Origin of the sequence: Streptomyces sp. TN58 (assembly GCF_001941845.1) — a bacterium.
Taxonomy (GTDB): domain Bacteria; phylum Actinomycetota; class Actinomycetes; order Streptomycetales; family Streptomycetaceae; genus Streptomyces.
Window position 1 is genome coordinate 2,383,793 of record NZ_CP018870.1, and the last position, 55,992, is coordinate 2,439,784.

The 55,992-nt window shown below is 71.7% G+C and carries 53 protein-coding genes and 1 pseudogene (2 of these 54 only partly in view); 22 read left to right on the top strand and 32 right to left on the bottom strand.

The window, feature by feature from the left end; genetic code table 11:
* Positions 1–39, bottom strand: partial view of a gamma-glutamylcyclotransferase family protein gene (locus tag BSL84_RS10900; RefSeq protein ID WP_078848759.1) — the 5' portion only. 444 nt of this gene lie to the left of the window's left edge; 39 of the gene's 483 nt are visible here — the first part of the coding sequence; the start codon lies at positions 37–39; its stop codon lies off the left edge, out of view.
* A gap of 350 nt (positions 40–389) precedes the next feature.
* Here BSL84_RS10900 and BSL84_RS10905 point away from each other — a divergent pair, with 350 nt between their 5' ends.
* Together BSL84_RS10905 and BSL84_RS10910 are read left to right on the top strand one after the other, a co-directional pair.
* Positions 390–941, top strand: coding sequence for a hypothetical protein (locus tag BSL84_RS10905; RefSeq protein WP_075970241.1), 552 nt, complete (start codon positions 390–392; stop codon positions 939–941).
* 129 nt (positions 942–1,070) lie between these two features.
* Positions 1,071–1,700 (top strand): class F sortase, encoded by a 630-nt coding sequence (locus tag BSL84_RS10910; RefSeq protein WP_030029743.1) that lies wholly within the window; start codon positions 1,071–1,073, stop codon positions 1,698–1,700.
* 17 nt (positions 1,701–1,717) lie between these two features.
* On the opposite strand, the gene BSL84_RS10915 is transcribed toward BSL84_RS10910, so the two are convergent.
* The 3 genes from BSL84_RS10915 to BSL84_RS10925 form a co-directional block, all read right to left on the bottom strand.
* Positions 1,718–2,494 (bottom strand): sulfite exporter TauE/SafE family protein, encoded by a 777-nt coding sequence (locus BSL84_RS10915; RefSeq protein WP_075970242.1) that lies wholly within the window; start codon positions 2,492–2,494, stop codon positions 1,718–1,720.
* Between the two features lie 37 nt (positions 2,495–2,531).
* Entirely contained in the window at positions 2,532–2,813 is a 282-nt protein-coding gene (locus tag BSL84_RS10920) for a hypothetical protein (RefSeq protein ID WP_075970243.1), read from the bottom strand.
* A 118-nt stretch (positions 2,814–2,931) separates the two neighbouring features.
* Positions 2,932–4,227, bottom strand: a complete 1,296-nt coding sequence (locus tag BSL84_RS10925) for a ferric reductase-like transmembrane domain-containing protein (RefSeq protein ID WP_075972048.1) — start codon at positions 4,225–4,227, stop codon at positions 2,932–2,934.
* Between the two features lie 157 nt (positions 4,228–4,384).
* Between BSL84_RS10925 and BSL84_RS10930 the strand changes: the two genes are divergently transcribed.
* From BSL84_RS10930 to nirD, 3 genes are read left to right on the top strand one after another with little or no spacing between them, the layout of a single operon-like run.
* Positions 4,385–5,668 (top strand): NAD(P)/FAD-dependent oxidoreductase, encoded by a 1,284-nt coding sequence (locus tag BSL84_RS10930; RefSeq protein ID WP_075970244.1) that lies wholly within the window; start codon positions 4,385–4,387, stop codon positions 5,666–5,668.
* Position 5,669: 1 nt separating this feature from the next.
* A complete protein-coding gene (gene nirB, locus BSL84_RS10935; RefSeq protein WP_075970245.1) occupies positions 5,670–8,195 on the top strand; it encodes a nitrite reductase large subunit NirB in 2,526 nt (841 codons plus the stop codon).
* Positions 8,192–8,524, top strand: a complete 333-nt coding sequence (gene nirD / locus BSL84_RS10940) for a nitrite reductase small subunit NirD (protein ID WP_030026854.1) — start codon at positions 8,192–8,194, stop codon at positions 8,522–8,524. The genes nirB and nirD overlap by 4 nt, the downstream gene beginning before the upstream one ends.
* A gap of 25 nt (positions 8,525–8,549) precedes the next feature.
* Here nirD and BSL84_RS10945 read toward each other — a convergent pair whose 3' ends face one another.
* Positions 8,550–8,963, bottom strand: a complete 414-nt coding sequence (locus BSL84_RS10945; RefSeq protein ID WP_030026853.1) for a VOC family protein — start codon at positions 8,961–8,963, stop codon at positions 8,550–8,552.
* Between the two features lie 637 nt (positions 8,964–9,600).
* Between BSL84_RS10945 and BSL84_RS10950 the strand changes: the two genes are divergently transcribed.
* Positions 9,601–10,761 (top strand): alkaline phosphatase PhoX, encoded by a 1,161-nt coding sequence (locus tag BSL84_RS10950; RefSeq protein WP_075970246.1) that lies wholly within the window; start codon positions 9,601–9,603, stop codon positions 10,759–10,761.
* 53 nt (positions 10,762–10,814) lie between these two features.
* Here BSL84_RS10950 and BSL84_RS10955 read toward each other — a convergent pair whose 3' ends face one another.
* From BSL84_RS10955 to dusB, 3 genes are all read right to left on the bottom strand, one after another.
* The gene (locus tag BSL84_RS10955) at positions 10,815–11,819 is read right to left on the bottom strand and encodes an ArsR/SmtB family transcription factor (RefSeq protein WP_075970247.1); all 1,005 of its coding nucleotides are present in this window, start codon (positions 11,817–11,819) and stop codon (positions 10,815–10,817) included.
* 385 nt (positions 11,820–12,204) lie between these two features.
* Complete coding sequence (ppdK, locus tag BSL84_RS10960; RefSeq protein WP_075970248.1) at positions 12,205–14,913, bottom strand: pyruvate, phosphate dikinase; 2,709 nt, start codon at positions 14,911–14,913, stop codon at positions 12,205–12,207.
* A gap of 364 nt (positions 14,914–15,277) precedes the next feature.
* On the bottom strand, positions 15,278–16,438 hold the full coding sequence (dusB, locus tag BSL84_RS10965) for a tRNA dihydrouridine synthase DusB (RefSeq protein WP_376503800.1): 1,161 nt from the start codon (positions 16,436–16,438) through the stop codon (positions 15,278–15,280).
* Positions 16,439–16,471: 33 nt separating this feature from the next.
* Here dusB and BSL84_RS10970 point away from each other — a divergent pair, with 33 nt between their 5' ends.
* The 5 genes and pseudogenes from BSL84_RS10970 to BSL84_RS36950 all read left to right on the top strand — a co-directional run bounded on the left by BSL84_RS10970 (position 16,472) and on the right by BSL84_RS36950 (position 20,295).
* Entirely contained in the window at positions 16,472–17,920 is a 1,449-nt protein-coding gene (locus BSL84_RS10970) for an MFS transporter (protein ID WP_075970249.1), read from the top strand.
* Between the two features lie 266 nt (positions 17,921–18,186).
* Positions 18,187–19,212: an aldo/keto reductase gene (locus tag BSL84_RS10975; protein WP_075972049.1), complete on the top strand. Its 1,026-nt coding sequence runs from the start codon at positions 18,187–18,189 to the stop codon at positions 19,210–19,212.
* Between the two features lie 20 nt (positions 19,213–19,232).
* The gene (locus BSL84_RS10980) at positions 19,233–19,826 is read left to right on the top strand and encodes a TetR family transcriptional regulator (RefSeq protein WP_030027807.1); all 594 of its coding nucleotides are present in this window, start codon (positions 19,233–19,235) and stop codon (positions 19,824–19,826) included.
* Between the two features lie 122 nt (positions 19,827–19,948).
* Positions 19,949–20,113 (top strand): annotated as a pseudogene (locus BSL84_RS37630) (hypothetical protein); the annotation flags it as partial.
* A 26-nt stretch (positions 20,114–20,139) separates the two neighbouring features.
* Positions 20,140–20,295 (top strand): hypothetical protein, encoded by a 156-nt coding sequence (locus tag BSL84_RS36950; RefSeq protein WP_234363444.1) that lies wholly within the window; start codon positions 20,140–20,142, stop codon positions 20,293–20,295.
* Positions 20,296–20,375: 80 nt separating this feature from the next.
* Here BSL84_RS36950 and BSL84_RS10990 read toward each other — a convergent pair whose 3' ends face one another.
* Positions 20,376–21,758 (bottom strand): glycine--tRNA ligase, encoded by a 1,383-nt coding sequence (locus BSL84_RS10990; protein WP_030027806.1) that lies wholly within the window; start codon positions 21,756–21,758, stop codon positions 20,376–20,378.
* Between the two features lie 155 nt (positions 21,759–21,913).
* On the opposite strand from BSL84_RS10990, the gene BSL84_RS10995 reads away from it, so the two are divergent.
* Genes BSL84_RS10995 through BSL84_RS11010 form a run of 4 tightly spaced genes read left to right on the top strand, consistent with a single transcriptional unit; the run spans position 21,914 to position 25,098 of the window.
* The gene (locus tag BSL84_RS10995) at positions 21,914–22,939 is read left to right on the top strand and encodes a metal ABC transporter substrate-binding protein (protein WP_075970251.1); all 1,026 of its coding nucleotides are present in this window, start codon (positions 21,914–21,916) and stop codon (positions 22,937–22,939) included.
* 26 nt (positions 22,940–22,965) lie between these two features.
* The gene (locus BSL84_RS11000) at positions 22,966–23,757 is read left to right on the top strand and encodes a metal ABC transporter ATP-binding protein (RefSeq protein WP_075970252.1); all 792 of its coding nucleotides are present in this window, start codon (positions 22,966–22,968) and stop codon (positions 23,755–23,757) included.
* Positions 23,757–24,620 (top strand): metal ABC transporter permease, encoded by an 864-nt coding sequence (locus tag BSL84_RS11005; RefSeq protein ID WP_075970253.1) that lies wholly within the window; start codon positions 23,757–23,759, stop codon positions 24,618–24,620. The genes BSL84_RS11000 and BSL84_RS11005 overlap by 1 nt, the downstream gene beginning before the upstream one ends.
* Before the next feature lie 52 nt (positions 24,621–24,672).
* The gene (locus BSL84_RS11010; RefSeq protein WP_075970254.1) at positions 24,673–25,098 is read left to right on the top strand and encodes a Fur family transcriptional regulator; all 426 of its coding nucleotides are present in this window, start codon (positions 24,673–24,675) and stop codon (positions 25,096–25,098) included.
* Positions 25,099–25,130: 32 nt separating this feature from the next.
* Here BSL84_RS11010 and BSL84_RS11015 read toward each other — a convergent pair whose 3' ends face one another.
* The 6 genes from BSL84_RS11015 to leuA form a co-directional block, all read right to left on the bottom strand.
* Positions 25,131–25,697, bottom strand: coding sequence for a YcxB family protein (locus BSL84_RS11015; protein ID WP_075970255.1), 567 nt, complete (start codon positions 25,695–25,697; stop codon positions 25,131–25,133).
* Between the two features lie 25 nt (positions 25,698–25,722).
* Positions 25,723–26,550 (bottom strand): isoprenyl transferase, encoded by an 828-nt coding sequence (locus tag BSL84_RS11020; protein ID WP_075970256.1) that lies wholly within the window; start codon positions 26,548–26,550, stop codon positions 25,723–25,725.
* Between the two features lie 11 nt (positions 26,551–26,561).
* Positions 26,562–27,308, bottom strand: a complete 747-nt coding sequence (gene recO, locus BSL84_RS11025; protein WP_030649778.1) for a DNA repair protein RecO — start codon at positions 27,306–27,308, stop codon at positions 26,562–26,564.
* Between the two features lie 94 nt (positions 27,309–27,402).
* Complete coding sequence (locus BSL84_RS11030) at positions 27,403–28,971, bottom strand: nucleobase:cation symporter-2 family protein (protein WP_045320757.1); 1,569 nt, start codon at positions 28,969–28,971, stop codon at positions 27,403–27,405.
* A gap of 538 nt (positions 28,972–29,509) precedes the next feature.
* Positions 29,510–30,205, bottom strand: coding sequence for a TerB family tellurite resistance protein (locus BSL84_RS11035; RefSeq protein ID WP_075970257.1), 696 nt, complete (start codon positions 30,203–30,205; stop codon positions 29,510–29,512).
* Positions 30,206–30,651: 446 nt separating this feature from the next.
* Positions 30,652–32,415 carry a 2-isopropylmalate synthase gene (gene leuA / locus BSL84_RS11040; RefSeq protein WP_030027864.1) on the bottom strand — a complete coding sequence of 588 codons (1,764 nt, stop codon included), beginning with the start codon at positions 32,413–32,415 and terminating at the stop codon, positions 30,652–30,654.
* A gap of 440 nt (positions 32,416–32,855) precedes the next feature.
* Between leuA and BSL84_RS11045 the strand changes: the two genes are divergently transcribed.
* From BSL84_RS11045 to BSL84_RS11060, 4 genes are all read left to right on the top strand, one after another.
* Complete coding sequence (locus BSL84_RS11045) at positions 32,856–33,929, top strand: M4 family metallopeptidase (RefSeq protein ID WP_030027863.1); 1,074 nt, start codon at positions 32,856–32,858, stop codon at positions 33,927–33,929.
* 9 nt (positions 33,930–33,938) lie between these two features.
* Positions 33,939–34,208 (top strand): protealysin inhibitor emfourin, encoded by a 270-nt coding sequence (locus BSL84_RS11050; protein WP_030027862.1) that lies wholly within the window; start codon positions 33,939–33,941, stop codon positions 34,206–34,208.
* A gap of 27 nt (positions 34,209–34,235) precedes the next feature.
* Positions 34,236–35,063, top strand: a complete 828-nt coding sequence (locus BSL84_RS11055) for a GNAT family N-acetyltransferase (RefSeq protein WP_075970258.1) — start codon at positions 34,236–34,238, stop codon at positions 35,061–35,063.
* A 135-nt stretch (positions 35,064–35,198) separates the two neighbouring features.
* Complete coding sequence (locus tag BSL84_RS11060; protein ID WP_075970259.1) at positions 35,199–35,912, top strand: class I SAM-dependent methyltransferase; 714 nt, start codon at positions 35,199–35,201, stop codon at positions 35,910–35,912.
* 18 nt (positions 35,913–35,930) lie between these two features.
* Here BSL84_RS11060 and era read toward each other — a convergent pair whose 3' ends face one another.
* The 13 genes from era to hrcA form a co-directional block, all read right to left on the bottom strand.
* Complete coding sequence (gene era, locus BSL84_RS11065) at positions 35,931–36,881, bottom strand: GTPase Era (protein WP_037878811.1); 951 nt, start codon at positions 36,879–36,881, stop codon at positions 35,931–35,933.
* Between the two features lie 325 nt (positions 36,882–37,206).
* On the bottom strand, positions 37,207–37,563 hold the full coding sequence (locus tag BSL84_RS11070; protein WP_030030677.1) for a cytidine deaminase: 357 nt from the start codon (positions 37,561–37,563) through the stop codon (positions 37,207–37,209).
* Between the two features lie 58 nt (positions 37,564–37,621).
* Entirely contained in the window at positions 37,622–37,975 is a 354-nt protein-coding gene (locus BSL84_RS11075; RefSeq protein WP_030030678.1) for an MmcQ/YjbR family DNA-binding protein, read from the bottom strand.
* Complete coding sequence (locus BSL84_RS11080) at positions 37,972–39,276, bottom strand: hemolysin family protein (protein WP_030030679.1); 1,305 nt, start codon at positions 39,274–39,276, stop codon at positions 37,972–37,974. The genes BSL84_RS11075 and BSL84_RS11080 overlap by 4 nt, the downstream gene beginning before the upstream one ends.
* Positions 39,273–39,770: an rRNA maturation RNase YbeY gene (gene ybeY, locus BSL84_RS11085; RefSeq protein ID WP_030030680.1), complete on the bottom strand. Its 498-nt coding sequence runs from the start codon at positions 39,768–39,770 to the stop codon at positions 39,273–39,275. The genes BSL84_RS11080 and ybeY overlap by 4 nt, the downstream gene beginning before the upstream one ends.
* A 13-nt stretch (positions 39,771–39,783) precedes the next feature.
* A complete protein-coding gene (locus tag BSL84_RS11090; RefSeq protein WP_030030681.1) occupies positions 39,784–40,821 on the bottom strand; it encodes a PhoH family protein in 1,038 nt (345 codons plus the stop codon).
* Between the two features lie 145 nt (positions 40,822–40,966).
* A complete protein-coding gene (locus tag BSL84_RS11095) occupies positions 40,967–42,061 on the bottom strand; it encodes a carbohydrate kinase family protein (protein WP_045320772.1) in 1,095 nt (364 codons plus the stop codon).
* A 173-nt stretch (positions 42,062–42,234) separates the two neighbouring features.
* Positions 42,235–43,140 (bottom strand): ribonuclease Z, encoded by a 906-nt coding sequence (locus tag BSL84_RS11100; RefSeq protein WP_030027776.1) that lies wholly within the window; start codon positions 43,138–43,140, stop codon positions 42,235–42,237.
* Positions 43,141–43,143: 3 nt separating this feature from the next.
* Positions 43,144–43,503, bottom strand: coding sequence for a histidine triad nucleotide-binding protein (locus BSL84_RS11105; RefSeq protein ID WP_030027777.1), 360 nt, complete (start codon positions 43,501–43,503; stop codon positions 43,144–43,146).
* Positions 43,504–43,624: 121 nt separating this feature from the next.
* On the bottom strand, positions 43,625–44,368 hold the full coding sequence (locus BSL84_RS11110; RefSeq protein WP_075970260.1) for a 16S rRNA (uracil(1498)-N(3))-methyltransferase: 744 nt from the start codon (positions 44,366–44,368) through the stop codon (positions 43,625–43,627).
* The gene (locus BSL84_RS11115; RefSeq protein WP_030027780.1) at positions 44,365–45,456 is read right to left on the bottom strand and encodes a nitronate monooxygenase; all 1,092 of its coding nucleotides are present in this window, start codon (positions 45,454–45,456) and stop codon (positions 44,365–44,367) included. Before BSL84_RS11115 ends, BSL84_RS11110 begins: the two co-directional genes overlap by 4 nt.
* A gap of 158 nt (positions 45,457–45,614) precedes the next feature.
* On the bottom strand, positions 45,615–46,754 hold the full coding sequence (dnaJ, locus tag BSL84_RS11120; protein ID WP_030027782.1) for a molecular chaperone DnaJ: 1,140 nt from the start codon (positions 46,752–46,754) through the stop codon (positions 45,615–45,617).
* A complete protein-coding gene (gene hrcA / locus BSL84_RS11125; RefSeq protein ID WP_030027783.1) occupies positions 46,755–47,771 on the bottom strand; it encodes a heat-inducible transcriptional repressor HrcA in 1,017 nt (338 codons plus the stop codon).
* Positions 47,772–47,931: 160 nt separating this feature from the next.
* Between hrcA and BSL84_RS11130 the strand changes: the two genes are divergently transcribed.
* On the top strand, positions 47,932–48,651 hold the full coding sequence (locus BSL84_RS11130) for an MBL fold metallo-hydrolase (protein ID WP_030027784.1): 720 nt from the start codon (positions 47,932–47,934) through the stop codon (positions 48,649–48,651).
* A gap of 34 nt (positions 48,652–48,685) precedes the next feature.
* Complete coding sequence (locus BSL84_RS11135) at positions 48,686–49,489, top strand: DUF3097 domain-containing protein (RefSeq protein ID WP_030027786.1); 804 nt, start codon at positions 48,686–48,688, stop codon at positions 49,487–49,489.
* Position 49,490: 1 nt separating this feature from the next.
* On the opposite strand, the gene BSL84_RS11140 is transcribed toward BSL84_RS11135, so the two are convergent.
* From BSL84_RS11140 to lepA, 4 genes are all read right to left on the bottom strand, one after another.
* A complete protein-coding gene (locus BSL84_RS11140) occupies positions 49,491–50,048 on the bottom strand; it encodes a Uma2 family endonuclease (protein WP_030027789.1) in 558 nt (185 codons plus the stop codon).
* 100 nt (positions 50,049–50,148) lie between these two features.
* Positions 50,149–51,381 (bottom strand): radical SAM family heme chaperone HemW, encoded by a 1,233-nt coding sequence (gene hemW / locus BSL84_RS11145; RefSeq protein ID WP_075970261.1) that lies wholly within the window; start codon positions 51,379–51,381, stop codon positions 50,149–50,151.
* Between the two features lie 128 nt (positions 51,382–51,509).
* Positions 51,510–53,402 (bottom strand): AMP-dependent synthetase/ligase, encoded by a 1,893-nt coding sequence (locus tag BSL84_RS11150; protein ID WP_045320775.1) that lies wholly within the window; start codon positions 53,400–53,402, stop codon positions 51,510–51,512.
* A gap of 235 nt (positions 53,403–53,637) precedes the next feature.
* Positions 53,638–55,503, bottom strand: coding sequence for a translation elongation factor 4 (gene lepA / locus BSL84_RS11155; protein ID WP_030030524.1), 1,866 nt, complete (start codon positions 55,501–55,503; stop codon positions 53,638–53,640).
* Positions 55,504–55,758: 255 nt separating this feature from the next.
* On the opposite strand from lepA, the gene rpsT reads away from it, so the two are divergent.
* Positions 55,759–55,992, top strand: the 5' portion of a protein-coding gene (gene rpsT / locus BSL84_RS11160; RefSeq protein WP_030030523.1) for a 30S ribosomal protein S20. Its footprint extends 27 nt past the window's final position; the window shows 234 of its 261 coding nt (coding positions 1–234); the start codon lies at positions 55,759–55,761; its stop codon lies beyond the right edge, outside the window.

The following is a 55,992-nucleotide window of genomic DNA, read 5'->3' on the forward strand; positions in this document are numbered from 1 at the left end:
GGCGATGGCCGTCTCCTGCGGCCGTCCGACCGGTGTCACGGAGCCCTCCCTCGGCTGTGGTGCGGTGCTTCGCGGCCGGGCCGCGATCCCGGCTCCACCGCGCCCCACCACCGTACCCACCGCCTTGCGCACCTCCGTACCCACCGCCGTACCCGCCGCCTGCGCGCACAGCCGTCACCCGAGCGCCCCGCGGGCGGGCCCAGGGCCGTCCGGGTCACTCGGTCACCCGGACGGCGCGGCCGGCGCGGATGACCCGGCACTTACTCTGACCTGCAAGAACACGGCATCCGGAGCGCCGCGGAGACGTAGCTGACGGATCATCAGCAGGCGGGCGGCGGGCGGGCCGGGTTTCCTCGGACACACGACCCCGTGTCTTCAGGGAGAGTCCCATGCGCCGACGTACCGCACACGTGCTGACCGCGACCGCGCTGACCGCCGTCGCGTTCGCCGGCCCGGTCGCCGGCGCGGTCGCGGCCGCGGAACTCGGCATGGTGGGCTTCGCACCCGGCGCTCCGGGGGACTTCGCCAAGCTGGAGGTCTGGCCGAAGTCCGCCGCGCCGGGCGCCACCGTCACCGTGAACACCACCGCGTGCGGCCCCGGCAGCCACGCCGACGGCGATGCCACCACCGTCGGCGGCGGCCGGTTCAAGCTGGTCCCGGGCACCCACAAGGAGGTCGTCGTGGGGCAGTTCCAGGTGGCCCGCGGCACCCGGCCCGGCACCTACGGCATCGGTGCGACCTGCGCGAACGGCAAGTTCGCCACAGGCGACCTGGTGGTCACCGAACGCGGCCCGCAGGGCCACGTCAACACCGGGGTGGGCGGTGGCACGACCACCACCACCGACCCCGCCAAGATCGCGGCGGGAGCGGCCGTCCTGGCCGCGACCGCCGTCGGCGGTACCTGGCTCCTGCGTCGCCGGGCGAGCGGCACGCGGAGCTGACGGACGCCCACCGCGGCTCCGGCCGCGGTCCGACCGGTACCGTCCCCCGTCGCCCGCCCCGCGAGGTCCCCCCGTTCGCGGGGCCGGGCGACGGCCAGTCACCCAGGACGAGAGGCGTAGGGGGTACGCATGGCCGGCGACTTCCGCCCGACCGCCCGCCACGGGGGCCTCGTCGCCCTCGCCGCCTGCATCGGCGTCTGGCTCGTGACCAGCGGTTCCCGTGAGCCGGTCGGGCCACCGCTGCCCTCCCCCGCCGAGGCCCTGACCGCCGCCGGCGCCGTCGGCCCCGGTATCGCCCCGCTCCCCGGTTCGCCGCCCGGCCGGATCAGGATCCCCTCCATCCGGGTGGACGCGCCGCTGGTCGGGCTCGGGCTGGACCGGGCCGGCCACCTCCAGGTGCCGCCTCCCGACCGGCGCGACCTGGCCGGCTGGTACCGGGAGGGCACCACCCCGGGCGCCACCGGTACGGCCGTGATCGCCGGGCACGTGGACGACGCGGCCGGGCCCGGGGTCTTCTACCACCTGGGCGCCCTGCGCCGCGGCGCCGCGATCGAGGTGCCGCGCGCGGACGGCCGTACGGCGGTGTTCACGGTCCACGCGGTCGAGGTCCACGACGCCAGGACCTTCCCCGACACCCGTGTGTACGGCCCCTCGTCGCGCGCCGAGCTGCGGGTGATCACCTGCGGCGGCGGGTTCTCACCGCGTACGGGCTACCGCGGCAACGTGGTCGTCTTCGCCCACCTCACCGGGACCTACTGAGCGGCGGCTACCGCCGGTCAGCCCCACTGCTCCAGGCCGAGCTTGAGCACCAGGGCGCCGACCACGGTCAGCAGCACGCCGCGGACGAAGCCGCTGCCCTTCTTGAGCGCCATCCGGGCGCCGATCATGCCGCCGGCCAGGTTGAACACCGCCATCAGCGCGGCCAGCTGCCACAGCACCATGCCCTGGTAGGCGAACATCGCGAGCGCCCCGGCGTTGGTGCAGCAGTTGACGATCTTTGCGGTGGCGGAGGCCGTCACGAGGTCGAGGTGGAGCAGGGCCGTGAGCGCCAGCACCAGGAAGGTGCCGGTGCCCGGCCCGATGAGGCCGTCGTAGAAGCCGATGCCGAGCCCGGCGAGACCGATGGCGAGCAGTACCCGGGAGCGGCTGACGGGCGAGGTGGAGGGCGCGGTGCCGAAGCCGGGCCGGAAGAGCACGAAACCGGCGACGATCACGAGCACCACCATGATCATCGGCCGGAGGGCGTCCTTGCTGATGCCGCCGGCGAGCGCGGCGCCGCCCATCGATCCGGCGAGCGCGGCCAGACCGATGCGGACGGCGAGCTTCACGTCCACGGGAGCCTTGCGGACGTAGGTCACCGCCGCGCCGGCCGTGCCGACGATGGCCACCGCCTTGTTGGTGCCGAGGACGGTGGCGGGATGCGCCTGGGGCAGGCCGAGCAGGAGCGCGGGCAGGAGCAGCAGGCCGCCGCCGCCCACCACCGCGTCGATCCAGCCCGCGGCCGCGGCGGCCACGCACAGCACGATGATCATGGTCGTTGATATGTCAGGCACGTACCGACCCTATGGAGCTGTTGGGTGCAGTGGCCATTCAATCCTCGGAAACTTGCGCAAAGGTTGAGCTTTGGCGGGCCGGGACCCGGTCCGGGGCCACCGGAGCGGCCGGGTCCACGATCACCGTGAGCGCGCTGGCGGCCAGCACACTGGCGGCCCCCAGCCCCGCCGTGAGCCGCCCCGCCGGGGGTACGCGGGCCAGTGCGGCCAGCGCGGTCCGCACCGGCGAGGGTCTGCGGGGCTTGCGGTGCCGGGCGGCGGGCCGCGCGGCACCGGCTCCGACCGGCACGGACAGGGCGACGTGCAGGGGGTGGCGCATGGTGCGGAAGCTCCTCGGGGGACGGGGGGGACGCTTGGGCGACGGAGGCGCGGGGGCGGGCGCGGGGCGCATGGCGCACGGCGCATGGCGAACGGAGAGCGGCCGGAGCCACGGCGGCTCAGAAGCTGAAGGCCTCCGCGTGGATCCGCCCGGCCGGCACCCCGGCCCGCAGCAGCGCGGCCCTCGCCGCGTCGGCCATCCCCGGCGGCCCGCACAGGTAGACGTCGTGCTCGGCCAGGTCGGGCACCAGCGCGGCCAGCGCCTGCGGAGCCAGCGGGTCGTAGGCGGCGCCCGAAGGCCCGAGGAGGTAGTGCAGCCCCGCCTGCCGCTCGGCGGCGATGGCCTCCAGCTCGGCGCGCAGCACCAGGTGCTCCTCGGCTCCGGCCCGGTAGAGCAGGGTGATGGCCCCGGGACCGCCGGGCAGCGTCTCGAACAGCGCCCGCATCGGGGTGATCCCGACCCCGCCGGCGATCAGCAGCACCTTGGGCCGGGTCCGCCGGGCCGCGGTCAGCGCACCGAACGGCCCGGTGGCGAGGACGCGCGTACCGGGGCGCAGCCGGCGGATGCGGCGGGAGTGCCCGCCGAGCCCCTTCACGGTGATCCGCAGCGTGTCCCCGCGGACCGGCGCGGACAGGGAGAACGGCAGGGCGGTCGGCCACAGCCCCCGTCGCAGGAACCGCCAGCGCAGGAACTGCCCCGGCTCGGCGCGCAGTTCCTCCAGGTGCTCGCCGCGGATGACCACGGAGACGACGCCGGGCCCCTCGAAGCGGACCTCGGCGACCCGCAGCGCGTGCCGCAGGGCCTGGCGTACGGGGACCACGGCGCGGTACCAGACCAGCAGCGCGGCGACCTCGGTGTGCGCGAGCGCCCAGAACCAGGCCGCGGCGGCGAGGTCGGGCCCGGCGAGCTGGTGGGCGAAGCCGAGGGCGGCCGCGAGGTATACGAGCAGGTGCACCCCGCGCCAGGTTTCGTACGACATCCGGCGGCGTACCGCCCGGGCGGAACTCACACCGACCGCCGCCAGGAGGGCGGTCCCGGCCGCGGCGGCGGCCAGGGCGGGGTAGCCGAGCAGCTCGCGGACGGCGCGCACCAGGTCTGCTCCCGTGTGCACGGCGTACCCCAGCAGGGCGAAGAGCCCGTGGCCGAAGCAGAGGAGCAGGACGTGGCGGCCGCCGAACGCGTGCCAGCGGGCGAGCCGGTCGGCGCCGACCCCGTGCTCGACGGCGGGCACCCGGGCCATCAGGAAGAGCAGCACCAGCACCCCGTACCCGGCGAGGAGACCGGTCAGGTGCGCGGCGGTGGCGAACAGCGCGTCGGGCCGCGCCGAGGGCCGGACCTGCACCGCCCAGAGCAGGAGAACCACCCCCGCCCCGCCCAGGATCCCGCCCCTGACCCGCACCGCCGCATCTCGCATGCGGATCACGCTAGAGGCCCCGGCAGCGGCCGCGATGATCCTTAAGGCGGCCTTGAGGAAGGCCTCACCGACCGTTAAACCGGTCGCTGAGGTCGGCGTTCCGTCCGGGTAACAGAGGCGATGCGGCGGGGAAACAGCGGCCGCGCACCCTCATGGCATGACCTCGGAAAAGCGTGTGGTGGTGATCGGCGGCGGCCTCGCGGGCCTGCGGCTCGCGAACCGGCTGGGCCCGGCCGCGGCGGTGACCGTCCTCGGCGAGGAGACCCACGTCCCGTACAACAGGGTCCTGCTCGCCGAGGTCCTGGCGGGCCGGTACGCGCCGGAGGTGACCGCCCTCCCGGCGCCGGGCCCGGTGCTGCGGCGCGGGGTCCGGGCGGTGCGCGTCGACCGCGCGGAGCAGGCCGTGCACTGCGACGACGGCACGGTGGCCCCGTACGACACGCTCGTACTGGCCACCGGGTCCAACGCGGTGCTGCCGCCGCTGCGCGGCCTGTTCGAGCCCGACGGGCGGGAACTCCCCGACGGGGTCCACGCGTTCCGCACCATGGACGACTGCATGGCCCTCTCTGCGGCCGTACGCCCCGGGGTGCGGGCGGTGGTGATCGGCGGAGGCCTGCTGGGCGTTTCGGCCGCCCGGGCGCTCGCCGCCCGCGGAGCGGTGGTGGTCCTGGCCCAGCAGGGCGAGCGCCTGATGGAGCGCCAGCTGGACGCGGACGCCTCCGCGCTGCTGGCCACGCACCTGAGCGAGCTCGGCGTGGAGATCCACACGGAATGCCGGGTCAGGGGCGTGACGACGACGGCTTCGGCCCCGCCGGCGGCCCCGGCCCGCAGGTCCGGGGGCGGCGCCCCCGGCAACGCCGCCGCACCCGGTCAACGGCGGGTCACCGGCGTCGAGCTCGCCGACGGCTACCGGCTGGAGGCCGACGTCGTCGTCCTCGCCTGCGGCGTACGCCCCCGCACGGGCCTGGCGCGGGCCGCCGGCCTGGAGATCCGCAAGGGCGTCCTCGTCGACGACGAGCTCCGCACCAGCGACCCCCGCATCCACGCCATCGGCGACTGCGCCGAGCACGCCGGCCAGGTCTACGGACTGGCCGGCGCCGCCCTGGAGCAGGCCGACGCCCTCGCCGCGGTCCTGACGGGCGGCTCCGCCCCCTACACCGGCACCCGCGCCCTCACCCGCCTCACCCTCGGCGGAGCCGGCGACGGCTCCCTCGACCTCGCCGCCTTCGGCGAGACCACCCCCCTCCCCGGCGACGACGTGGTGCGGCTCGCCGACGCCACCCGCCGGACCTACCGGAAGGTCGTCGTGCGCGGCGACCGCCTCGTCGGCGGCGTGCTGCTCGGCGAGCTCTCCACCGTGGGCGCCCTCGCCCGCACCTGGGAGGGCGGGGAAGCCCCGCACGACCTGTTCCACCTGCTCACCGACGACGGAGGCCACTGACATGACCGAGCCCTTGCCCACGATCGTGCTCATCGGGCACGGCATGGTCGGCCAGCGCTACCTCGAAGCGCTCGCCGAGCGCGGAGCCACCGCCACGCACCGGATCACCGTGCTCTGCGAAGAGCCCCGGCCCGCCTACGACCGCGTGCACCTGACCTCGTACTTCTCCGGCAGCACCCCCGAGGACCTGTCCATGACGCCCGCCGGGTTCATGGACGAGCACGGCATCGCCCTCCACCTCGACGACCCGGCCGAGCACATCGACCGGGCCGCCCGCACCGTCACCTCCCGCTCCGGGCAGGTCTTCCCGTACGACGTGCTGGTCCTGGCCACCGGCAGCTACCCCTTCGTGCCGCCCGTCCCCGGCAAGGACGCCGCCGGCTGCTTCGTCTACCGCACCATCGAGGACCTCCTCGCGATCGAGGAGTACGCGAAGGACAAGAGCGCGGGCGCGGTCGTCGGCGGCGGGCTCCTCGGCCTGGAGGCCGCAGGCGCGCTCCAGGGCCTCGGTCTCGCCACCCGTGTCGTCGAATTCGCCCCGCGCCTGATGCCCGTCCAGGTCGACGAGGGCGGCGGCGCGGCCCTGCTGCGCACCATCGAGTCCATGGGCCTCACCGTCCACACCGGTGTCGGCACCCAGGAGGTCGTGACCGGCGAGGACGGCCGCGTCAGCGGAATGCGGCTCTCCGACGGCTCCACCGTCGACACCGACCTGGTCGTCTTCTCCGCCGGCGTCCGCCCCCGCGACCAGCTGGCCCGCGACGCCGGCCTGGAGGTCGGCGAGCGCGGCGGCATCACGGTCGACGCCCGCTGCCGCACCTCCGACCCGCACGTCTACGCCATCGGCGAGTGCGCCCTGGCCGTCGACGGCCGCGTCTACGGCCTGGTCGCCCCCGGCTACGAGATGGCCGAGACGGCGGCCGACGACCTGCTGGGCCGCGAGAAGGAGTTCACCGGGGCCGACCTCTCCACCAAGCTGAAGCTCCTCGGCGTGGACGTGGCCTCCTTCGGCGACGCCCACGGCACCACCCCCGACAGCCTGGACGTCGTCTGGTCCGACTCCCGCTCCGGCGTCTACAAGAAGCTGGTGGTCTCCCCCGACGGAGTCCTCCTCGGCGGGGTCCTGGTCGGAGACGCCGACTCCTACGGCCTGCTGCGCCCGCTCACCGGCAGCGTCCCGCCCGTGGCGCCCGAGCAGCTGGTCCTGCCCGCGGGCGTCGGCGCGCCCGTCGCGCTCGGTCCGTCCGCACTCCCGGACGACGCGGTGATCTGCTCCTGCCACAACGTCACGAAGAAGGCCATCACGGCCTGCGCCACCCTCCCCGAGGTCAAGAAGTGCACCAAGGCGGGCACCGGCTGCGGCAGCTGCATCAAGGTGATCGGCCAGCTGCTCCCGGCCGCCGCCGACAAGGGGCTCTGCGGCTGCTTCCCGTACACCCGCGCCGAGCTCTACGAGATCGTCCGCACCCGCCGGCTGACCTCCTACGAGCAGATCCTCGACGGCCACGGCCGCCCCGAGGCCCGCGGCGGCGACGGCTGCGAGATCTGCAAGCCGGCCGTCGGCTCGATCATCGCCTCCCTCGCGGCGACGCTCGGCGCGAGCGGCTACGTACTGGACGGGGAGCAGGCCGCCCTCCAGGACACCAACGACCACTTCCTCGCGAACATGCAGCGCAACGGCTCCTACTCGGTCGTCCCGCGCATCCCCGGCGGTGAGATCACCCCCGACAAGCTGATCGTGATCGGCGAGGTGGCCCGCGACTTCGGGCTCTACACGAAGATCACCGGCGGTCAGCGGATCGACCTGTTCGGCGCCAGCGTGGACCAGCTCCCCCGGATCTGGGCGCGGCTCGTCGACGCCGGCTTCGAATCCGGGCACGCCTACGGCAAGGCGCTGCGGACGGTGAAGTCCTGCGTCGGGCAGACCTGGTGCCGCTACGGGGTACAGGACAGCGTGCGGATGGCCATCGACCTGGAGCTGCGCTACCGGGGTCTGCGCGCCCCGCACAAGCTGAAGTCCGCGGTGTCGGGATGCGCCCGCGAGTGCGCCGAGGCGCAGAGCAAGGACTTCGGGATCATCGCGACGGCGAGCGGCTGGAACCTCTACGTCGGCGGCAACGGCGGTGCCACGCCCCGCCACGCCGACCTGCTCGCCCAGGACCTGTCGGACGCCGAACTGGTCCGGCTGATCGACCGGTTCCTGATGTTCTACATCCGCACCGCGGACCGGCTGGAGCGGACCTCCACCTGGCTGGAGCGGCTGGAGGGTGGCCTGGAACACCTGCGGGACGTCATCGTGCACGACTCGCTGGGGCTGTGCGCGGAGCTGGAGTCGCTGATGGCCGACCACGTCGCCAACTACCGGGACGAGTGGGCCGAGACGCTCCAGGACCCGGAGCGGCTGCGCCGGTTCGTGTCGTTCGTGAACGCGCCGGGCGCCCCCGACCCGACGGTGAAGTTCGTCCCCGAGCGTGACCAGGTCAAGCCCGACCTGGCCGTCCTGACCATAGGAGGTGCCGTCCGATGACCGTGGAACTGCAAGTGGCGCAGGGCTGGCTGACGGTGTGCGAGCTGTCGGCGCTCATTCCCGGGCGCGGGGTCGCGGCGCTGCTGCCCGACGGGAGCCAGGCCGCGGTGTTCGTCGACCGCGCGGGGCGTGCGTACGCCATCGGCAACCAGGACCCCTTCACCGGGGCGCAGGTGCTCTCGCGCGGTCTGGTGGGCGCCACCGCGGGCCGCCCCTTCGTGGCCTCCCCGCTGCTCAAGCAGCGCTTCGACCTGGAGACGGGGCGCTGCCTGGACGACGAGGAGGTGGCGGTCCGCACCTACCCGGTGCGGACCGCCGCGACCTCCTGACCGGAGGGGGTGGTGGGCCCGGTGGTCAGTCCTGCTTCTGGACGACGGCCGGGTCCATCCACATGATCTCCCAGGTGTGGCCGTCGAGGTCGTCGAAGGCTCGGCCGTACATGACGCCGTGGTCCTGGGCCGGGCGGGGCTCGGTGGCGCCGGCCGTGAGGGCCCGGTCCACCAGCTCGTCGACGGCGGTGCGGCTCTCGGCGCTCAGGCACAGGAGCACCTCGGACGTCCTGGTGGCGTCCGCGATCTCCTTGTGGGTGAAGTCCTTGTAGCGGGCCTCGGTGAGGAGCATCGCGACGATGGTGTCGCTGATGACCATGGAGGCGCAGTTCTCGTCGGTGAACTGGGCGTTGAAGGAGTAGCCCAGCTTGCCCCAGAAGGCCTTGCTGGCGTCCAGGTCCTTGACGGGCAGGTTGACGAAGATCATGGTCGCGGACATCGAGGTCCCTCTCTCTGCTGCTCGGTCGGTGCTTTCGAGAGGTAGACCGCGGGGCCGCGGAAAACTCATCGCTGCTCGCGAAGTTTTCTGAGTTTTTCTTCCGGGCTGACGAAATCGCAGGTCAGACCGCCGAGCGCAGCTCCAGCGCCGCGAGCGGAAGAGGGCCCGCTCCCGGAAGCCGGTGATCCGGGGCAGGTGGACGTCCAGGTCCGTGCCCGCGATGCGGGTGAAGAACGGGCCGATCCGCGGGTCTGCGACCGTCTGCGGACACCTCCTTAAACCCCGGCGGCCGAGACAGGCCGGAACTGGTCGGTGTGATCCGCCGGGCTCACCGCGGCGCCGGCGCCGGCTTCCGGGAGTCTTCGCGGACGCGGCGCTGTGCGAACGCCGTCGGCCGTGCGCAGACCCGGCCCACGGGAATCCGGCCGCGGCGACACGGCGGAGGCCGGGAAGTCCCTCGGGAAAGAGGGCCTGGGCGTCCCCCGTCCCGGAAATCCCCGCCGAAGGATTGAACGCCGACCGGTCGCTCGGGCGTAATGAGGATTTGGCGCCACGTCAACTGGCGTCTCCTAGGTTCCTCGACGCGTGCGACCCCGCGTCCGACCGGCCGCGGGGCCTTCCTCCCACAGGAGTGACCGTGGAACGTCGTACCTTCCTGCGCGGCGCGGTGATCGGTTCGTCGGCCGCCGCCTTCGGCGGCACGTTGACGCACAAGGCGGCCTATGCGGCACCCGCCCAGCCCGGCGCCGGCCCCTACGGGGCGCTCGGCGCGGCCGACGCCAACGGCATCATGCTCCCGAGCGGTTTCACCAGCCGGGTGATCGCCCGCTCGGGCCAGACCGTCAGCGGTACCTCGTACACCTGGCACAGCGCCCCCGACGGCGGTGCCTGCTACACCGACGGCTCGGGCTGGATCTACGTGTCCAACTCGGAGATCAACCCCTCCGGCGGCGCGAGCGCGGTGAAGTTCAACTCCTCCGGCACCGTCACCGGCGCCTACCGGATCCTCTCGGGCACCCGGCAGAACTGCGCGGGCGGCAAAACCCCGTGGAACACCTGGCTGTCCTGCGAGGAGGTCGACCGGGGCTTCGTCTACGAGACCGACCCGTACGGCGTGAACGCGGCCGTCCAGCGCCCGGCGATGGGCCGCTTCAAGCACGAGGCGGCCGCGGCGGACCCGGTCCGGCAGGTGATCTACCTGACGGAGGACGAGAGCAGCGGCTGCTTCTACCGCTTCATCCCCACCACCTGGGGCAACCTCTCCTCCGGCACCCTGCAGGTCCTCAAGGCGGGAACGGCCACCTCCGGCTCCTTCACCTGGCAGAACGTCCCGGACCCGGACGGCTCCCCGACGGCGACCCGCAGCCAGGTCTCCGGCTCCAAGAAGTTCAACGGCGGCGAGGGCTGCCACTACGCCGACGACACCGTCTGGTTCACCACCAAGGGCGACAACCGGGTCTGGCAGCTCAACCTCACGAACAACACGTACGAGCTGGCCTACGACGACTCGCTCGTCCCCGGCGGCGCCGCCCCGCTGACCGGCGTCGACAACGTCACCGGCTCCTCGTACGGCGACCTGTACGTCGCGGAGGACGGGGCGAACATGGAGATCTGCGTGATCACCCCGGACGACGTGGTGGCGCCCTTCCTGCGGATCACCGGGCAGTCCTCCTCGGAGATCACCGGGCCGGCCTTCTCGCCCGTCGGCAACCGGCTCTACTTCTCCAGCCAGCGCGGCACGAGCGGCAGCTCCTCCGGCGGCATCACCTACGAGGTGACGGGCCCGTTCCGCACCTGACGGGCCCTCCCGGCGGCCCCCGGCCCCTTCCCGGGCCGGGGGCCGCCGACATGTCATGACGCCACCGCCCCGCCCTTGAGGAGCGCGGCTCCCAGCGGGGTCACCGTGTGCAGGACCGCGTTGCCGCGGCGCAGGGTGGTGACCAGGCCCGCCTCGCGCATCACGCAGGCGTGCTGGCTCGCGGAGGCCAGCGAGACGCCGGCCCGGCGGGCCAGCTCGCTGGTGGTGGCACCGTCCCCTATGGCCCGGAGCACGACCGAGCGGGTGTGGCCGACCAGTTTGCCCAGGGTGCGCTGGCGCTGGTCCTCCGCGGGCCTGGCACGGGCCGTCTCGCCGCTCCCCGGCGCGGAGGCGAGTTGCGCTGCGGCCGGGTAGACCAGCACCGGCGGCAGCTCCGGGTCGTGCAGGGTCACCGCGGTGCGCCGGCAGAAGAAGGACGGCTGGAGCAGCAGCCCGCGTCCCCGCAGCCGGACGTCCCGGTCCACGGGGTAGTCGCATTCCAGTACCGGCGCCCGCCAGCGCAGCATGGGCGGCAGCGAGGCCAGCAGCTCGTCGGCGCCGCCGTCGAGCAACGCGCGGCCGCGTGCCGCCCGTTCGGCTTCTATCTGGGCCTGTATGTGCGTCCAGTACGGCTCCACGGCGGCCCGGTGGTAGGCACGCAGCTCGCCCATCAGCCTCGGGAGCTGCTTGGTGCCGCCCTCCATGAAGTCCCGCAGCCGTGGTGTGGTGGGCGCTCCGGCGCCCAGCAGCTGGAGCTCGCGGCGCATGCGCTCGGGACGGATCCCGCGCAGCGCGTCGAGGCCCACGTCCCACCCGTACTGCCCCTCCACAGGGGTCAGGAAATCGGGGAAATAACCACGACTCGGTATGAGCATACCGAGCGTGCGTGTTTCACTATTCAACCTGCTCCGGGTTTCCGTACGCCATTCACCGAACAACCGGGCGTCTCGCCGGTCTCTTAAGCGGTGAAAGCTGAGAATCGTCTCCCACAACGCATCGGGACGTCCTGCCATCCGTACGCGTGCCAGGTCCACTCCAGTGAAATGGATACGCAGCACCGAACCCCCACCTGTGCAACCGCAATCCCCCCGCCCCATGAGTATGCACGCAGTCACACGTGGTCACCACGCCCTTTCGGCCACAGTTGAAACCCCTTTCGGCAGGGGCGTGACAACCGAAATCCTGTACTCCGCCGGGCACACTCCGGTGCGACCGAAACGCTCCGCGAAGGCCGTGGGGGGCTTTGCGGGGCCTGGCGGTCGGTCGCACCGGGAAGCGCCGACGTGCCCGGCAGAATGACAGCGGCGGTGGACGGGTGGGGATCCGTCCACCGCCTGCTGGCGTAAAAACTTGTTGAACGAAAAAACTGAGGCGCGCCCGCCCCCGGGCAGTCAGGGAACCCGGGGACAGGCGCGGTTCATGGGGCCCTCGGGCCCGGCGGGGTCAGCGGCTGTCGCTGCCCTTCGCCTCGGCGGCGGCACGGCCGGCCTCCAGGCGCGCCACCGGGATCCGGAAGGGCGAGCAGGAGACGTAGTCGAGGCCGACCTCGTGGAAGAAGTGGACGGACTCGGGGTCGCCGCCGTGCTCGCCGCAGACGCCGAGCTTGAGGTCGGGACGGGTGGCCCGGCCCTGCTTGACCGCGTGGCGCACGAGGGAGCCGACGCCGTCCTTGTCGATGGTCTCGAAGGGCGAGACCCCGAAGATGCCCTTCTCCAGGTACGCGGTGAAGAAGCTGGCCTCGACGTCGTCGCGGGAGAAGCCCCACACCGTCTGGGTCAGGTCGTTCGTGCCGAAGGAGAAGAACTGCGCGGCCTCGGCGATCTGGGCGGCCGTCAGGGCGGCGCGCGGCAGCTCGATCATGGTGCCGATGGAGAGCTTGAGGGTGGTGCCGGTGGCGGCCTCGACCTCGGCGATGACCGCGTCGGCCTCCTCGCGGACGATCTCCAGCTCCTGGACGGTGCCCACGAGCGGGATCATGATCTCGACGCGGGGGTCGCCCTTGGCGTTCTTGCGCTCGGCCGCGGCCTCGGCGATCGCCCGGACCTGCATGGCGAACAGGCCGGGGATGACCAGGCCCAGGCGGACACCGCGCAGACCCAGCATCGGGTTCTGCTCGTGCAGCTTGTGGACGGCCTGGAGCAGGCGCAGGTCGTTCTCGTTGGCGTCCTTGCGGGACTCGGCGAGGGCGACGCGCACCGACAGCTCGGTGATGTCGGGCAGGAACTCGTGCAGCGGCGGGTCGAGCAGGCGGACGGTGACGGGCAGGCCGTCCATCGCCTCGAACAGCTCGATGAAGTCCTTCTTCTGCAGCGGCAGCAGGGCACTGAGTGCCTCGTCGCGCTCGCCGTCGGTGTCGGCGAGGATCAGGCGCTCGACCATCTCGCGGCGCTCACCGAGGAACATGTGCTCGGTGCGGCACAGGCCGATGCCCTGTGCGCCGAAGCGGCGGGCGCGCAGCGCGTCCTCGGCGTTGTCGGCGTTGGCGCGTACCCGCAGGCGGCGGACACGGTCCGCGTACGCCATGATCCGGTGCACGGCGGCGACGAGTTCGTCGGCGTCGTCGGCGCCGGCGTGCATCCGGCCCTCGAAGTACTCGACGACCGGGGAGGGTACGACGGGTACCTCACCGAGGTAGACCTTGCCGGTGGAGCCGTCGATCGAGACGACGTCGCCCTCTTCGATGACCGTGTCGCCGACCGTCATGCGGCGGCGCTTGGTGTCGACGTCCAGCTCCTCGGCACCGCAGACGCAGGTCTTGCCCATGCCGCGGGCGACGACGGCCGCGTGGGAGGTCTTGCCGCCGCGCGAGGTCAGGATGCCTTCGGAGGCGATCATGCCGTCCAGGTCGTCCGGGTTGGTCTCGCGGCGGATCAGGATGACCTTCTCGCCGGAACGGGACCACTTGACGGCCGTGTAGGAGTCGAAGACGGCCTTGCCGACCGCCGCGCCCGGGGAGGCGGCGATGCCGCGGCCGAGCAGGGTGGTGCTGGCGCCCTCGTCGAAGCGGGGGAACATCAGCTGCGCCAGCTGGTGGCCGCTGACGCGCTGGAGGGCCTCGGCCTCGTCGATCAGGCCCTGGTCGACGAGCTGGGTGGCGATGCGGAAGGCGGCGCCGGCGGTGCGCTTGCCGACACGGGTCTGGAGCATCCACAGCTGGCCGCGCTCGATGGTGAACTCGATGTCGCAGAGATCCTTGTAGTGGGTCTCCAGCGTCGTCATGATCGTCATGAGCTGGTCGTACGAGGCCTTGTCGATGGACTCCAGGTCCGCGAGCGGCACGGTGTTGCGGATGCCCGCGACGACGTCCTCGCCCTGGGCGTTCTGGAGGTAGTCGCCGTAGACGCCCGCGTGGCCGCTGGCGGGGTCGCGGGTGAAGGCGACGCCGGTGCCGGAGTCGGGGCCCAGGTTGCCGAAGACCATGGAGCAGACGTTGACCGCGGTGCCCAGGTCACTGGGAATGCGCTCCTGGCGGCGGTAGAGCTTGGCGCGGTCGGTGTTCCACGAGTTGAAGACGGCCTCGACGGCGAGGTCCATCTGCTCGCGGGCGTCCTGCGGGAACTCGCGGCCGGCCTCCTTCGCCACGATCTTCTTGAAGACCTTGACGAGCTTCTTCAGGTCGGCGGCGTCGAGGTCTGTGTCGACGGTGACCTTCTTGGCGGCCTTGGCCTCGTCGAGGGCGTCCTCGAAGAGCTCGCCCTCGACTCCGAGGACGGTCTTGCCGAACATCTGGATCAGGCGGCGGTAGGAGTCCCACGCGAAGCGCTCGTCGCCGGCCTGGGAGGCGAGGCCGGCGACCGACTCGTCGGAGAGGCCGATGTTCAGGACGGTGTCCATCATGCCGGGCATCGAGAACTTCGCGCCGGAACGCACGGAGACCAGCAGCGGGTCGTCCGACTGTCCGAGCTTCTTGCCCATCTTCGCTTCGAGGGCCGCGAGGTGGGCGCTGACCTCGTCGCGCAGGGCGGCCGGGGCCGAGCCGCTTTCGAGGTAGACCTTGCAGGCCTCGGTGGTGATGGTGAAGCCGGGAGGGACCGGCAGACCCAGGTTGGTCATCTCGGCGAGGTTGGCACCCTTGCCGCCGAGGAGGTCCTTGAGGTCGCGGTTGCCCTCGGTGAAGTCGTAGACGAACTTCTGATCTTTGTTTTCCGACACGGGTCTCGACTCCTCGAGGCTCGGTGGCTGCCCTGACGGCCAGGAACATACCCAGATCGAAGGCTTCTGGGTACGTCCACTTGGCCGTCATACGGACGTAACCACCCGTGCGCCAGCAGATCGAAAGTAACTCAAGGGTAACCAGAAGGGCCTGAGAGCGTTCAGATCCCGAAGGGGGAGGTGCCGCATGAGGCTTGTTCACGCTCGGATGAGCGATCATCGATACATTTGCGTTCAAGTATTGAACACACAAAGGGTGGCACCCAGTGCCACCCTTTGGAAGTCTTACCCGTGACTTATCTGCTCATCTGAGCGAAACCTCTCCCATGCGTGGCGTATATCACGCACCACGGAGGGCGATTTGTCAGCCTCCGGAGGTGTCCAGTTCCGCGTCCTCGCTCACGCCGGCGCAGTCGTACGGATCCTTCAGCCAGCCGTCCGGCAGGACAACTCGGTTGTTTCCGGACGTCCGACCGCGCGGACCGTCAGCGCTCTCCGGCCACTCTTGATCCAAGTCGAGCTCGCTCAGATGAGCGTCCAGCTCGGCCAGCGACGAGGTCACCGCGAGCTTCTTGCGCATCTCGGACCCGACCGAGAATCCCTTCAGGTACCAGGCGACGTGCTTACGGAAGTCGATCACGCCGCGCGTCTCGTCGCCGATCCACTCCCCCAGCAGCTGGGCATGCCGGTGCATGGTCCGGGCGACCTCTCGCAGCGCGGGCCGGTGGAAGTCCTCCGGCCGCCCCTCGAAGGCCGCCACCAGGTCGTTGAACAGCCACGGCCGCCCCAGGCAGCCGCGCCCCACGACCACGCCGTCGCAGCCGGTCTCGCGCACCATGCGCAGCGCGTCCTCGGCGCACCAGATGTCGCCGTTGCCGAGGACCGGTATCTCCGGGACGTGCTCCTTGAGCCGCGCGATGGCCTCCCAGTCGGCGGTCCCGCCGTAGTGCTGCGCGGTGGTCCGTCCGTGCAGGGCGATGGCGGTGACCCCCTCCTCGACGGCGATGCGGCCGGCGTCGAGATAGGTGAGGTGGTCGTCGTCGATGCCCTTGCGCATCTTCATGGTCACCGGCAGGTCGCCGGCTCCCGCGACGGCCTCGCGCAGGATCGCGCGCAGCAGGTTCCGCTTGTAGGGCAGCGCGGACCCACCGCCCTTGCGGGTGACCTTGGGGACGGGGCAGCCGAAGTTGAGGTCGATGTGGTCGGCGCGGTCCTCCTCGACGATCATGCGGACCGCCTTGCCGACCGTCACCGGGTCCACCCCGTACAGCTGAATCGACCGGGGCTTCTCGGTCTCGTCGAAGTGGATCAGCTGCATGGTCTTCTCGTTGCGCTCGACCAGGGCGCGGGTCGTGATCATCTCGCTCACGAACAGCCCCTTGCCGCCCGAGAACTCCCGGCAGAGGGTACGGAACGGGGCGTTGGTGATGCCGGCCATGGGCGCGAGCACCACCGGGGGCTGCACGGTGTGCGGGCCGATCGCGAGAGGCGGGGGGAGCGTGGTCATCCGCCCATTGTCCCGCATGCCGAGGGGGTCGGGCGGACGTAGCATCGGCGCATGATCGAGCCGAGTCACCGGCAGCGCACGATCGTCCTGGCGATCTGCTGCATGAGCCTGCTCATCGTCAGCCTCGACAACACCGTGCTCAACGTCGCGCTCCCGTCGATGCGCCGCGAGCTCGACGCCTCGGTCGCGGGGCTGCAGTGGACCATCGACGCGTACACGCTCGTCCTGGCCTCGCTGCTGATGCTCATGGGCTCCACGGCCGACCGGATCGGCCGCCGCAAGGTGTTCGTCGCCGGTCTGCTGGCCTTCGGGCTGGGCTCCCTGCTCTGCTCCCTCGCGCCGAGCCTCGGCTGGCTCGTCTTCTTCCGGATGGTGCAGGCGGTCGGCGGCGCGATGCTCAACCCGGTGGCGATGTCGATCATCACCAACACCTTCACCGATCCGGCCGAGCGGGCCAGGGCGATCGGCGTGTGGGGGGCGGTCGGGGGCATCTCCATGGCCGCGGGCCCCCTGATCGGCGGGGTGCTGGTGGACTCGGTGGGCTGGCGCTCGATCTTCCTGATCAACCTGCCGATCGGTCTGGCGGCACTCGTACTGACCCTGCGCCACATCCCGGAGTCCCGGGCGGCCCGGCCGCGCCGGCCCGACCCGCTGGGCCAGGTGCTGGTCATCGCGCTGCTCGGCAGTCTGACGTACGGGATCATCGAGGCGCCCGCCGCCGGCTGGCGCTCGCCGCTGATCATGGGGTGCGCGGTGGTGGCCGTCGCCTCCCTCGTGGGGCTGCTGGTGTACGAGCCCCGGCGCGCGGAGCCGCTGATCGATCTGCGGTTCTTCCGGAGCGCGCCGTTCAGCGGCTCGACGGTGATCGCGATCAGCGCCTTCGCCGGGCTGGCCGGCTTCCTCTTCCTGAACACGCTCTACCTCCAGGGCGTACGGGGTCTAAGCGCCCTGCACGCGGGCCTCTACATGCTGCCGATGGCCGGCCTGACGGTGCTGTTCGCGCCGCTGGCGGGGCGGCTGGTGGGCAGCCGCGGGCCCCGGATCTGCCTGCTGATCGCCGGGGTGGCGATGGCGGGGAGCGGGCTGCTGTTCGCCCTGTTCGAGGCGGAGACCTCCAATCCGCTGCTCTTCACCGGATACGTGCTCTTCGGGCTCGGCTTCGGCATGGTGAACGCGCCGATCACCAACACGGCGGTGTCCGGGATGCCGCGTTCCCAGGCGGGTGTCGCGGCGGCCATCGCCTCCACCAGCCGGCAGACGGGCGGCACGCTGGGCGTCGCGGTCATCGGCTCGGTGCTGGCGGCCGGGCTGGCCGGCGGCCAGGACTTCTCCGGCGCGGCCCAGCCCGCCTGGTGGATCATCACGCTGTGCGGGCTGCTCGTCCTGGTCGTGGGCGCGGCGACGAGCGGCGCCTGGGCCCGGGGAACGGCGGAGCGCACGGCCCGCACCCTGGAGGAGTCAGCCGGTCCCGCGGCGGCCGTGGGATCCCCGCGCGCCTGAAACGCCTCGGGGCCGCGGGGCGGGCGGCTACGCGCCCCGGTGGAAGTTGCGGAACATGCCGTCCTCGACCTCGTCGAGGGCGGCGTTCGGCGCGGACTTCGCCTCCAGCTCGTCCAGGACTCCGGCGAGCACGCCCCTCGCTCATACCCCTCGCTCGACACTGACGGGTGACAGATATTGAAATCTGTCACCCGTCATGCCATTCTCGTTGTATGACGAAGAACGAGAGCATCGACACGACCACCGCCGGCCTCGCCGGCACCACCATGACGAGCCTCGCGCTCCGGCGCCTCGGCCGCACCGGCCCCTTGGTCTTCCCGCTCGGGCTGGGCTGCATGGGGATGTCCGCCCTCTACGGGGAAGCCGACCGCTCCGAGTCCGTGGCGACCATCCACGCATACCTGGACGCCGTCCCCGAGGGCGCGGGCGCACTGCTCGACACGGGCGACTTCTACGGCATGGGGCACAACGAGCTGCTGATCCAGGAAGCCCTGCGCACGGCCCCCGCGGCGGCCCGCGACCGGGCGCTGACCAGCGTCAAGTTCGGGGCGCTGCGCACGGTCGAGGGCGGCTTCACCGGCTATGACGGCCGGCCCGAGGCCGTCAGGAACTTCCTGGCCTACTCGCTCCAGCGGCTCGGCCGGGACCACATCGACATCTACCGGATCGCCCGCGTGGACCCTGACGTTCCGATCGAGGAGACCGTCGGAGCCATCGCCGAAGCGGTCCAGGCCGGGCACGTGCGCCACATCGGCCTCTCCGAGGTCGGCGCGGACACCCTGCGCCGGGCCGCCGCCGTGGCCCCGGTCTCCGACCTCCAGATCGAGTACTCGCTGGTCTCCCGGGGGATCGAGGAGGAGATCCTGCCCACCGCCCGCGAGCTGGGCATAGGCGTCACGGCGTACGGGGTGCTGTCCCGCGGCCTGATCAGCGGCCACTTCACCCGCGACCGCGCCCTGGCGCCGGGCGACTTCCGCGGGATGAGTCCCCGCTTCCAGGGTGAGAACCTGCATCGCAACCTGGACCTCGTCGACGCCCTGCGCAAGGTCGCCGACGACAAGGGGGTGAGCGTCGCCCAGACCGCGATCGCCTGGGTGCTCGCGCGCGGCGAGGACATAGTGCCGCTGGTGGGCGCCCGGCGCCGGGACCGCCTCGCGGAGGCACTGGGTGCCATGGACGTCACCCTCAGCCCTGCGGACCTCGCTGCCATCGAGGAGGCCGTGCCCGCCGGTGCGGCCGCGGGCGACCGCTATCCGGAGGCGCAGATGGCCCACCTCGACAGCGAGCACTGAGCTGGCGGTACGGTCGTCCCATGCCACCCGCTGCCGCCGAGCCCCTCACCCCCGAGCGCATCCTTGAGACCACCGAGGAAGTGCTGCGCCGCTACGGCCCCACCAAGGCGACGGTGGTGGACGTGGCACGCGCCCTGGGAGTCAGTCACGGCAGCGTCTACCGGCACTTCCCCTCGAAGGCCGCGCTGCGCGAGGCCGTCACCGACCGCTGGCTCGCGAAGAGCGTCGTCGCACTGGAGCAGATCGCCTCGGCCCCCGCTGAGAGTGCGCCCTCCAAGCTGGAGGCGTGGCTGGAGGCGCTGTTCGAGGCCAAGCGCCACAAGGCCGGCGACGATCCGGAGCTGTTCGCGACGTACACGGTGCTCCTCGCCGAGAACAGCGGCACGGTGGAAGAGCATCTGACCCAGCTGATCGACCAGTTGGCACGGATCATCGCGCAGGGCGTCGCCGACGGTTCCCTCGCGGCGTCCGACGTCCCGGCGGCGGCGCGTGCGGTCTTCGACGCCACCGGCCGTTTCCACGACCCTCAGTACGCGGCGGAGTGGTTCTCCCCCACCATCGTCGCGGAGTTCGAGGCGGTCACCACTCTGGTGATCCGGGGCCTGCGCCCCTGAGCTGGAGCGAGTTCAGCGCACTCCTGGCCGGCAGCGCGTGGCCCGTGCTCGACAGCGCGATCCACCTGGCCTGACGCCGCAAGCTCGACGAGTTCGCCGTCGTCACCCTGGTCTTCCCGGCGATCACGGCGGTCGTCTCGCTGATCGGAGCGCACTCGGCCCGCGCCCCGCTGATCAAGGACTCCGGCGTGACCGGGCTCTTCGGTCTGCTCTGCCTGGCCACCCTGCTCGCACCGCGGCCGCTGATGTTCTCCTTCGGGAGGAAGTTCGCGACCGACGGCACTCCCGAGAGCACGGCCTGGTGGAACGGCCTGTGGCAGTACGAGGGCTTCCGCCGGTCGGCTGCCTGGGTGGGTGGACCGCCCTGTACGGCAAGCGCTCGCAGGCCGAGGGCGAGCGGCGGGCCGCCGAGGCCGCGGCCCAGGCCGACGCGGAGGCCCGGCCCGGGGCCGACGCCTCGACCGCCTGACCGGGGCACACACGGTGGGAACGACCGGTGGCCCGGCGCACACTGTGTGCGCCGGGCCACCGGTCGTTCTGCGAGGTCCGTCAGCAGCCGAGCAGGCGGCTGCCGAGGTAGGCCTGGATCTGGTCCAGGGAGACGCGCTCCTGCTTCATGGTGTCGCGCTCGCGCACGGTCACCGCGTTGTCGTCCAGGGTGTCGAAGTCGACGGTGACGCAGAACGGCGTACCGATCTCGTCCTGGCGGCGGTAGCGGCGGCCGATGGCGCCCGCGTCGTCGAACTCGATGTTCCAGTTCTTGCGCAGGTCGGCGGCCAGGCCCTTGGCCTTCGGCGACAGCTGCGCGTTGCGGGACAGCGGCAGGACGGCGACCTTGATGGGGGCCAGGCGCGGGTCGAGGCGCATCACGGTGCGCTTCTCCATGACGCCCTTGGCGTTGGGGGCCTCGTCCTCGTTGTAGGCGTCGAGCATGAAGGCGAGCATGGCGCGGTTGACACCGGCCGCCGGCTCGATGACGAACGGGGTGTAGCGCTCGCCGGCCTCCTGGTCGAAGAAGGTGAGGTCCTGGCCGGAGGCGGCGGAGTGCGCCTTGAGGTCGTAGTCGGTGCGGTTGGCGACGCCCTCAAGCTCGGAGAACTCGCTGCCGCCGAAGTTGAAGCGGTACTCGATGTCGGCGGTGCGCTTCGAGTAGTGGGACAGCTTCTCCTTCGGGTGCTCGTACCAGCGGATGTTCTCCTCGCGGATGCCGAGGTCGCGGTACCAGTTCCACCGCTCCTGCATCCAGTACTCCTGCCACTGCTCGTCCTCGCCGGGCTTGACGAAGAACTCCATCTCCATCTGCTCGAACTCGCGGGTGCGGAAGATGAAGTTGCCCGGCGTGATCTCGTTGCGGAAGGACTTGCCCATCTGCGCGATGCCGAAGGGCGGCTTCTTGCGCGAGGTGACCTGGACCTGGGCGAACTGCGTGAAGATGCCCTGCGCGGTCTCGGGGCGCAGGTACGCCTTGGAGCCGGTGTCCTGGGTCGGGCCGAGGTGGGTCTCCAGCATGCCGGAGAACTGCTTGGGCTCGGTGAACTGGCCCTTCACACCGCAGTTGGGGCAGTTGACGTCGGCCAGGCCGTTCGCGGGGACGCGGCCGTGCTTGGCCTCGTACGCCTCTTCCAGGTGGTCGGCGCGGTGGCGCTTGTGGCAGGAGGTGCACTCGGTCAGCGGGTCCGAGAACGTGGCGACGTGGCCGGAGGCCACCCAGACCTCGGGGGCCAGGATCACGGACGAGTCGAGACCGACGACGTCCTCACGCCCGGTGACCATCGCCTTCCACCACTGGCGCTTGATGTTCTCCTTGAGCTCGACACCGAGCGGGCCGTAGTCCCAGGCAGCCCGGGAGCCGCCGTAGATCTCACTGCACGGGAAAACGAAGCCACGGCGCTTGCTCAGGCTGACGATGGTTTCGATCTTGTCGGCGGCCACGGTGCTCTCTTCATTACGAGGACGAACGGCGAAGTCTCTAGATTACCGGCGCCCGCACCCCCCCTTTCAAATCGGTTCCCCTTCAACGCCCGTCCACCCGGCCCTCCCACCTGGGTTTTTGACAATCGTTTCCATCTTTGATGAAAATGGATGTCATGAACGTACGACGCCTCATACCCACCGCCGTCCTCGCCGGCGCCGTCGCCCTCGGCGCCACGGCCCTGACCTCCTGCTCCGCAGCGGGCGCCGCCGGCGGCAAGGACGGCAAGCTGGGCGTGACAGCCTCGTTCTACCCCCTGCAGTTCGTCGCCGAGCAGATCGGCAAGGAGCACGTGAAGGTCGACGGCCTGACCAAGCCGGGCGTCGAACCGCACGACCTGGAGATCACCCCCAGGCAGACCGGGCAGCTCGGCGAGGCCGACGTGGTCCTCTACCTCAAAGGCCTGCAGCCCGCCGTCGACAAGTCCGTCGCCCAGTCCGGCGTGAAGAACATCGTCGACGCCGCCACCCTCACCGCGCTGGACGCCCACGGAGCCGAGCCGGGCCACGGCGAAGAGGGCCACGCGCACCAGGAGGGCGACGAGCACGCCGGGGAGCACGCCGGAGAACAGACCGGTGAGCACGCCGACGGGCACGACGGCCACGACCACGGCGGGAACGGCACCGACCCCCACGTCTGGCTCGACCCCGTCAAGTACGCGGAGATCGCCAAGGGCGTCGGCGCGGCCCTGGAGAAGGCCGACCCCGGCCACGCCGCGGACTACCGGAAGAACACCGACGAACTGGTCGGCAAGCTGGCCGCGTTGGACACCGAGTTCAAGAACGGCCTGAAGGACACGGCCTCCAGGACCTTCATCACCACCCACTCCGCCTTCGGACACCTCGCCGAGCGCTACGGCCTCCACCAGGAGGGCATCTCCGGCATCGATCCCGAGTCCGAGCCGAGCCCGGCCCGGATGAAGGACCTCCAGGCGGTCGCGAAGAAGGACAATGTCACCACCGTGTTCTTCGAGACGCTGGCCAGCGACAAGACGGCCAAGACCCTCGCCGCGGACACCGGTCTGAAGACCGACGTCCTCGACCCGCTCGAAGGCATCACCGACACATCCCAGGGCGCCGACTACTTCGAGGTCATGCGGTCCAACCTGAAGAACCTCCAGAAGGCACTCGGAGCCAAGTGAGCACAGCAGCAACGGAGGCGCGAGCCATGCAGTCCCCGCCCCGACCGGACGACAACCCACCCGTCATATCCCTGCGCGGGGCCAAGGCCTCGCTCGGTTCGCGCCCCGTGCTGCGCGGAATCGACCTCACCGTCCAGCGCGGCGAGGTCGTCGCCCTCCTCGGAGCCAACGGCTCCGGCAAGTCCACGGCCGTCCGCGCCGTCGTCGGCCAGGTCCCGCTGTCCGACGGCTCCCTCAGCCTCTTCGGCACCGACTTCAAGCGCTTCCGCGACTGGTCGCGCATCGGCTACGTCCCTCAGCGCACCACCGCCGCCGGCGGCGTGCCGGCCACCGTCCGCGAGGTCGTCTCCTCCGGCCGGCTCGCGTGCTCCCGCTTCGGGCTCCTGCGCAGGGCCGACAAGGAGGCCATCGAACGCGCCCTGTCCCTGGTCGGCATGGACACGCACGCCGACGTCTCCGTGGACGCCCTCTCCGGCGGCCAGCACCAGCGCGTCCTCATAGCCCGGGCGCTCGCCGTCGAACCCGAACTGCTGATCATGGACGAGCCGATGGCGGGCGTGGACCTCGCCAACCAGGAGGTCCTGGCGAGCGCCCTGCGCGCGCAGGTCGCCGCCGGTGCCACCGTCCTGCTCGTCCTGCACGAGCTGGGCCCGCTGGAGCCCCTGATCGACCGCGCCGTCGTACTGCGCGACGGCTGCGTCGTCCACGACGGCCCGCCGCCGGAGGCCGTGGGCCAGCACGCCCTGCCCGGCCACGACCACGTACACCCCCACGCGGCGCACGACGCCGAGCCCCTGCGGACGGGACTGCTGAGCTGATGGACATCCTCGACTACGCCTTCATGCAGCGAGCGCTGATCGCGGCAGCCCTGGTCGGCATCACGGCCCCCGCGATCGGCACCTACCTCGTCCAGCGCCGCCAGGCCCTCATGGGCGACGGCCTCGGCCACGTCGCGATGACCGGTGTCGCCCTGGGCTTCGTGCTCCAGGCCAGCCCGGTCTGGATGGCCACCCTCGTCGCCGTCGTCGGCGCCGTCGGCATGGAGCTGATCCGGGCCCGCGGCAGGACCAGCGGCGACGTCGCCCTCGCCATGCTCTTCTACGGCGGCCTCGCCGGCGGTGTGATGATCATCAACCTCGGCGGCGGCCAGACGGCCAGCCTCCTGGGCTCCATGTTCGGCTCGATCACCACGGTGGCCACCGAGGACGTGACCGCGATGGCGCTGCTGGCGGCCTTCGTCCTCGCCGTCGCGGTCGGCCTGCGAAGGCAGCTCTTCGCCGTGTGCCAGGACGAGGAGTTCGCCCGGGTCACCGGACTGCCCGTGCGTGCCCTGAACCTGCTGATCGCGGTCACGGCCGCGGTCACCGTCACCGTCGCCATGCGCATCGTCGGCCTGCTGCTGGTCAGCGCGATGCTGGTGATCCCGGTCGCCGCGGCCCAGCGGCTCACCCGCAGCTTCGCCACCACGCTGGGGCTGGCCATGGCCATCAGCGTGACCGTGTCCCTGACCGGCACGGCTGCCACCTACTACATCAACGTGCCCTCGGGCGCGACGATCGTGCTGCTCGCCGTCGGCGTCTTCATGGTGCTGACCGCCCTCTCCGCCCCCCTGGCCCGCCGCCGGGCCAAGACCGCACCGACGGCCGAAGAGGTCTGCACGCGCGACGACGTGAAGGTCTAGGGTCCTTCAAGGGCTGGCACAATGGCGGCAGGCCCTATACGAGGAGGAACCGGTGGCGACTGCGCCTGGCGAGATGAATACCGCGCCAGTACGAGGACGATCCACCCGCCAGCGGGCCGCGGTGGCGGCCGCACTGGACGAGGTGGACGAGTTCCGCAGCGCCCAGGAACTCCACGACATGCTCAAGCACCGCGGTGACTCCGTGGGCCTGACCACCGTCTACCGCACCCTCCAGTCCCTGGCGGACGCGGGCGAGGTCGACGTCCTGCGCACCAGCGACGGCGAGTCCGTCTACCGCCGCTGCTCCACCGGCGATCACCACCACCACCTGGTCTGCCGCAAGTGCGGCAAGGCCGTCGAGGTGGAGGGCCCGGCCGTGGAGAAGTGGGCGGAGTCCATCGCCGCCGAGCACGGCTACGTGAACGTCGCACACACCGTGGAGATCTTCGGCACCTGCGCCGACTGCGCCAAGGCCTGAGGGCTGGAGCCCGGCCCGGATCCGGCGGCCGGCTAGATCCGCTTCAGCTTTCCGTCCAGGAGCGCCCGCAGGACGTCCTGCTCGCCGGGGTCCGCGAGGCCGCGCTTGGGGAGCAGCGCCCCGCCGAGCACCCGCTTGTCTCCGGAGAAGAGCATGAACGTCGCGGGGGTCTCCGCGTAGCACGACAGCGCGCTCCACCGCAGGTGGACGGTGCCCTGCGCGGAGTCGATGGTGACGCCCCCGCCGTCGACGACCGCCCGGTACTCCCCCGACGCCGCCAGCAGCCCGCGGGTCGTTCCGGCCATGATCCGGTGGCCGAACAGCACGAAGGCCCAGCTGAAGAGGCCCACCACGCACAGCGCCACGGCCGACCCGACGTACCCGCCGCCCTGCGCCACGAGGACCGCGGCGTACCCGGGCCCCACCAGACCCGTGAGGACGAACAGCAGGCGCTGGCGGCGCCCCGCCGAGGTCCGGCCGTAGGGCCGCAGGCCCTCGGCCATGTCGGCGACGGTCGGTGTGTAGCGGAGCTCGACCGCCCGCCCCGCCGACGCCGTCCCGTGTATCCGATACAGCGGATCCCCGCCCGTGATGTCCATGAGCGGGGATCCTAGGCGCAGGGCGTCAGGAGGCCGTACCCGGGCCCTCGGGCTGGTTGGGGACCGCGCCGCCGAAGCGGCGGTCGCGCTGGGCGTACTCCAGGCACGCAGCCCACAGGTTGCGCCGGTCGAAGTCGGGCCACAGCACGTCCTGGAAGACCATCTCGGCGTACGCGCTCTGCCAGATCAGGTAGTTGGAGGTGCGCTGCTCGCCGCTCGGGCGCAGGAACAGGTCGACGTCCGGCATGTCCGGGTAGTAGATGTACTTGGCGAAGGTCTTCTCGTTGACCTTCGACGGGTCGAGCTTGCCGGCCGCCACGTCGCGCGCGATGGCCTGCGCCGCGTCGGCGATCTCCGCACGGCCGCCGTAGTTGACGCAGAAGTACAGGGTCATGGCGTCGTTGTCGACGGTCTGCTCCTGCGCGACCTGGAGCTCCTGGACGACCGACTTCCACATCTTCGGCATGCGGCCGACCCAGCGGATGCGGATGCCCAGCTCGTTCATCTCGTCGCGGCGCCGCCGGATGACGTCGCGGTTGAAGTTCATCAGGAAGCGGACCTCTTCGGGCGAGCGCTTCCAGTTCTCCGTCGAGAAGGCGTACAGGGAGAGGTTCTTGACGCCCATCTCCAGGCAGCCCTTGAGCACGTCGAGCACGACGCCCTCGCCGACCTTGTGCCCCTCGGTGCGGGGCAGGCCGCGCTCCTTGGCCCAGCGGCCGTTGCCGTCCATGACGACGGCGACGTGGTTCGGGACCAGCTCGCCGGGGATCTTCGGCGGGACCGCACCGGAGGGGTGCGGCTCGGGAACCTTGTACTCCCGGCGAGAGCGTCCCAGAATCCCGCGTCGTGCCATGTGCCCAGCTCCTATTTCTCGACGTATCGCAGGGAGCGTAGCCCGCGCTCCAGATGCCAGTGCAAATAGGCGGAGACCAGCCCGCTGCCCTCCCGCACGTGACGCGCCTCACACGCGTCGGCATGCCCCCAGTCGCCCGTCAGCAGGGCGCTGAGCAGGGCGATGGCCTCCGACGAGGGTACGACGCTGCCGGGCACCCGGCAGTCCCCGCATATGACCCCGCCCGCGGCGACGGAGAAGTGCCGGTTGGGGCCGTGGATGCCGCACTTCGCGCAGTCCTCGAAGCTGGGCGCGTAGCCGTTGACGGCGAGGGAGCGCAGCAGGAAGGCGTCCAGGATGAGGTGCGGTTCGTGTTCGCCGCGGGAGAGCGTGCGCAGCGCTCCGACGAGCAGCAGGTACTGCTGTACGGAGGGCTCGCCCTCGTTCTCGGTGAACCGCTCGGCGGTCTCCAGCATGGCGGTGCCGGCGGTGTAGCGGGCGTAGTCGGTGACGATGCCGTTGCCGTACGGGGCGATGATCTCGGTCTGGGTGCAGAGCGGCAGGCTGCGGCCGACGAGTTCGCTGCCGCGGGCGAAGAACTGCACGTCGGCGTGGGAGAAAGGTTCCAGCCGGGCGCCGAACTTGGACTTCGTGCGCCGCACCCCGCGGGCGACCGCCCGCACCCGGCCGTGGCCCCGGGTCAGCAGCGTGATGATGCGGTCCGCCTCACCCAGCTTCTGGGTGCGCAGCACGATGCCGTCGTCGCGGAACAGACTCATGCGCCCATTGTCCCGTACGGGGAGTCCCCCGGGGACAGCGACGACCCCCGCCCGGGCGTCGCCGCGGGCGAGGGGTCGGCACCCCTTGGGAGGGTCAGGGGGCGGACGGCGACGGCGTGGGGTCGGCGTCGTCCGCCTTCGCGGCCGAGGGGGCGGGGGCGGCCGCCTGGGCCGGTACGGCCGCGGGGGCCTCGGGCGCGCTCGCCTCGGGCACGATGGCGTCGGCGTCGGTGCCGGAGCCGGGCGCCGTGTCGGCCTCGGCCTCGCCGAGGGCCCGGGCTCCCGCCTCCGGGGCGCCGTGGGCGTCGTCCTTCGCCAGGCCGTTGAAGATGAGGTTGAGCACGATGGCGGCCGTGGCACCGAGGGTGACACCGCTGTTGAGCAGCGAGGACAGGTCCGCGTCCATGTGCTTGCTGAAGAAGACCGGCACGGTCGCCGGGAGCAGGGCGAAGGCGAGGGAGACGCCGACGATCAGGGCGTTCTTCTCCTCCTTGAGGTCCACCTTGCCCAGGGTCTGGATGCCGGCCAGGGCGACCATGGCGAACATGACGGTCGCGGCGCCGCCGAGGACCCCGTGCGGGACGGCCGCGACGATGGCGGCGGCCTTGGGCAGCAGCCCGAGGACGATCATGAAGACGCCTGCGGCGACGACCACGAAGCGGCTCTTCACCTTCGTCATCCGCACCAGGCCGACGTTCTCCGCGAAGGCGACGTAAGGGAAGGAGTTGAGGACGCCGCCGAGCGCGGTGGCGGCGCCGTCGGCGCGCAGGGCGCGGGCCACGGTCTCGCTGTCGACCTCCTTGCCGACGATGTCGCCGACGGCGTAGGTGTCACCGGTCGTCTCGACCATGGTGATCAGCATGACGATGAGCATCAGGACGATCGGGAACCACTCGAACTTGGGGACGCCGAAGTGGAAGGGCGTGGTGACGCCGATCCAGTCCGACTTGCCCACGTCGCCGAACTTCGCGTCGCCGAGGAGGAAGGCGACGGCGGTGCCGGCGACCAGGCCGAGGAGGATCGCGATGCTGGAGAGGAACGGCCGGCCGAGCTTCATCAGGACGAGGATGAAGAGCATCGTGCCGCCGGCGTAGGCGAAGTGCTTGGGCTCGCCGAAGTCGGGGCTGCCGAGGCCGCCGGCGGCGTCGTTGAGGCCGACGGGGATCAGGACGATGCCCAGCACGGTGATCACCGTGCCGGTGACGACGGGCGGGAAGAGCCGCATGACCGTCCGGAACGCCTTGGCGGGCAGCCAGGCGAAGGCGAAGGTGGCGATACCGGCGGTGATGACCGCGCCGTAGATGACCAGCAGGGCGGCCGTTCCGCCGCCCGCTCCGAGGCCGATGGCGATCATCGGGGACACGGCGGTGAAGGTCACGCCCTGGATCAGCGGCAGCCGCGCGCCGATCCGGCCGATGCCCCAGGCCTGGATGATCGACGCGATGCCGCAGGTGAAGAGGTCCGCGTTGATCAGGTAGACCAGTTGTTCAGGGCTCAGCTTGAGTGCGCTGCCCACGATGATCGGGACGATCACCGCGCCGGCGTAGAAGGCGAGTACGTGCTGGAAGCCGTACAGCGCGAGCTTGGGGAGGGGGAGCACCTCGTCGACCGGGTGCGTGCTCTGCTTTCCGTCGGTGGAAAGCCGGGCGGCGACACGTGCCATCTCAGCCTTGCCCTTCAAGGTAGGTAAGTGAGAGGAGATCTGGTTATCCCTGGGCGAAGTGGGTCGTTAACCCGTTGGTTCGCCAGGGTTTTCAGTACGTTCACGTGGGTCGAAGTCCCGCTGTGCGGGGCGGCGGCTTCTCGGCGTGTGACCGGAATTGAACGCCTGTGGGTGTCCTCACAGATATCGTCGACTTCTACAAACTGTTGACCGGACCCGGCCGCAGATCTGTGGATTTCTCCAGTGGCGGCGGAGTCGGCGCAGGGGGTATGGGAGCGATCGTCCGCGGCAGGGCTGCGCCGGCCGTGTCGACGGGGACGGAACCGGCCGTGAGCTGCCACGACGCTGAGCGCGGCCCGTCGAGGCCACCCACGGGAAAGGCCCGTCCGGGCGCCCCTGGGGGCGGCTCCGAACGGGCCCGGAGTTGTCGACTCCGCCGTTCCCGAAGTGTTCACCAGGCGAGATTTCGCCCCTCGCGAGGCCGGATCGTTACGTCCGATCGGCCACTTCCGGACGGTTCCGGGGCGTCACGGCCCTCTCAGGGCGCGCGTACCGCCGACAGCAGCCGGGCCACCTCGTCCGCGCCGATCCGCAGCGCCGACCCGACGGTGGCGAGCACCTCGCGCTCGGCCGGGATGTACGGGCCGTCGGCGAGGGCGATCCGCGCACCCTGGAGCAGGATCGACTCCCGGCCTGGGCCGGCCAGGTGCGGGGCGAGCGGCTCCAGGGCCTCGTGGAGCTCTATCGACAGCGCGGCCCCGCAGCACTCCGGGATGTCGTACAGCCCGAGCCGCCCCTCGTCCGTGGACAGCGCCTCCACGAGGGACTCCAGCTGCTCCTCGGTGCAGTCCTGGAAGCCCGCCGCCTGTACGGCCGACACCGCGGCCTCCAGGGCGCTGCGCGAGGCCGTCCCGCCCGCCGTGAGCACGGCCAGCGCCACGGTGTGCACGGCGTCCCGCAGGAGCGCGGTGAACCGGGTCGTGGTGAGGTGGTCCAGGACGCCGGTGCCGAAGCGCGCGCGGCAGCCCTGGCACTCCACGACGGGCCCCGCCTGCCCGCGCGGCAGCAGCGGCACCCCGAGGACGGTGAACCGGCGGCGGCCGGTGCGCCTGCGGTAGTTGCGGTCCCCACCGCAGTCCGGGCAGAAGAACTCCCCGTCACCCACGGTGCTCCAGGTGGTACGGATGCCCCAGACCGTCAGCTTCCGGCCGTCCCCACCCCGAACTGGCAGCACGTCGCACCTCCGTGGTGTCGTCCGGCAGCATCGCCGGGTTGGCGTGATGTTAGCCACATCGGTGAGGATGCGTCAGTCGTGCGACAGGACAACATGTCCCCCGCGGGGGAGTTGGCCGATCTGCACCCCCGGTTCCGCTTGGGGTCCGCCGGGGGAACGGCGGGCCGGGTCCGTGACCGGGCCGCGAGCGGGATCGGCCGGGCCGCGGCCGGGCTGCCGGCCGGTTCCGGAGCCCGGTGACCGCGGCCGATATCAGCACTGCCGGGGGTGAGGCGCTGCGTACGGATCCGGCCGCCGCGGCTCACGCGGTCACGGCGGGCGCGGCTCCGGCCGGTATCGGGAGGGCGGCAGGAGGCCGGCAGGACGCTGGTGGCCGCCGCCGCGGAGCCCGGATACGGCGGAACCCCGCCCCTCCGGACGGAGGAGCGGGGTTCACCTGCGAGCGGTCAGCGGCCCGCGCGGTTGACGGCGGAGATGACCGCCTTCAGGGAGGCGCGGGTGGTGTTGGCGTCGATGCCGATGCCCCACAGGACGCGGCCGTCGATCGCGCACTCGATGTAGGAGGCGGCCACGGCGGACGCGCCCTCGCTCATGGTGTGCTCGGTGTAGTCCAGCAGGCGGGCGTCGACGCCGATGCCGGCCAGCGCGTCGAAGAACGCCGAGATCGGACCGTTGCCGGTGCCGTTCAGGACCGTCTCCACGCCGTCCACGACCGCCTCGACGGTCAGTGTGTCCGTGCCGTCCTTGTCGGTGGCGGTCGAGCCGGAGCGCAGCTGGATGCGGCCCCACGGGTTCTCCGGGTTGGGCAGGTACTCGTCGGAGAAGACGTCCCAGATCGCCTTCGGCGTGACCTCGCCGCCCTCGGCGTCCGTCTTGGCCTGGATGATCCGGGAGAACTCGATCTGCATGCGGCGCGGCAGGTCCAGCTTGTGGTCGTTCTTCAGGACGTACGCGATGCCGCCCTTGCCGGACTGCGAGTTGACCCGGATGACCGCCTCGTAGGAGCGGCCGACGTCCTTGGGGTCGATGGGCAGGTACGGGACCGCCCACTCGATGTCGTCGACGGTCTTGCCCTGGGCGGCCGCGTCGGCCTCCATGGCGTCGAAGCCCTTCTTGATGGCGTCCTGGTGGGAGCCGGAGAAGGCGGTGTAGACCAGGTCGCCCGCGTAGGGGTGGCGCGGGTGGACCGGCATCTGGTTGCAGTACTCGCTGGTGCGGCGGATCTCGTCGATCTGCGAGAAGTCGATCTGCGGGTCGATGCCCTGGGAGAACAGGTTCATGCCCAGCGTGATCAGGTCGACGTTGCCGGTGCGCTCGCCCTGCCCGAACAGGCAGCCTTCGATGCGGTCGGCGCCGGCCATCAGGGCCAGCTCGGCGGCGGCGACGGCGGTGCCGCGGTCGTTGTGCGGGTGGACGGAGATGCAGATGTGCTCGCGGCGCGTCAGGTTGCGGGCCATCCACTCGAAGCGGTCCGCGTGGGTGGACGGCGTGGAGCGCTCCACCGTGGCGGGCAGGTTCAGGATGATCTCCCGGCCCTCGGCCGGCTGCCAGACGTCGCAGACGGCCTCGCAGACCTCCAGGGCGAAGTCCAGCTCGGTGTCGGTGAAGATCTCCGGGCTGTACTGGTAGCCGAAGACGGTCTCGGGGCCCAGCAGCTTGTCGGCGTACTCCATGACCAGGCGGGTGCCGTCCACGGCGATCTGCTTGATCTGCTCCTTGGAGCCGCGGAAGACGACCCGGCGGAAGGTCGGCGCGGTCGCGTTGTACAGGTGCACGGTGGCGCGCTTGGCGCCGACCAGCGACTCCACGGTCCGCTCGATCAGGTCCTCGCGGGCCTGGGTCAGTACGGAGATGGTGACGTCGTCCGGGATGGCGCCCTCTTCGATGATGGAGCGCACGAAGGCGAAGTCGGTCTCGCCCGACGAGGGGAAGCCGACCTCGATCTCCTTGTAGCCCATGCGCACCAGCAGGTCGAACATCTCGCGTTTGCGGGCGGGGGTCATCGGGTCGATCAGCGACTGGTTGCCGTCGCGCAGGTCGGTGGAGAGCCAGCGGGGGGCCTTGGTGACGCGGGCATCGGGCCAGGTGCGGTCCGGGATGTCCACCTGCTCGTACGAGCCGTACTTGTGGATCGGCATCCCGGAGGGCTTCTGGGAGTGCGTCGCGTTCGTGATGGGCGTGGGGCGACCGACAAAAGGCTGCTGGCTCATGGCGTTGGGCTCCTCGCGTGTCCGCGGTAGTTCGCTGGGACGGCCGACGGCGGTAGTGGAAACCGCAACACCAACTCCGCGGGGAGGGGGCCGGCCTACGACTACAGACCCTCGCCGCGGCAGCTAAGGAGAAGCAGCCCGAAACGCATGATGGGCCGAGCCTAGCCGAGCCGCGCCGTGACGCGAGGACCTGTTTCAGTATGCAAGACCCGCACGTCCGATTTGCACCAAATGTGAGCCAAGCCTCATTCGGTCCGCCCGGGTCGGGGCGATCCCCCGAAGAGCTCCGCGTACCGGCCGTGCGATCCCACCACCACACCCCCCGCCGCGAGGGCCCCGCACCGGCCAGGCACGTTTCTGCAACGGCAGACGTGACACAACCGAATGAATCATGGTTGCGTCTAGTGACATCACCGTGACGCGGTGCCACATTGCCGGGCATGGATGCCTCCCACACTCACCGCCACCCCGTCTTCTGCACGGTCGTGCCGCCGCACCTCCTCGACAAGGCCGCCCTCTCGGGCGACACCCGCCGCGCCGACCTCGCCCAGCGCACCCTCGAACACGACTCCCTGCTGCGCACCCGGCGCCGGGTGACCTCCGTGCGCGGGATCACGGCGACGCTCGCCGCACCGGCCGGCGACAGCCCGCGGCGGACGATCTACGACGCCCGGCACCGCACCCAGCTCCCCGGCACCAAGGTCCGCGAGGAGGGCGACCCGCTGGGCAAGGACGCCACCGTCAACCGCGCCTACGCGGGGCTCGGGGCGACCTACGAGCTGTTCCTGAAGGGCTTCGGGCGCCGCTCCATCGACGACTCCGGACTCCCCCTGGACGCCACCGTCCACTACGGGGAGGAATACAACAACGCCTTCTGGGACGGCCGGCAGATGGTCTTCGGCGACGGCGACGGCGACCTCTTCCTCGACTTCACCGTGTCGGTGGACGTCATCGGACACGAGTTGACCCACGGCGTCACCCAGTACACGGCGAACCTGCGCTACCGCGGCCAGTCGGGCGCCCTGAACGAGTCCATGTCCGACGTCTTCGGCTCCCTGATCAAGCAGTACTCGCTGGAGCAGACGGCCGATGAGGCCGACTGGCTGATCGGCGCCGGGCTGCTCGGCCCCAACGTCACCGGGGTCGCACTGCGCTCGATGAAGGCCCCCGGCACCGCGTACGACGACGACGAGCTCGGCAAGGACCCGCAGCCGGCCACCATGGACGACTACGTCAACACCCACAGCGACAACGGCGGCGTCCACATCAACTCCGGCATCCCCAACCACGCCTTCTACATCGCGGCGACCGAGCTCGGCGGCAAGGCCTGGGAGCGTGCCGGACAGATCTGGTACGACACCCTCACCGGCGGGGACCTCACCCCGAAGGCGGACTTCGCGGACTTCGCCCGCCTCTCGACTGCGGCCGCCGCCACCCGGTACGGGGAGGGCGGCGCGGAGCACCAGGCACTGCAGAAGGCATGGTCGGCCGTGGGCGTCCCGCTCGCGGGGTAGACAGCTCCCATGCGGATTCAGGTGGTACGGACGGGCGGCTTCGCGGGCATCGAACGCCGGGCCGAGGTGGACACCTCGGGCCTGCCGGACGAGGAGGAGTGGCAGGCCCTGGCCCAGCTCGCGCTGCGGCCCGGCCCGCCGGGCGATCCGGCGGACCGGGTGCGGGACGGCTTCTCGTACCGGATCACGGTGGACGGGCGGACGGTCTCCTGCGCCGAGCCGCGCCTGTCGGAGGCCCAGCGGGCGCTGATCTCCCGCGTCCTGAAAGAAGGTGCCTGAGCGGCGGCCCTTTGCTTGGATGGCCCGATGACCGACGCCATGATCCAATCGACGCTGTCCGAGCTGGAGCGGTACTACGACACGGTGCCGCGGGTGGGCGGCGCCCGGGCCGAGGACTTCGGGCCGCTGACCCTGTTCGTGCAGGAGGGCGCGGGCTGGCCGTACTACGCGCGGCCCGCGCTCGGCGGCTCCGACGCGACCCCCGCCGACGTCGAGCGGGTCCTCGCCCGCCAGCGTGAACTGGGCGTCCCGGAGGCCTTCGAGTGGGTCGCCGAGAACAGCCCCGCGCTCCGGGCCGCGGCGGAAGCGGCGGGGCTTCACGTCCACGAGCACCCGCTGATGCTGCTGGAGGCCGGCGAGGAACTGCCCCCGCACCCGGAGGTGCGGCTGCTCGGCGCCGAGGACCCGCTGCTGGCGGCCGCGCTGGCGGTACCGGCGCTGGCCTTCGCGGACCCGGGAACGGCCGTGGGCGAGGCCGGCCCCGCGGAACTGGCCGCCGCGCTGCGGGACCCGTCGGTGGAGACCCGGCGGGCGAGCGTCTCGGAGAAGCTGGCGGCGGGCACCTCGGGCATGGCCGCGGCCGTGCGGGACGGCGTGGTGCTCTGTTCCGGCATGTTCAACCCGGTCGGCGACGTCGCCGAGATCGTGGGCGTCGGCACCCTCCCGTCCGCCCGCCGCCAGGGCCTGGCCCTCGGGGTCACCGCGGCCCTGGTCGTACGGGCCCGCGCGGGGGGCGCCCGTACGGTCTTCCTCTCGGCGGGCGACGACGACGTGGCCCGGATCTACGCCCGCGCCGGCTTCCGCCGGGTCGGCACCGCCCTGATCGCGGAACCGCCGGCGGAGCCCGGCGCGTGACCGGCTGACGGCGGCCGGGACGCCGCAGCTCCGCCCCACCCCGCCCCGGTTTGCCGAGTCGGCAACAAAGTTTGCCCGCTGGCGCGGGGTGGGCGCAGCATCGGGGACACGAGACGCCGAGCGGAAGAGGCCCCCATGTCCCAGCACGACCACCAGACGCACGACCACCACGCGCGTCACACGCACGATCACGCGCCCGGGAGCGCGCAGGAGAACGGCAGCGGTCCCGTCGCCGGCGGCGAGGAGTTCTGGGACGGGCGCTACAGCGAGAGCACGCGCATCTGGAGCGGCAAGCCCAACGCCCTCCTGGTCCGCGAGGCCCAGGACCTCGCCCCCGGCCGGGCGCTCGACCTCGGCTGCGGGGAGGGCGCCGACACCGTCTGGCTCGCCCGCCGCGGATGGCGGGTCACCGCCACCGACATCTCGAAGGTGGCTCTCGGCCGTGCGGCCGAGCACGCCGCCGAGGCCGGGGTCACGGACCTCGTCGACTGGCAGCAGCACGACTTCGCGCAGTCCTTCCCCGAGGGGGAGTTCGACCTCGTCTCGGCGTGCTTCCTGCACAGCTACGGCGAGTTCCCGCGTGAGCGGATCCTGCGCAGGGCCGCCGCCGCGGTGGCTCCCGGCGGGACCCTCCTGGTGGTGGGCCACGCGGGAGGGCCGTCGTGGAACCCGGAGGCCCACGCGGACCTCCACTTCCCGACCCCGCAGGAGGTCCTCGCGCAGCTGGACCTGCCGGAGGGCGGCTGGGAGGTCCAGACGGCGGCGGAGCACGTCCAGCCGATGACCGACCCCGAGGGCCGGCCCGGGACGCGCCCCGACAACGTGCTGACGGTACGGCGCGTCGCCTAGGGGGCGGGCCGGGACCGGTCAGAAACCGAGCTTGCGGAGCTGCTTGGGGTCCCGCTGCCAGTCCTTGGCCACCTTCACGTGGAGGTCGAGGAAGACGGGGGTCCCGAGCAGCGCCTCGATGTGCTTGCGCGACTTCATCCCGACCTCCTTCAGGCGGGAGCCCTTCGGGCCGATGATGATGCCCTTCTGGCTCGGCCGCTCGATGTAGACGTTGGCGTGGATGTCGAGCAGCGGGCGGTCCGCCGGGCGGTTCTCGCGCGGGATCATCTCCTCGACGACCACGGCGATGGAGTGCGGGAGCTCGTCGCGTACGCCCTCCAGCGCGGCCTCGCGGATCAGCTCGGCGACCATGACCATCTCGGGCTCGTCGGTGAGGTCGCCCTCCGGGTACAGCGGCGGGCTCTCGGGCAGCAGCGGCGCGATCAGGTCGGCGAGCAGCTGGACCTGGTTGTCGCCGACCGCCGAGACGGGCACGATCTCGGCCCACTCGATGCCGAGCTCGGCGCCGAGCTGGTGGATGGCGAGGAGCTGTTCGGCCAGGGCCTTGGACTCGACCAGGTCGGTCTTGGTCACGATGGCGATCTTGGGGGTCTTCTTGATCCCCGCGAGTTCCTTGGCGATGAACTTGTCTCCGGGGCCCAGCTTCTGGTCGGCCGGCAGGCAGAAGCCGATGACGTCGACCTCGGCCCACGTGGTGCGCACGACGTCGTTGAGCCGCTCGCCGAGCAGGGTGCGCGGCTTGTGCAGGCCGGGCGTGTCGACGAGGACCAGCTGGGCGTCGGGGCGGTGCACGATGCCGCGGACGGTGTGGCGGGTGGTCTGCGGCCGGTTGGAGGTGATCGCGACCTTGGTGCCCACGAGTGCGTTGGTGAGGGTCGACTTCCCGGCGTTGGGACGGCCGACGAAGCAGGCGAAGCCCGCACGGTGCGGGGCGGTGGACTCGGGGGAACGATCGCTCATACGGGCCATTCTCCCCGATGCGGCTCCCAGCGCCGACCAGACCGCCGCGACGGCGGCGAGCACGCCCGCGAGCGGCGGGTGCGCGGCGTGGGCGGCACGGCCCTGAGCTGTGGTTCCGCCGGCTTGCCCGGCCACCGTGACCTGGGCCCGTTCCGCGCGGGCGGGTCGCCCCGGCGGGTCGCGCGGCGCCTTCCGGCGGCGCGTACGCCGGAAGGGGAGCCCCGCCCGCTCACGAGCGGGCGGGCGGGCGGGACGGCGGCAGACGTCATGCCCCGTCCCGGCCCAACCGACGGCCCGTCAGGAGAGGCCTGCGGGCGATGACGGGACGACGGCCTCAGGACCCGGCGGGGGTCGTGGACCTCAGGGTGCCGTCCGGGCCCGCCAGGAGGACCGGGGTGTCCGGGCCGCCGAGGTCGCGGACGGCCGCCCGGTCGGCCTCCGCCGGGGTCTCGGCCGCGCTCACCACGGCCGCGGCCTCCAGCGAGCGCGCCCCGCTGGCCACGGCCATGGCGACCGCGGTCTGCAGCGCGCTCAGCTTCAGGGAGTCGAGCTCCACCGTGCCCGCGACGTACGTCCGTCCCGTCTCGTCCCGTACCGCCGCCCCCTCGGGCACTCCGTTGCGGGCCCGGGCACTGCGCGCCAGAGTGATGATCTTGCTGTCCTCGGGGTCGATCCCGGTGCTCTCCGTCATGGTCGAAAGCATAGGGAGCGCCCCGCGCGGCCCGCGCAACGACCCCGCCACGGCCCGGTCAGGGCCGGTCGAGCTTCAGCCGCTCCGCGCGCGGCAGGCCCGCGACCACGAGGTCGTACGAGTCCTCGACGAGCTCCCGCAGCATCGCCTCGGGGATCCCGCCCACGGTCACCGTGTTCCAGTGCCGCTTGTTCATGTGGTAGCCCGGCGCGATCGCCTCGTGCTCCTGGCGCAGCCGCACCGCCAGTTCTGGTTCGCACTTGAGGTTGATCTTCAGCGGCTCGGCGTCCAGGGCACTGAGCGCGAACATCTTGCCCCGCACCTTGAACACCGAGGTCTCGGGCGTGAAGGGGAACTCCTCCACCGCCGCGTTGAAACCCAGCAGGAACTCCCGCAGCCGCTCCGGGGTCACTCCGCCTCCTCCCCCGCGGTGTCCACCGCGGCCACCGGTTCCACCAGCACCGTCACGATCTTGTTCCGCCGGCCCGCCGGCGACTCGGCCGTCAGCCGCAGCGGACGCCCGTCGGGCAGTTCGACCACCGCCGAAGCGCCCGCGATCGGCACCCGCCCGAGCGCCTTCGCCAGCAGTCCGCCGACCGTCTCGACGTCCTCGTCGTCGAACGCCTCGACCTTGAAGAGCTCGCCGAGGTCGGTGATGTCCAGGCGCGCCGTGACCCGGTAGCGGTCCTCGCCCAGGTCCTCGACCGGCGGGAGCTCCCGGTCGTACTCGTCCGTGATCTCGCCGACGATCTCCTCAAGGATGTCCTCGATGGTGACGATGCCGGCCGTGCCGCCGTACTCGTCGATCACGACGGCCACGTGGTTGCGCACCTGCTGCATCTCGCGCAGCAGGTCGCCCGCGTTCTTGGTGTCCGGCACGAAGACGGCCGGCCGCATCGCCGTCGACACCAGGTCGCTCTCGGCGTCGCGGCTGATGTGCGTCTTGCGGACCAGGTCCTTCAGGTAGACGATCCCGACGATGTCGTCCTCGTTCTCCCCGGTGACCGGGATGCGCGAGAAACCCGACCGCAGGGCGAGCGTGGTGGCCTGGCGGACCGTCTTGTAGCGCTCGATGCAGACCAGGTCGGTCCGCGGCACCATCACCTCGCGCACGAGCGTGTCGCCCAGTTCGAAGACCTGGTGCACCATCCGGCGCTCGTCGTCCTCGATGAGCGATTCCTTCTCGGCGAGGTCGACCATCGCCCGCAGCTCGGCCTCGGAGGCGAAGGGCCCCTTGCGGAAGCCCTTGCCGGGCGTGAGGGCGTTGCCGACGAGGATCAGCAGCTGCGGGATCGGCCCCATGATCCGGGCGAGCGGTACAAGGACGTACGCGGCCGCCGTCGCCGTGTTCAGCGGGTGCTGCCGGCCGATCGTACGCGGGGAGACGCCCACGGCGACGAAGGAGACCAGCACCATCACGGCGATGGCCACGAGCAGCGCGGTCCAGTTCTCGCCGAACTCGTCCAGGCAGACGAAGGTGACGAGGACCCCGGCCGCCATCTCGCAGGTGACCCGGACCAGCAGCGCCACGTTGAGGTAGCGGGTGGGGTCGCCGGCGACCTGGGCCAGCTTCTCGCTGCCGCGCCGGCCCTCCCGGACGGCCTGTTCGGCACGGAAGATCGAGATGCGGGCGATGCCGGACTCCGCGCACGCCGCGAACCAGGCCACGACCACCAGCAGCACCGCGCCGGTGATCAGTTGCGGGGCGCTCACGAGACGGTGGGAGCCGGGGACGGCCCGGTCAGCCCGCGCTCACCGCGCCAGCCGTCCACGATGGCGGCCTGGAGGCCGAACATCTCGGCCTTCTCGTCCGGCTCCTCGTGGTCGTAGCCGAGCAGGTGCAGCACCCCGTGGACGGTCAGGAGCTGGAGCTCCTCGTCCATGGAGTGCTGCGTCGGGGCGTCCTCGCCCTGCTTCTTCGCGACCTCGGGGCAGAGCACGATGTCGCCGAGGAGCCCCTGCGGGGGCTCCTCCTCGTCCTTCGACGGCGGACGGAGCTCGTCCATCGGGAAGGACATGACGTCGGTCGGGCCGGGCAGGTCCATCCACTGGATGTGGAGCTGCTCCATGGCGTCCTCGTCGACGACGATGACGGAGAGCTCCGAGAGCGGGTGGATCCGCATCCGGGTGAGCGCGTAGCGGGCGATGTCGAGGATCGCCTGCTCGTCGACCTCGGTTCCGGACTCGTTGTTGACGTCGATCGACATGGTGCGCTGGGTTCTACTTCCGCTGGTAGCCGTTGGCGGCCTGATGGCCGTCGTCGTACTTCTCGTACGCATCGACGATACGGCCGACCAGCTTGTGCCGGACGACATCCTCGGACGTGAGCCGGGAGAAGTGGATGTCCGGCACCCCGTCGAGGATTTCCTGGACCTGGCGCAGACCGCTCCTGGCCCCGCCGGGAAGGTCGATCTGGGTGATGTCACCGGTGATCACGATCTTCGAGTCGAAGCCGAGCCGGGTCAGGAACATCTTCATCTGCTCGGTGGTCGTGTTCTGCGCCTCGTCGAGGACCACGAACGCGTCGTTGAGGGTCCTGCCCCTCATGTATGCCAGGGGGGCCACCTCGATCGTGCCCGCTGCCATGAGCCGGGGGATCGAGTCGGGGTCGAGCATGTCGTGCAGCGCGTCGTAGAGCGGGCGCAGGTACGGGTCGATCTTGTCGAAGAGGGTGCCCGGCAGGAAGCCGAGCCGCTCCCCCGCCTCGACGGCGGGCCGGGTCAGGATGATCCGGCTGACCTGCTTGGACTGCAGGGCCTGGACCGCCTTGGCCATGGCGAGGTAGGTCTTGCCGGTACCGGCGGGGCCGATGCCGAACACGATCGTGTTCTTGTCGATCGCGTCGACGTACCGCTTCTGGTTGAGGGTCTTGGGGCGGATGGTGCGGCCGCGGCTGGAGAGGATGTTCTGGGTGAGCACCTCGGCGGGCGTCTCGGGCCCGTCGCCGTTGCCGTTCGCGCTCGCCTTGAGCATGGCGATCGAGCGTTCCACTGCGTCCTCCGTCATCGGCTGCCCGGTGCGGAGCACCAGCATCATCTCGTCGAACAGTCGCTGGATCAGGGCGACTTCCGCGGCCGCGCCGATCGCGCTGACCTGATTGCCCCGAACATGGATGTCGGCCTTCGGGAAGGCCTTCTCGATCACGCGCAACAGGGCGTCGCCCGAGCCGAGCACCGTCACCATCGGGTGCGTCGCCGGTACGGTGAAGTGCGCTCGCGCCTGCCCCGGCGCGGGGATGTGGGCTGATGTCTGAGTCATGGGCCGGCACTGTGGCCTGCGCATACCTCCCGCTGAGGGGCCGCGCCGATCGACGACCTCCGGAATACCAAGGGTACGTCGCCGCCGCCGCATCCCCGAGAGGTTTTAGCCGCCCCCTGGGCTCCCCGGCTCCGCCGGCCCCCGGCTACACGGGGTGCCGGAAGCCGATGGTCGGCACGGCCCTGCGGCGGGCGGCCGGGGTCGCGGCCGACGGGATCAGGTCGTCCAGGAAGCCGTAGCGGCCGCGCAGCGCGTGCGGGGCGGCCCGCCACCAGTGGGCCACCTCCGGCCAGCCGGGGGCCGACAGGGAGCCGCCGAACTCCTGCACCGACAGGGCGGCGGTCAGCCCGGCGAAGGCCAGCCGGTCGGCCAGGGGCCAGCCCGCCAGGGTGCCGGTGACGAAGCCCGCCACGTAGACGTCCCCCGCCCCCGTGGGGTCCAGGGCGTCGACGGCGATACCGGGGACGTGCGCCGTCTCCCCGGTGCGGCCGTCCACCGCGTACGAGCCTTCGGGACCCATGGTCACCACGGCGATCGGCACCTTCTCGGCCAGGGCGCGGGCGGCGGCCCGGGGGCACTCGGTGCGCGTGTACCGCATCGCCTCGCCCGCGTTCGGCAGGAAGGCCTCGCAGTGCTCCAGGTCGGCCAGGGCCCCCAGGTCCCAGCGCCCGCTCTCGTCCCAGCCGACGTCCGCGAAGACCCGCGAGCCGCGCCGGGCGGCCTCGCCGATCCACTCCTCGCCGCGGCCGGGCCCCAGCGAGGCCACGGCGGCGCGAGCTCTCGGCGGGCACTGCGGCAGGGGGCCTGGGCCCGCCGGCGGCGGGGCCTCGTGGCCGTGGGAGACCATGGTGCGCTCCCCCTCGTACGCCATGGAGACGGTGACGGGGCTGTGCCAGCCGGGGATGATCCGTGACATGGAGAGGTCGATGCCCTCACCCTGCTCCAGGGCGTCCCAGCAGTACTCGCCGTAGTGGTCGTCCCCGAAGGCCGCGGCCAGCGAGGTGCGCAGGCCGAGCCGGGCCAGGGCGGTGGCCATGTTGGCGACGCCGCCGGGGCTGGAGCCCATCCCGCGCGCCCAGGACTCCGTACCGCGCACGGGTGCCGAGTCGAGGCCGGTGAAGATGATGTCGAGGAAGACGGTCCCGGTCAGGAAGACGTCGCAGCCCGGTTCCTCCGGGTCGCGCAGCGGACCGAGGGGGTCCAGGGCTGCGGTGCGGCGGTCGAGGTCCCCACTGGTCACGGTGGTCTCCCCTGTCGGTCTCGAAGGGCCGTTCTCGGTGAAAGCTGGCAGGTTTCCCGCGTGGCGCGGGATCAGACCCAGTGTGGCCCAGGTCACCTCGAACCTGCCCTCCGCGCCGTTCGCCGGGATCTGCGGTTCCCGGCCCGGGACGGCACGCGCCCGGGCCGTCCGCGTCAGCCGCGCTTCGGGAGCGGCACCCGCATCAGGTCCGCGGCCACGGTGAGTTCCCCCTCGAAGCCCGCCGCCCGCGCCTGGCGTTCGAACTCGGCGGGGTCGGTGTAGCGCTGGGAGAAGTGCGTCAGCACGAGGTGCCGTACGCCCGCGTCGCGCGCCACCCGCGCCGCCTGTCCGGCGGTGAGGTGCCCGTGGTCGGTGGCCAGGCGTTCGTCCTCGTCGAGGAAGGTCGATTCGATCACCAGCATGTCGCAGCCCTCGGCGAGTTCGTCCACGCCGGGGCAGAGCCGGGTGTCCATGACGAAGGCGAAGCGCTGGCCGGGCCGGGGTTCGCTCACGTCCTCCAGGGTGACCTCGCCGAGCCGGCCCTCCCGCTGGATCCGGCCGACGTCGGGGCCCTTGATCCCGTGCCGGGCGAGCTGTTCGGGCACCATCCGGCGCCCGTCGGGCTCGGTGATCCGGTAGCCGAAGGACTCCACCGGGTGCGAGAGCCGCCGGGTCTCCAGGACGTACGAGGCCCCGCGCGCCACCGGCCCGTCCTCGGAGACCGGTTCCTCGGCGAGCGGCACGGTCTCCCGGTAGGCCGTGGCGTACCGGAGGCGGTCGAAGAACTTCTGCCCCGACGCCGGGTAGTGCGCGGTGACGGGGTGCGGGACCTGGTCGAGGTTGATCCGCTGGATGACCCCGGCGAGGCCGAGGCTGTGGTCCCCGTGGAAGTGGGTGACGCAGATCCGGTTGATGTCGTGCGCGGCCACTCCCGCACGCAGCATCTGGCGCTGGGTGCCCTCGCCCGGGTCGAAGAGGATGCCCTCGCCGTCCCAGCGCAGGAGGTAGCCGTTGTGGTTGCGGTGGCGGGTGGGCACCTGGCTGGCGGTGCCCAGCACCACGAACTCTCTGACGGACACGTGCTACCCCGGGGGCCACTGGAGGCCGCGGCCGCCCAGGACGTGCGCGTGGGCGTGCCAGACGGTCTGTCCGGCGCCGGAGCCGGTGTTGAAGACGATCCGGTAGCCGTGGTCGTCGATCTTCTCGTCGGCGGCGACCTGGGCGGCCTCACGCAGTATGTCGGCGGCGACGCCCGGCTCGGCGGCCGCGAGGGAGGCCGCGTCGGGGTAGTGCACCTTGGGGATGACGAGCACGTGCGTGGGCGCCTGCGGGTTGATGTCCCGGAAGGCGACGGTGGTCTCGGTCTCGCGGACCACCGTCGCCGGGACGGCACCCTCGACGATCTTGCAGAACAGGCAGTCGGCCTGCGGTTCCCCGGCCATTGCTCACCCTCCCGTGATGTTGATCGGTCGGGGCATCGTATCCAGCCGGGCGACCGCGGCGGGCGAGTATTCCGGCCGGTCAGGCCGGAGGTCGGGCCTGGGCCCGGCGTCAGGCCCGGCGTCAGGCCCAGCGTCCGGTGCGGGCCAGCAGGACGGCCGCGGCCGCGGTGCCGGCGGTGGAGGTCCGCAGGACGGAACGGCCCAGACGGTAGGGGTGCGCCCCGGCCGCGGCGAAGACGTCCAGTTCCTCCGGGGAGACCCCGCCCTCCGGGCCGACGACCAGGACGACGCTGCCGGAGGCGGGCAGCGCGGCCGTGGCCAGGGCCTGCGAGGGGGTGTCGCGGTCCTCGTGCAGCACCATCGCCAGGTCGGCGCCGGCCAGCAGTGCCGCGACCTGCTTGGTGGACATGGCCTCGGCCACCTCCGGGAAGCGGACGCGGCGGGACTGCTTGCCCGCCTCCCGGGCCGTGGCCCGCCACTTGGCCAGGGACTTGGCGCCGCGGTCGCCGCGCCACTGCGTGATGCAGCGCGAGGCCTGCCAGGGCACGATCGCGTCCACGCCGGTCTCGGTCATGGTCTCGACGGCCAGCTCGCCCCGGTCCCCCTTGGGCAGGGCCTGGACCACCGTGATGCGGACCGCGGGCTCCTCCTCCTGCCCGGCGGCGGCGACCGCGACGACGAGCCGGTCCTTGCCCTCGGCCGCCTTCACGACCGCCTCCGCCCAGCCGCCCCGGCCGTCGGTCAGGACGACCTGCTCGCCCGGGTTCAGCCGTTTCACGGACACCGCGTGCCGGCCCTCCGGGCCGCCCAGGACGAACTCCGACCGTGCAGGAACCTCGTCGACCACGAACACCGGGGCCGTCATGACGCACTCCTCATCTGCATTTCCTTCAACGTGCTCTGTGCCTCGGCCAGTTCCGCCGCCAGCACCTCCACCAGCTGCGCCGCCGGCAGCGCCCGCGCGAGCCGGTGCCCCTGGCCCGCCCACAGGGCCATGCCCTGCGGGTCGCCGGCCGCGGCGGCCGCCTTGCGCAGCCCCTTGGTCAGGTGGTGGACCTGGGGGTAGGCGGCCGGGGCGTAGGGGCCGTGCTCCCGCACGAAGCGGTTGACCAGCCCGCGCGCCGGACGCCCGGAGAAGGCCCGGGTCAGCTCCGTCCGGACGAAGAGCGGATCGGTCAGCGCCTTCTTGTGCAGGGGGTCCGCGCCCGATTCCGGGCAGGCCAGGAAGGCCGTCCCCAGCTGCGCCGCCGTGGCGCCGGCCGCCAGCAGGGCGGCGATCTGCGCGCCGCGCATGACGCCGCCGGCCGCGATGATCGGCAGGGACACGGCCTCCCGCACCTGCGCCACCAGGGCGAGCAGTCCCACGGCCGCCGTGCCGTCGATCTGCGGGTCGTCGCGGTGGGTGCCCTGGTGGCCGCCGGCCTCGACGCCCTGGACGCAGACGGCGTCGGCTCCGGCCCGCTGGGCGCTGCGGGCCTCCTCCACGCAGGTCACGGTGACGACGGTGTACGTGCCGGCCTCGCGCAGGGCCGCGAGGGCCGCGGGGTCGGGGCAGCCGAAGGTGAACGACACGACCGGTACCGGGTCCTCCAGGAGGATGGCGAGCTTGGCGTCGTAGCCGTCGTCGCTGGTGCCGAGGATGTCCTCCTCGGCGAGCGAGATCGCGTACCAGCTGGCTTCGCCGGCGAGCTGCCCGCGGTACGCCTCCACCGCGGCCGGGTCGACGTGGCCGGTCGGCGGCATGAAGAGGTTGACGCCGAAGCGGCGCCGCGTGAGCGCGCGGACCTGCTTGATCTCCTGGTACATCCCGTCGGCTGTTTTGTAGCCCCCGGCCAGGAAGCCCAGCCCGCCGGCCTCGCACACGGCGGCGGCGAGCGGCGGGCAGGAGGCGCCGCCCGCCATGGGTGCCTGCACGATCGGGTGGGGGGAGAGACCGTTCGCCGCGGTGGACATGGACTGCATCGTGCCACGTCCGGCCCGGGGGGGCCGAATCACCGCATTCGCCTGGCATAGTCCGCTCCCGGCGCGGCGGACGGACGGCCTCCGCGGGAACGCGAGGAGCCCGGCCGGGGTGTCCCCGGGCCGGGCTCGAAGCGGTGTGCGCCGTGCGGTCAGCGACCGTTGAACGCGTCCTTCAGGCGGCTGAACAGGCCCTGCTGGCCGGGGGCGAACTGGCCCATGGGCCGTTCCTCGCCGCGCAGCTTGGCCAGCTGGCGCAGCAGCTCCTCCTGCTGGGCGTCCAGCTTGGTCGGGGTGGTGACCTCGACGTGGACGATCAGGTCCCCGCGCCCGCCGCCGCGCAGGTGCGTGACGCCGCGCCCGTGCAACGGGATCGCCTGGCCGGAGCCGGTGCCGGGCCGGATGTCGATCTCCTCCAGGCCGTCGAGCGTCTCCAGCGGGCACTTGGTGCCCAGTGCGGCGGCCGTCATGGGGATGGTGACCGTGCAGTGCAGGTCGTCCCCGCGCCGCTGGAAGGTCGGGTGCGCCAGCTCGTGGATCTCCACGTACAGGTCGCCGGCGGGGCCGCCGCCGGGGCCGACCTCGCCCTCGCCCGCGAGCTGGATCCGGGTGCCGTTCTCGACACCGGCCGGGATCTTGACCGTGAGGCTGCGGCGGGAGCGGACCCGGCCGTCGCCCGCGCACTCGTGGCACGGGGTCGGGACGACGGTACCGAAGCCCTGGCACTGGGGGCAGGGGCGCGAGGTCATGACCTGGCCCAGGAAGGACCGGGTGACCTGCGAGACCTCACCGCGGCCGCGGCACATGTCACATGTCTGCGCCGAGGTGCCGGGGGCGGCGCCCTCACCGGAGCAGGTGGTGCACACGACGGCCGTGTCGACCTGGATGTCCTTGGTCGTCCCGAAGGCCGCCTCGTCCAGCTCCAGGTCGAGGCGGATCATGGCGTCCTGGCCTCGGCGGGTCCGCGAGCGCGGGCCGCGCTGCGAGGCCTGGCCGAAGAAGGCGTCCATGATGTCGGAGAAGTTGCCGAAGCCGCCCGCTCCGAAGCCTCCGGCCCCACCGCCGCCGCCCGAGGAGGACAGCGGGTCGCCGCCGAGGTCGTAGACCTGCTTCTTCTGCGGGTCCGAGAGCACCTCGTAGGCCGCGTTGATCTCCTTGAAGCGCTCCTGCGTCTTCGGGTCCGGATTGACGTCCGGGTGGAGTTCACGCGCGAGGCGCCGGAAGGCCTTCTTGATCTCGTCCTGAGATGCGTCGCGGCGTACGCCGAGAACGGCGTAGTAGTCCGTGGCCACTTACGACTCCGCCAGGATCTGTCCGACGTAACGTGCCACTGCGCGTACCGCTCCCATCGTTCCGGGGTAGTCCATGCGGGTCGGTCCGACCACGCCGAGTTTGGCGACCGTTTCGCCGCCCGAACCGTAACCGACCGAGACGACCGACGTGGAGTTGAGCCCCTCGTAGGCGTTCTCGTGCCCGATCCTTACGGCCATCCCCGACTCGTTGGCCTCGCCGAGCAGCTTGAGGAGCACGACCTGCTCCTCCAGCGCCTCCAGCACCGGCCTGATCGTCAGGGGGAAATCGTGTCCGAAGCGGGTGAGATTGGCGGTACCGCCGATCATCAGCCGCTCCTCCGCCTCCTCGACCAGCGTTTCGAGAAGGGTCGACAGCACGGTGGAGACCGTGCCGCGGTCGTCGGCCTCGAAGGACTCCGGGAGGTCCTGGACGAGCGGCGGCACGTCGGTGAAGCGCCGGCCGACGACCCTGCTGTTGAGGCGGGCCCGCAGGTCGGCGAGAGAGGCCTCGCCGAAGGGGCTCGGGCAGTCGACGAGCCGCTGCTCGACGCGTCCGGTGTCCGTGATCAGTACGAGCATCAGGCGCGCGGGGGCGAGCGAGAGCAGCTCCACGTGCCGGACGGTCGACCGGGTCAGGCTCGGGTACTGCACGACCGCGACCTGCCGGGTGAGCTGCGCGAGCAGCCGCACCGTGCGGCCGACGACGTCGTCGAGGTCGACGGCTCCGTCGAGGAAGTTCTGGATGGCCCGGCGCTCGGGTGTCGACAGCGGCTTGACGCCCGCCAGCTTGTCGACGAAGAGGCGGTAGCCCTTGTCGGTGGGGATCCGGCCGGCGCTGGTGTGGGGCTGGGCGATGTAGCCCTCCTCCTCCAGGACCGCCATGTCGTTGCGCACGGTGGCGGGCGAGACGCCGAGCCGGTGCCGCTCGGTGAGCGCCTTGGAGCCGACCGGCTCCTCCGTCCCGACGTAGTCCTGGACGATGGCGCGCAGCACTTCGAGTCTGCGTTCGCTGAGCATCGCGCACACCTCCAGCGTGATCTGTTGCCGTGTTGCCGTGTTCTGCCGTGTCCGGCGTTCGTTGGCACTCTGTCCGTTCGAGTGCCAGGAAGCCCCCGCTCAGTGTACGGCCGGGTAGTAAGACCCTGGCAAGGGAGGCCCGCCAGGGTAGCGTCGCGGCATGGACGTGCGATGGGAAGAGGCGGGCTGGGAACGGCTCACCGGGCGGGCCGGCCGGCGGCGTCTGCCGGTGTGGGACTGCACGGTGGGGCTGGTGGTGGGGGACGAGTCGGTCCTCCTGGTCGACCCCGGGTCGTGCGTGCGCGAGGGTGCGGAGGTGCGGGCCGAGGCCGAGCGGCTGACGGGTCGGAGCGTGACCCATATCGCATTCACGCACGGTCATTTCGATCACGTGCTGGGCGCGGCCGCCTTCCCCGGGGCCGAGGTGTACGGGGCGGTCGGGCTGGCCGAGCTCCTCGTCGCGGACCGCGACGAGCTGCGCGGGGACGCGGTGCGGCACGGGCTCGCGGCGGACGAGGCGGCCGAGGCGGTGGACCTGATGGTGGTGCCGGGCCACGCGGTGTCGGGCGAGTGGACGCTGGACCTCGGCGGGCTGCAGGTGCTGCTGGCCAACGTGGGGCCCGGCCACACCGGGCACGACCTGGCCGTCTTCGTCCCGGGCGAACGCGAGACGGTGTTCTGCGGGGACCTGGTCGAGGAGTCGGGCGAGCCGCAGGCGGGCCCGGACGCGATGCCGCGGCAGTGGCCCGCCGCCCTGGACCGGCTGCTGTCGCTGGGCGGCGAGGACGCGCTGTACGTGCCCGGTCACGGAGCGGTGGTCACCGCGGAGTTCGTGCGTGCGCAACGCGCCACGCTGGAGGCCCGTTCCGGCGTGTCGTAGGCGGGACGCGCGCGGCTTGCCTAGTGTCGGCCGGATGCGCGAGTACTCCCCCGACCTGACCCCGCAGTGGAAGCGACCCAAGGCCGTGCCGGAGGTCGCCGTGGAACCGGACCTGGTGGTCGAGGTGGCGGGTACGGACTTCTGCGGCGCGGTGGTGGCCTGCGAGGCGGGCACGGTGACCCTGGAGGACCGCTTCGGCAGGCGCCGGGTGTTCCCGATGGAGCCGCGCGGCTTCCTGCTGGACGGCGAGGTGGTCACCCTGGTCCGCCCGCCCCGCGGCCCGGCGGTGCCCACCCGTACGGCGTCCGGCTCCATCGCGGTCCCCGGCGCCCGCGCTCGGGTGGCCCGGGCCGGCCGGATCTACGTCGAGGGCCGCCACGACGCCGAACTGGTGGAGCGGGTGTGGGGCGACGACCTGCGCATCGAGGGCGTGGTCGTGGAGTACCTGGAGGGCGTCGACGACCTCCCGGCCGTGGTGGCGGAGTTCGGCCCGGCCCCGGACGCCCGGCTGGGCGTGCTGGTGGACCATCTGGTGACGGGCTCGAAGGAGTCCCGTATCGCGGCGGCGGTGACCTCGCCGGACGTGCTGGTGGTGGGCCACCCGTACGTGGACGTCTGGCAGGCGGTGAAGCCGTCCGCGCTGGGCATCGCCGCCTGGCCGGTGGTCCCGCGCGGCCAGGACTGGAAGACGGGCGTCTGCCGGGCCCTGGGCTGGCCGGAGAACACCGGCGCCGCCTGGCAGCGCATCCTGTCCCGGGTGACGTCCTACAAGGACCTGGAGCCGACCCTGCTGGGCCGCGTGGAGGAACTGATCGACTTCGTCACGGCCCCGGACTGATCTACGGCAGGGTGCCGAACTGCCCGGTGTCGAGCGTCACGCCGAGGGCATCGAGCGGGACCGGTTCTGCGAACTTGCTGGTCCGCGCCGTGCGGTAGTCGGCCTGGTCCCCGCCGCCGAACGGCTCGGTGAGCAGCGTGCACTTCGCTTCGAAGGGGTCGACGATCAGGTAGGCGGGAACACCGCCCGCGGCATAGATGGAGCGCTTCGTCACGTAGTCGCGCACCTTGCTCGTCTTCGAGACGACCTCGACGAGGAGCGAGACGGCCTGCACCGGCAGGAGCCGACCGCTGCCCTCCGGAAGCGCTTCCGGAGCGACCACGACGAGATCGGGCTGGGGCTCGGAGGACTCCCCCGGAATAGCCACGTCCTGGGTCTGGAGCGGGTACCAGCGGTCGGGGGGGATCTGACGCGCGATGAACAGCACGATCAGGTTGTGGACCACGTCGGGCCCGGCCATCATCACGATTTCCCCCCGGAGGAGCTCGACCTTGACGCCCTCGGGAGCCGCGAGGCTCTCGAAGAACTCGGTCATGCGCTGATCGTCCACAGCGGTCATCTCCGGCCCTCCGTTTCTGCCGCCGTGAGGTACGACGACAGGCTAGGAACAGGGTAGGCAGCGCCGACCCGGATCCGCGCGGGTTCACCCGGGAAGGTGATCAGTCGACCAGGTCCCGGACCACCGCGTCGGCCAGCAGTCGCCCGCGCAGCGTCAGCACGGCCCGCCCGGCCTCGTAGGGGCCCGGCTCCAGGAGCCCGTCCGCGAGGGCCTTGCGGGAGGCCGCGAGGCCCGCCGAGGCGAGCAGGGACAGCGGGACGCCGTCCACGAGGCGCAGCTCCAGCAGGATCCGCTCCACGCGGCGGTCCTCGTCCGACAGCAGCTCGCGCCCCGCGCCCGGGGAGCGGCCCTCGGCGAGCGCGGCGGCGTAGGCGCCGGGGTGCTTGACGTTCCACCAGCGCACCCCGCCCACGTGCGAGTGCGCGCCCGGCCCGGCGCCCCACCAGTCGGCGCCGCGCCAGTACAGCTCGTTGTGCAGGCAGCGCCCGGCCTGCGAGGTGGCCCAGTTCGACACCTCGTACCAGGAGTACCCGGCCTGGGCCATGACCTCGTCGGCGATCAGATAGCGGTCGGCGTGGACGTCGTCGTCGGTCATGGGGACCTCGCCGCGGCGGATCCGGCGGGCCAGCTGCGTGCCCTCCTCGACGATCAGCGCGTAGGCGCTGACGTGGTCCGGGCCGGCTGCCAGGGCGGCGGCGAGGGAGTCCCGCCAGTCCTGGTCGCTCTCGCCGGGGGTGCCGTAGATCAGGTCGAGGTTGACGTGCTCGAAGCCCGCCGCGCGCGCCTCGGCCACGCACGCCTCGGGGCGCCCGGGGGTGTGGGTGCGGTCCAGGACCTTCAGGACGTGCTGCTTGGCGCTCTGCATGCCGAAGGAGATCCGGTTGAAGCCCCCGGCGCGCAGCTCGGCCAGGTACGCCGGGTCCACGGACTCCGGGTTGGCCTCCGTGGTGATCTCGGCGTCGTCGGCCAGGCCGAACTCGTCGCGGATCGCCGCGAGCATCCGTACGAGGTCGGCGGCGGGCAGCAGCGTCGGCGTGCCGCCGCCGACGAAGACGGTACGGACGGCCCGCGGGTCGTCGCCGAGGACCTTCCGGGCGAGGCGGACCTCGTCGATCAGGGTGTCGGCGTAGTTCTCGCGGGAGGCGAGCACGCCCCCGGTGCCCCGCAGCTCGGTGGCCGTGTAGGTGTTGAAGTCGCAGTACCCGCAGCGCGTGGCGCAGTACGGGACGTGCAGGTAGAAGCCGAGCGGCCGCTCCCCGGCGCCCGCCAGGGCGTGCGACGGCAGCGAGCCGTCCTCGGGCATGGGTTCACCGTCGGGGAGTGCGGAAGGCATGCCCCCATCATCCCGCACCCGCCGCCGGGCTCCGCCCCGCTCCTGCGGGGCGGAGGGTCCGGGGCGGTGGGCCGGCAGGGGGGTGCGGGGCGGGTCGCCGCCCCGCCCCGCCGGGCCGGCGCAAGGCGTCAGGCCTCGCGGGACCCCTCGTACATCTCCTCGATCAGGTGCTTGAACTCACGCTCGACCACCGGCCGCTTCAGCTTCAGGCTGGGCGTGAGGTCGCCGTGCTCGACGTCCAGGTCGCGCGGCAGGATCCGGAACTTCTTGACCGTCTGCCACCGCTGCAGGCCCTCGTTGAGGGTCTGGACGTAGGTCTCGATGAGCCGGTCGGTCTCCGGCGCCGCCAGGACCTCCTGGTACGTCCGTCCCTCCAGCCCGTTCTCGGCGGCCCAGGTCAGGATCGACGGCTCGTCGAGCGCGATCAGGGCGGTGCAGAAGTTCCGGTCGGCGCCGTGGACGACGATGGTCGACACGTACGGGCAGATCGCCTTGAACTGGCCCTCGATCTCCGCCGGGGCGACGTACTTGCCGCCCGAGGTCTTGATCAGGTCCTTCTTGCGGTCGGTGATGCGCAGGTAGCCGTCGGCCGACAGCTCTCCGATGTCGCCCGTGTGCAGCCAGCCGTCGGACTCCAGGACCTCGGCGGTCTTGTCCGGCTGGCCGTGGTAGCCCTGCATGATGCCGGGGCCGCGCAGCAGGACCTCGCCGTCGTCGGCGATGCGGACCTCGGTGCCGGGAAGCGGCTTGCCGACCGTGCCGGTGCGGTAGGCCTCGCCCGGGTTGACGAAGGAAGCGGCGCTGGACTCGGTGAGGCCGTAGCCCTCCAGGATGTGGACGCCCGCGCCGGAGAAGAAGAAGCCGATCTCGGGGGCGAGGGCGGAGGCGCCGGACACGGCCGCGCGCAGCCTGCCGCCGAAGGCGTCGCGGAGCTTGGAGTAGACGAGCGCGTCGGCGACCTTGTGCTTGGTGGTGAGCGCGAAGGGGGCGGTCGCGCGGCCGGTGCGGCGGAAGTTGTCCTGCGTGACCTTGGCGTACTCGCGGGCGACGCCGGCGGACCACTGGAAGATCTTGTACTTGGCGCCGCCGGCGGCCCGGGCCTTGGCGGCCACGCCGTTGTAGACCTTTTCGAAGATGCGCGGGACGGCCGCCATGTAGGTCGGCTGGACCACCGGCAGGTTCTCGATGATCTTGTCGATCCGGCCGTCGACGGCGGTGACGTGCCCGGCCTCGATCTGTCCGGAGGTCAGCACCTTGCCGAAGACGTGAGCGAGCGGCAGCCACAGGTACTGGACGTCGTCCTTGCCGATCAGCCCGGTGGCGACCATGGCCTTGGCCATGTACGACCAGTTGTCGTGCGGCAGCCGGACGCCCTTGGGGCGGCCCGTGGTACCGGAGGTGTAGATGAGGGTGGCGAGCTGCTCGGGGGTGATGGACGCGATGCGCTCGTCGACGGCCTCCGGGTGCTTGGCCAGGTGCTCCTTGCCCAGCGCCTCCAGGTCGGCCAGCGAGAGCACCCAGCCCTCGGGGTCGCCGTCGGCGGCGACCGCGTCGGCGGCCTCCAGGACCACGACGTGGCGCAGCTTGGGCAGGTCGGCGCGGCGCTCGCGGGCCTTGGCCAGCTGGGCGGCGTCCTCGGCGATGAGGACCCGGCTCTCGGAGTCGGCGAGGATGAACGCCGACTCGTCCGCGTTGGTGCTGGGGTAGATCGTGGTGACCGCGCCGCCGGCGCACATCACGCCGAGGTCGGACAGGATCCACTCGACCCGGGTGTTGGAGGCGAGCGCGACGCGGTCTTCCGTTTCGAGGCCGAGGGAGATCATTCCGGCCGCGATGGCGTAGACCCGTTCGGCCGCCTGGCTCCAGCTCAGGGACTTCCAGTCGTCCGCGGCGCCCTGGCCGCCGGCCGCGGGCACCGGGTAGCGGTAGGCCTCGTCGTTCGGCGTCGCGGCGACGCGCTCACGGAAGAGCACCGCCACGGTGGGCGGGCGGTTCTCAAGATAGGTCTGTGTGTCGCTCACGACATCCTCCGGACCAAACCACGCGGCGTGCGTGGGCGTGGGGCGCTGGGGGCGCTTGGGACTGGCGGGTTTGCAGCCGTTGACTTCTTTAAACTGGCGAGTAACCGTCGAGCAGTGATCAGACTAGAGCGCGTCCGGCGCCCGCGTAAGAGTTGGCGAGCGGCCGCTTCATAACGAAACAGGCCCCCTCGCCGTAGCGCGGGGGCCTGTGTACGCCGGGTGACGTAAGGGGCGGCTACTTCTTCTTGCCGCCGGACTCGTCACTGGAGAGGACGGCGATGAAGGCCTCCTGCGGGACCTCCACGGAGCCGACCATCTTCATGCGCTTCTTGCCTTCCTTCTGCTTCTCCAGCAGCTTCCGCTTACGGGAGATGTCACCGCCGTAGCACTTGGCGAGGACGTCCTTGCGGATGGCGCGGATGGTCTCGCGGGCGATGACGCGGGAGCCGATGGCGGCCTGGACCGGCACCTCGAAGGCCTGCCGCGGGATGAGCTCGCGCAGCTTGGCGACGAGGCGCACGCCGTAGGCGTAGGCGGCGTCCTTGTGGCAGACGGCGGAGAAGGCGTCGACCTTGTCGCCGTGCAGCAGGATGTCGACCTTGACCAGGCTGGAGGCCTGCTCGCCGGTGGGCTCGTAGTCGAGGGAGGCGTAGCCCCGCGTCTTGGACTTCAGCTGGTCGAAGAAGTCGAAGACGATCTCGGCGAGCGGGAGGGTGTAGCGGATCTCGACGCGGTCCTCGGAGAGGTAGTCCATGCCGAGGAGCGTGCCGCGGCGCTGCTGGCACAGTTCCATGATCGCGCCGATGAACTCGGTCGGGGCGAGCACGGTGGCCCGGACGACCGGCTCGAAGACGTCCTTGATCTTGCCTTCGGGGAACTCGCTCGGGTTGGTGACGGTGACCTCCTTGCCGTCCTCCAGGACGACCCGGTAGACCACGTTCGGCGCGGTGGCGATCAGGTCGAGGCCGAACTCGCGCTCCAGGCGCTCGCGGACCACGTCCAGGTGGAGCAGGCCGAGGAAGCCGACGCGGAAGCCGAAGCCGAGCGCCGCGGAGGTCTCGGGCTCGTAGACCAGTGCGGCGTCGTTGAGCTGGAGCTTGTCCAGGGCCTCGCGCAGGTCCGGGTAGTCGGAGCCGTCGAGCGGGTAGAGGCCCGAGAAGACCATCGGCTTCGGGTCCTTGTAGCCGCCGAGGGCCTCGGTCGCGCCGTTGTTCAGGCTGGTGATGGTGTCACCGACCTTGGACTGGCGGACGTCCTTCACGCCGGTGATGATGTAGCCCACCTCGCCGACGCCGATGCCGTCGGCCGGGGTCATCTCCGGGGAGGAGACGCCGATCTCCAGCAGCTCGTGGGTGGCGCCGGTGGACATCATCCTGATGCGCTCGCGCTTGTTGAGCTGGCCGTCGACCACACGGACGTAGGTGACGACGCCGCGGTACGAGTCGTAGACCGAGTCGAAGATCATCGCGCGGGCGGGGGCGTCCTTGACGCCGACCGGGGCCGGGACGGTGGCGACGACCTTGTCCAGCAGGGCGTCCACGCCCATGCCGGTCTTGGCCGAGACGCGCAGCACGTCGTCGGGGTCGCAGCCGACCAGGTTCGCGAGCTCCTCGGCGAACTTCTCCGGCTGGGCGGCCGGCAGGTCGATCTTGTTGAGGACGGGGACGATCGCGAGGTCGTTCTCCATCGCCAGGTACAGGTTGGCGAGGGTCTGCGCCTCGATGCCCTGGGCGGCGTCCACCAGCAGGATCGTGCCCTCGCACGCGGCGAGGGAGCGCGAGACCTCGTAGGTGAAGTCGACGTGCCCGGGGGTGTCGATCATGTTGAGGATGTGGGTGCTGCCCTGGCCCTCGCCCGTGGTGGGCGCCCAGGGCAGTCGCACGGCCTGGGACTTGATCGTGATGCCGCGCTCACGCTCGATGTCCATGCGGTCGAGGTACTGGGCGCGCATCTGCCGCTGGTCGACCACACCGGTGAGCTGGAGCATCCGGTCGGCAAGGGTCGACTTGCCGTGGTCGATGTGCGCGATGATGCAGAAGTTGCGGATCAGCGCCGGGTCGGTACGGCTCGGCTCGGGCACGTGGCTGGGGATCGCGGGCACGCAGTGTCCTGATTCTCGGGTCGCAGTCGGAAGCGTTTCGGAGCGTCGGTCGCAGCGGACGGTCCGGCTCCGGTCGCTCTCGGCGGCGCGATGTCGGTCCATACGCAGGCTCCCATGGTCCCATGGACGGGGCAGTGCGCTCGGTTTGGGCCGCCGGGAGCGCGCCTGGTAGCCTGGGCAGCTGTGTCTCGTGTGCCCTCTCAGCCCCCGGGACACAATCCGAAGATCAACCTCTGAACCTGAAAAGGCTCTTTCGTGGCGAACATCAAGTCCCAGATCAAGCGGAACAAGACCAACGAGAAGGCTCGCCTTCGCAACAAGTCGGTCAAGTCCGAGCTGCGCACCTTCATCCGCAAGGCCAACGAGGCGATCCTCGCCGGCGACGCGGAGAAGGCCACCGCTGCGGCCCGCCTGGCTTCCAAGAAGCTGGACAAGGCCGTCTCGAAGGGTGTCATCCACAAGAACGCCGCCGCCAACAAGAAGTCGGCG

What these genes read in the sequence shown, in the direction of transcription:
- BSL84_RS10905 (WP_075970241.1), top strand. Translation starts at nt 390, where the DNA reads ATGCGCCGACGTACCGCACACGTGCTGACCGCGACCGCGCTGACCGCC.
- BSL84_RS10910 (WP_030029743.1), top strand. Translation starts at nt 1,071, where the DNA reads ATGGCCGGCGACTTCCGCCCGACCGCCCGCCACGGGGGCCTCGTCGCC.
- BSL84_RS10920 (WP_075970243.1), bottom strand. Translation starts at nt 2,813, where the DNA reads ATGCGCCACCCCCTGCACGTCGCCCTGTCCGTGCCGGTCGGAGCCGGT.
- BSL84_RS10925 (WP_075972048.1), bottom strand. Translation starts at nt 4,227, where the DNA reads ATGCGAGATGCGGCGGTGCGGGTCAGGGGCGGGATCCTGGGCGGGGCG.
- BSL84_RS10930 (WP_075970244.1), top strand. Translation starts at nt 4,385, where the DNA reads ATGACCTCGGAAAAGCGTGTGGTGGTGATCGGCGGCGGCCTCGCGGGC.
- nirB (WP_075970245.1), top strand. Translation starts at nt 5,670, where the DNA reads ATGACCGAGCCCTTGCCCACGATCGTGCTCATCGGGCACGGCATGGTC.
- nirD (WP_030026854.1), top strand. Translation starts at nt 8,192, where the DNA reads ATGACCGTGGAACTGCAAGTGGCGCAGGGCTGGCTGACGGTGTGCGAG.
- BSL84_RS10945 (WP_030026853.1), bottom strand. Translation starts at nt 8,963, where the DNA reads ATGTCCGCGACCATGATCTTCGTCAACCTGCCCGTCAAGGACCTGGAC.
- dusB (WP_376503800.1), bottom strand. Translation starts at nt 16,438, where the DNA reads ATGCGGGACAATGGGCGGATGACCACGCTCCCCCCGCCTCTCGCGATC.
- BSL84_RS10970 (WP_075970249.1), top strand. Translation starts at nt 16,472, where the DNA reads ATGATCGAGCCGAGTCACCGGCAGCGCACGATCGTCCTGGCGATCTGC.
- BSL84_RS10975 (WP_075972049.1), top strand. Translation starts at nt 18,187, where the DNA reads ATGACGAGCCTCGCGCTCCGGCGCCTCGGCCGCACCGGCCCCTTGGTC.
- BSL84_RS10980 (WP_030027807.1), top strand. Translation starts at nt 19,233, where the DNA reads ATGCCACCCGCTGCCGCCGAGCCCCTCACCCCCGAGCGCATCCTTGAG.
- BSL84_RS10995 (WP_075970251.1), top strand. Translation starts at nt 21,914, where the DNA reads ATGAACGTACGACGCCTCATACCCACCGCCGTCCTCGCCGGCGCCGTC.
- BSL84_RS11000 (WP_075970252.1), top strand. Translation starts at nt 22,966, where the DNA reads ATGCAGTCCCCGCCCCGACCGGACGACAACCCACCCGTCATATCCCTG.
- BSL84_RS11005 (WP_075970253.1), top strand. Translation starts at nt 23,757, where the DNA reads ATGGACATCCTCGACTACGCCTTCATGCAGCGAGCGCTGATCGCGGCA.
- BSL84_RS11015 (WP_075970255.1), bottom strand. Translation starts at nt 25,697, where the DNA reads ATGGACATCACGGGCGGGGATCCGCTGTATCGGATACACGGGACGGCG.
- BSL84_RS11020 (WP_075970256.1), bottom strand. Translation starts at nt 26,550, where the DNA reads ATGGCACGACGCGGGATTCTGGGACGCTCTCGCCGGGAGTACAAGGTT.
- recO (WP_030649778.1), bottom strand. Translation starts at nt 27,308, where the DNA reads ATGAGTCTGTTCCGCGACGACGGCATCGTGCTGCGCACCCAGAAGCTG.
- BSL84_RS11030 (WP_045320757.1), bottom strand. Translation starts at nt 28,971, where the DNA reads ATGGCACGTGTCGCCGCCCGGCTTTCCACCGACGGAAAGCAGAGCACG.
- leuA (WP_030027864.1), bottom strand. Translation starts at nt 32,415, where the DNA reads ATGAGCCAGCAGCCTTTTGTCGGTCGCCCCACGCCCATCACGAACGCG.
- BSL84_RS11045 (WP_030027863.1), top strand. Translation starts at nt 32,856, where the DNA reads ATGGATGCCTCCCACACTCACCGCCACCCCGTCTTCTGCACGGTCGTG.
- BSL84_RS11050 (WP_030027862.1), top strand. Translation starts at nt 33,939, where the DNA reads ATGCGGATTCAGGTGGTACGGACGGGCGGCTTCGCGGGCATCGAACGC.
- BSL84_RS11055 (WP_075970258.1), top strand. Translation starts at nt 34,236, where the DNA reads ATGACCGACGCCATGATCCAATCGACGCTGTCCGAGCTGGAGCGGTAC.
- BSL84_RS11060 (WP_075970259.1), top strand. Translation starts at nt 35,199, where the DNA reads ATGTCCCAGCACGACCACCAGACGCACGACCACCACGCGCGTCACACG.
- era (WP_037878811.1), bottom strand. Translation starts at nt 36,881, where the DNA reads ATGGCCCGTATGAGCGATCGTTCCCCCGAGTCCACCGCCCCGCACCGT.
- BSL84_RS11070 (WP_030030677.1), bottom strand. Translation starts at nt 37,563, where the DNA reads ATGACGGAGAGCACCGGGATCGACCCCGAGGACAGCAAGATCATCACT.
- ybeY (WP_030030680.1), bottom strand. Translation starts at nt 39,770, where the DNA reads ATGTCGATCGACGTCAACAACGAGTCCGGAACCGAGGTCGACGAGCAG.
- BSL84_RS11090 (WP_030030681.1), bottom strand. Translation starts at nt 40,821, where the DNA reads ATGACTCAGACATCAGCCCACATCCCCGCGCCGGGGCAGGCGCGAGCG.
- BSL84_RS11105 (WP_030027777.1), bottom strand. Translation starts at nt 43,503, where the DNA reads ATGGCCGGGGAACCGCAGGCCGACTGCCTGTTCTGCAAGATCGTCGAG.
- BSL84_RS11110 (WP_075970260.1), bottom strand. Translation starts at nt 44,368, where the DNA reads ATGACGGCCCCGGTGTTCGTGGTCGACGAGGTTCCTGCACGGTCGGAG.
- BSL84_RS11115 (WP_030027780.1), bottom strand. Translation starts at nt 45,456, where the DNA reads ATGTCCACCGCGGCGAACGGTCTCTCCCCCCACCCGATCGTGCAGGCA.
- hrcA (WP_030027783.1), bottom strand. Translation starts at nt 47,771, where the DNA reads ATGCTCAGCGAACGCAGACTCGAAGTGCTGCGCGCCATCGTCCAGGAC.
- BSL84_RS11130 (WP_030027784.1), top strand. Translation starts at nt 47,932, where the DNA reads ATGGACGTGCGATGGGAAGAGGCGGGCTGGGAACGGCTCACCGGGCGG.
- BSL84_RS11135 (WP_030027786.1), top strand. Translation starts at nt 48,686, where the DNA reads ATGCGCGAGTACTCCCCCGACCTGACCCCGCAGTGGAAGCGACCCAAG.
- BSL84_RS11140 (WP_030027789.1), bottom strand. Translation starts at nt 50,048, where the DNA reads ATGACCGCTGTGGACGATCAGCGCATGACCGAGTTCTTCGAGAGCCTC.
- hemW (WP_075970261.1), bottom strand. Translation starts at nt 51,381, where the DNA reads ATGCCTTCCGCACTCCCCGACGGTGAACCCATGCCCGAGGACGGCTCG.